Annotated in this window: 45 protein-coding genes, 6 tRNA genes, 1 other RNA gene and 1 riboswitch (1 of these 53 running past the window's edge); of the genes, 38 read left to right on the top strand and 14 right to left on the bottom strand. The window is 60.7% G+C overall.

The annotated features are described in order from the left end of the window. The 5 genes from HMPREF3042_RS09220 to HMPREF3042_RS09200 form a co-directional block, all read right to left on the bottom strand. Positions 1-2,927: the 5' portion of an arabinosyltransferase domain-containing protein gene (locus tag HMPREF3042_RS09220; RefSeq protein WP_070856916.1), read on the bottom strand. The gene continues 472 nt to the left of window position 1, outside the view; only the first 2,927 of its 3,399 coding nucleotides appear in the window; its start codon is at positions 2,925-2,927; its stop codon lies beyond the left edge, outside the window. Positions 2,928-3,059: 132 nt separating this feature from the next. Further along, positions 3,060-5,081: a galactan 5-O-arabinofuranosyltransferase gene (locus tag HMPREF3042_RS09215; protein ID WP_070856914.1), complete on the bottom strand. Its 2,022-nt coding sequence runs from the start codon at positions 5,079-5,081 to the stop codon at positions 3,060-3,062. Positions 5,082-5,191: 110 nt separating this feature from the next. After that, positions 5,192-5,953 carry a decaprenylphospho-beta-D-erythro-pentofuranosid-2-ulose 2-reductase gene (locus HMPREF3042_RS09210; protein WP_038627263.1) on the bottom strand — a complete coding sequence of 254 codons (762 nt, stop codon included), beginning with the start codon at positions 5,951-5,953 and terminating at the stop codon, positions 5,192-5,194. A gap of 25 nt (positions 5,954-5,978) precedes the next feature. After that, complete coding sequence (locus HMPREF3042_RS09205) at positions 5,979-7,448, bottom strand: decaprenylphosphoryl-beta-D-ribose oxidase (RefSeq protein ID WP_070856912.1); 1,470 nt, start codon at positions 7,446-7,448, stop codon at positions 5,979-5,981. Positions 7,449-7,561: 113 nt separating this feature from the next. Beyond that, on the bottom strand, positions 7,562-7,789 hold the full coding sequence (locus tag HMPREF3042_RS09200) for a hypothetical protein (RefSeq protein WP_005510976.1): 228 nt from the start codon (positions 7,787-7,789) through the stop codon (positions 7,562-7,564). A 52-nt stretch (positions 7,790-7,841) separates the two neighbouring features. On the opposite strand from HMPREF3042_RS09200, the gene HMPREF3042_RS09195 reads away from it, so the two are divergent. The 6 genes from HMPREF3042_RS09195 (at position 7,842) to HMPREF3042_RS09170 (ending at position 14,734) form a co-directional block, all read left to right on the top strand. Further along, positions 7,842-8,462 (top strand): hypothetical protein, encoded by a 621-nt coding sequence (locus tag HMPREF3042_RS09195; protein ID WP_070856910.1) that lies wholly within the window; start codon positions 7,842-7,844, stop codon positions 8,460-8,462. A gap of 51 nt (positions 8,463-8,513) precedes the next feature. Further along, positions 8,514-9,497 carry a hypothetical protein gene (locus HMPREF3042_RS09190; protein ID WP_070856908.1) on the top strand — a complete coding sequence of 328 codons (984 nt, stop codon included), beginning with the start codon at positions 8,514-8,516 and terminating at the stop codon, positions 9,495-9,497. Between the two features lie 78 nt (positions 9,498-9,575). Further along, positions 9,576-10,109, top strand: a complete 534-nt coding sequence (locus HMPREF3042_RS09185; RefSeq protein ID WP_070856906.1) for a GtrA family protein — start codon at positions 9,576-9,578, stop codon at positions 10,107-10,109. Between the two features lie 18 nt (positions 10,110-10,127). Continuing rightward, on the top strand, positions 10,128-12,050 hold the full coding sequence (locus HMPREF3042_RS09180; protein ID WP_070856904.1) for a glycosyltransferase: 1,923 nt from the start codon (positions 10,128-10,130) through the stop codon (positions 12,048-12,050). A 147-nt stretch (positions 12,051-12,197) separates the two neighbouring features. Continuing rightward, positions 12,198-13,427, top strand: a complete 1,230-nt coding sequence (locus tag HMPREF3042_RS09175) for a hypothetical protein (protein ID WP_070856902.1) — start codon at positions 12,198-12,200, stop codon at positions 13,425-13,427. A gap of 206 nt (positions 13,428-13,633) precedes the next feature. After that, complete coding sequence (locus HMPREF3042_RS09170; protein WP_070856898.1) at positions 13,634-14,734, top strand: PDDEXK family nuclease; 1,101 nt, start codon at positions 13,634-13,636, stop codon at positions 14,732-14,734. Positions 14,735-15,309: 575 nt separating this feature from the next. Here the strand turns inward: HMPREF3042_RS09170 and HMPREF3042_RS09165 are convergent. The 3 genes from HMPREF3042_RS09165 to HMPREF3042_RS09155 form a co-directional block, all read right to left on the bottom strand. Next, positions 15,310-16,416 (bottom strand): glycosyltransferase, encoded by a 1,107-nt coding sequence (locus tag HMPREF3042_RS09165; protein ID WP_070832747.1) that lies wholly within the window; start codon positions 16,414-16,416, stop codon positions 15,310-15,312. 153 nt (positions 16,417-16,569) lie between these two features. Beyond that, a complete protein-coding gene (locus HMPREF3042_RS09160) occupies positions 16,570-17,352 on the bottom strand; it encodes a galactan export ABC transporter ATP-binding subunit Wzt/RfbE (RefSeq protein ID WP_038627279.1) in 783 nt (260 codons plus the stop codon). A 46-nt stretch (positions 17,353-17,398) separates the two neighbouring features. Continuing rightward, a complete protein-coding gene (locus HMPREF3042_RS09155; protein WP_083321871.1) occupies positions 17,399-18,367 on the bottom strand; it encodes a galactan export ABC transporter permease subunit Wzm/RfbD in 969 nt (322 codons plus the stop codon). Positions 18,368-18,838: 471 nt separating this feature from the next. On the opposite strand from HMPREF3042_RS09155, the gene HMPREF3042_RS09150 reads away from it, so the two are divergent. Beyond that, positions 18,839-20,107 (top strand): aminotransferase class V-fold PLP-dependent enzyme, encoded by a 1,269-nt coding sequence (locus HMPREF3042_RS09150; RefSeq protein WP_070856896.1) that lies wholly within the window; start codon positions 18,839-18,841, stop codon positions 20,105-20,107. A 16-nt stretch (positions 20,108-20,123) separates the two neighbouring features. Here HMPREF3042_RS09150 and HMPREF3042_RS09145 read toward each other — a convergent pair whose 3' ends face one another. Next, complete coding sequence (locus HMPREF3042_RS09145; RefSeq protein WP_070856894.1) at positions 20,124-21,092, bottom strand: NAD(P)H-quinone oxidoreductase; 969 nt, start codon at positions 21,090-21,092, stop codon at positions 20,124-20,126. 198 nt (positions 21,093-21,290) lie between these two features. Here HMPREF3042_RS09145 and HMPREF3042_RS09140 point away from each other — a divergent pair. From HMPREF3042_RS09140 to HMPREF3042_RS09130, 3 genes are all read left to right on the top strand, one after another. Further along, positions 21,291-21,375 (top strand) — tRNA-Ser (locus HMPREF3042_RS09140). Between the two features lie 439 nt (positions 21,376-21,814). Continuing rightward, the gene (locus HMPREF3042_RS09135; protein ID WP_070856892.1) at positions 21,815-22,555 is read left to right on the top strand and encodes a hypothetical protein; all 741 of its coding nucleotides are present in this window, start codon (positions 21,815-21,817) and stop codon (positions 22,553-22,555) included. Continuing rightward, positions 22,548-23,444 carry a hypothetical protein gene (locus HMPREF3042_RS09130; RefSeq protein ID WP_246822399.1) on the top strand — a complete coding sequence of 299 codons (897 nt, stop codon included), beginning with the start codon at positions 22,548-22,550 and terminating at the stop codon, positions 23,442-23,444. The genes HMPREF3042_RS09135 and HMPREF3042_RS09130 overlap by 8 nt, the downstream gene beginning before the upstream one ends. 14 nt (positions 23,445-23,458) lie before the next feature. On the opposite strand, the gene HMPREF3042_RS09125 is transcribed toward HMPREF3042_RS09130, so the two are convergent. Beyond that, positions 23,459-24,598 (bottom strand): histidinol-phosphate transaminase, encoded by a 1,140-nt coding sequence (locus HMPREF3042_RS09125; protein ID WP_070856888.1) that lies wholly within the window; start codon positions 24,596-24,598, stop codon positions 23,459-23,461. Between the two features lie 211 nt (positions 24,599-24,809). Between HMPREF3042_RS09125 and HMPREF3042_RS09120 the strand changes: the two genes are divergently transcribed. The 5 genes from HMPREF3042_RS09120 to HMPREF3042_RS09100 all read left to right on the top strand — a co-directional run bounded on the left by HMPREF3042_RS09120 (position 24,810) and on the right by HMPREF3042_RS09100 (position 30,984). Then, a tRNA-Ser gene (locus HMPREF3042_RS09120) sits at positions 24,810-24,901 on the top strand. A gap of 3 nt (positions 24,902-24,904) precedes the next feature. Next, a tRNA-Arg gene (locus HMPREF3042_RS09115) sits at positions 24,905-24,980 on the top strand. Between the two features lie 562 nt (positions 24,981-25,542). Beyond that, positions 25,543-29,202 carry a phosphoribosylformylglycinamidine synthase gene (locus HMPREF3042_RS09110; RefSeq protein ID WP_070856886.1) on the top strand — a complete coding sequence of 1,220 codons (3,660 nt, stop codon included), beginning with the start codon at positions 25,543-25,545 and terminating at the stop codon, positions 29,200-29,202. Positions 29,203-29,441: 239 nt separating this feature from the next. Continuing rightward, positions 29,442-29,514, top strand: a tRNA-Arg gene (locus tag HMPREF3042_RS09105). A 480-nt stretch (positions 29,515-29,994) separates the two neighbouring features. Continuing rightward, positions 29,995-30,984, top strand: coding sequence for an LLM class flavin-dependent oxidoreductase (locus tag HMPREF3042_RS09100; RefSeq protein WP_070566532.1), 990 nt, complete (start codon positions 29,995-29,997; stop codon positions 30,982-30,984). A gap of 49 nt (positions 30,985-31,033) precedes the next feature. On the opposite strand, the gene HMPREF3042_RS09095 is transcribed toward HMPREF3042_RS09100, so the two are convergent. Next, the gene (locus tag HMPREF3042_RS09095) at positions 31,034-31,882 is read right to left on the bottom strand and encodes a CoA transferase (RefSeq protein ID WP_070856885.1); all 849 of its coding nucleotides are present in this window, start codon (positions 31,880-31,882) and stop codon (positions 31,034-31,036) included. A gap of 9 nt (positions 31,883-31,891) precedes the next feature. Beyond that, positions 31,892-32,917, bottom strand: a complete 1,026-nt coding sequence (locus tag HMPREF3042_RS09090; RefSeq protein ID WP_070856883.1) for a prephenate dehydrogenase — start codon at positions 32,915-32,917, stop codon at positions 31,892-31,894. Positions 32,918-32,955: 38 nt separating this feature from the next. Here HMPREF3042_RS09090 and HMPREF3042_RS09085 point away from each other — a divergent pair, with 38 nt between their 5' ends. The 3 genes from HMPREF3042_RS09085 to HMPREF3042_RS09075 all read left to right on the top strand — a co-directional run bounded on the left by HMPREF3042_RS09085 (position 32,956) and on the right by HMPREF3042_RS09075 (position 34,393). Further along, positions 32,956-33,513: a tRNA adenosine deaminase-associated protein gene (locus tag HMPREF3042_RS09085; protein WP_005510946.1), complete on the top strand. Its 558-nt coding sequence runs from the start codon at positions 32,956-32,958 to the stop codon at positions 33,511-33,513. 112 nt (positions 33,514-33,625) lie between these two features. Continuing rightward, a complete protein-coding gene (locus HMPREF3042_RS09080) occupies positions 33,626-34,069 on the top strand; it encodes a nucleoside deaminase (RefSeq protein ID WP_070851234.1) in 444 nt (147 codons plus the stop codon). Between the two features lie 135 nt (positions 34,070-34,204). Further along, positions 34,205-34,393, top strand: a complete 189-nt coding sequence (locus HMPREF3042_RS09075; protein ID WP_070429201.1) for a CsbD family protein — start codon at positions 34,205-34,207, stop codon at positions 34,391-34,393. Between the two features lie 108 nt (positions 34,394-34,501). On the opposite strand, the gene HMPREF3042_RS09070 is transcribed toward HMPREF3042_RS09075, so the two are convergent. Beyond that, a complete protein-coding gene (locus tag HMPREF3042_RS09070; protein ID WP_070856880.1) occupies positions 34,502-35,482 on the bottom strand; it encodes a diaminopimelate dehydrogenase in 981 nt (326 codons plus the stop codon). Between the two features lie 276 nt (positions 35,483-35,758). Between HMPREF3042_RS09070 and HMPREF3042_RS09065 the strand changes: the two genes are divergently transcribed. From HMPREF3042_RS09065 to HMPREF3042_RS09045, 5 genes are all read left to right on the top strand, one after another. After that, positions 35,759-35,849: transfer RNA gene (locus HMPREF3042_RS09065), tRNA-Ser, on the top strand. Between the two features lie 426 nt (positions 35,850-36,275). Continuing rightward, a complete protein-coding gene (locus HMPREF3042_RS09060) occupies positions 36,276-39,314 on the top strand; it encodes an MMPL family transporter (RefSeq protein ID WP_070856878.1) in 3,039 nt (1,012 codons plus the stop codon). Between the two features lie 61 nt (positions 39,315-39,375). Next, the gene (tgt, locus tag HMPREF3042_RS09055) at positions 39,376-40,677 is read left to right on the top strand and encodes a tRNA guanosine(34) transglycosylase Tgt (protein WP_070856876.1); all 1,302 of its coding nucleotides are present in this window, start codon (positions 39,376-39,378) and stop codon (positions 40,675-40,677) included. Positions 40,678-40,851: 174 nt separating this feature from the next. Then, a complete protein-coding gene (locus HMPREF3042_RS09050; protein WP_210403446.1) occupies positions 40,852-41,814 on the top strand; it encodes an ABC transporter ATP-binding protein in 963 nt (320 codons plus the stop codon). A 13-nt stretch (positions 41,815-41,827) separates the two neighbouring features. After that, positions 41,828-42,607, top strand: a complete 780-nt coding sequence (locus tag HMPREF3042_RS09045; protein ID WP_070857044.1) for an ABC transporter permease — start codon at positions 41,828-41,830, stop codon at positions 42,605-42,607. Positions 42,608-42,667: 60 nt separating this feature from the next. Here HMPREF3042_RS09045 and HMPREF3042_RS09040 read toward each other — a convergent pair whose 3' ends face one another. After that, the gene (locus HMPREF3042_RS09040; RefSeq protein ID WP_048731352.1) at positions 42,668-43,444 is read right to left on the bottom strand and encodes a queuosine precursor transporter; all 777 of its coding nucleotides are present in this window, start codon (positions 43,442-43,444) and stop codon (positions 42,668-42,670) included. 24 nt (positions 43,445-43,468) lie between these two features. On the opposite strand from HMPREF3042_RS09040, the gene gluQRS reads away from it, so the two are divergent. The 15 genes from gluQRS (at position 43,469) to ffs (ending at position 57,501) form a co-directional block, all read left to right on the top strand. Further along, entirely contained in the window at positions 43,469-44,419 is a 951-nt protein-coding gene (gene gluQRS / locus HMPREF3042_RS09035) for a tRNA glutamyl-Q(34) synthetase GluQRS (protein ID WP_070856875.1), read from the top strand. A gap of 24 nt (positions 44,420-44,443) precedes the next feature. After that, a complete protein-coding gene (locus HMPREF3042_RS09030; protein WP_070856873.1) occupies positions 44,444-44,896 on the top strand; it encodes a flavodoxin family protein in 453 nt (150 codons plus the stop codon). A gap of 53 nt (positions 44,897-44,949) precedes the next feature. Beyond that, on the top strand, positions 44,950-46,203 hold the full coding sequence (locus HMPREF3042_RS09025; protein ID WP_256381198.1) for an Nramp family divalent metal transporter: 1,254 nt from the start codon (positions 44,950-44,952) through the stop codon (positions 46,201-46,203). Positions 46,204-46,320: 117 nt separating this feature from the next. Next, a riboswitch (SAM riboswitch) is annotated at positions 46,321-46,441 on the top strand. A gap of 10 nt (positions 46,442-46,451) precedes the next feature. Continuing rightward, positions 46,452-46,805: a hypothetical protein gene (locus HMPREF3042_RS09020; protein WP_038627330.1), complete on the top strand. Its 354-nt coding sequence runs from the start codon at positions 46,452-46,454 to the stop codon at positions 46,803-46,805. Positions 46,806-46,899: 94 nt separating this feature from the next. Then, positions 46,900-48,420, top strand: coding sequence for an AMP nucleosidase (locus HMPREF3042_RS09015; protein WP_070601679.1), 1,521 nt, complete (start codon positions 46,900-46,902; stop codon positions 48,418-48,420). A gap of 120 nt (positions 48,421-48,540) precedes the next feature. After that, positions 48,541-49,719 carry an HNH endonuclease signature motif containing protein gene (locus HMPREF3042_RS09010; RefSeq protein WP_070601678.1) on the top strand — a complete coding sequence of 393 codons (1,179 nt, stop codon included), beginning with the start codon at positions 48,541-48,543 and terminating at the stop codon, positions 49,717-49,719. A 37-nt stretch (positions 49,720-49,756) separates the two neighbouring features. Next, positions 49,757-49,966, top strand: a complete 210-nt coding sequence (locus HMPREF3042_RS09005; protein ID WP_049172422.1) for a heavy-metal-associated domain-containing protein — start codon at positions 49,757-49,759, stop codon at positions 49,964-49,966. A 23-nt stretch (positions 49,967-49,989) separates the two neighbouring features. After that, positions 49,990-52,188, top strand: coding sequence for a heavy metal translocating P-type ATPase (locus HMPREF3042_RS09000; RefSeq protein ID WP_070856870.1), 2,199 nt, complete (start codon positions 49,990-49,992; stop codon positions 52,186-52,188). A gap of 3 nt (positions 52,189-52,191) precedes the next feature. Continuing rightward, entirely contained in the window at positions 52,192-52,539 is a 348-nt protein-coding gene (locus HMPREF3042_RS08995; protein ID WP_016421867.1) for a metal-sensitive transcriptional regulator, read from the top strand. A gap of 198 nt (positions 52,540-52,737) precedes the next feature. Next, a tRNA-Ser gene (locus HMPREF3042_RS08990) sits at positions 52,738-52,823 on the top strand. 84 nt (positions 52,824-52,907) lie between these two features. Continuing rightward, a complete protein-coding gene (locus HMPREF3042_RS08985; protein ID WP_246822398.1) occupies positions 52,908-54,377 on the top strand; it encodes an extracellular solute-binding protein in 1,470 nt (489 codons plus the stop codon). Then, positions 54,378-55,295 carry a carbohydrate ABC transporter permease gene (locus HMPREF3042_RS08980; RefSeq protein ID WP_070856868.1) on the top strand — a complete coding sequence of 306 codons (918 nt, stop codon included), beginning with the start codon at positions 54,378-54,380 and terminating at the stop codon, positions 55,293-55,295. 12 nt (positions 55,296-55,307) lie between these two features. Beyond that, the gene (locus tag HMPREF3042_RS08975) at positions 55,308-56,147 is read left to right on the top strand and encodes a carbohydrate ABC transporter permease (RefSeq protein ID WP_168168137.1); all 840 of its coding nucleotides are present in this window, start codon (positions 55,308-55,310) and stop codon (positions 56,145-56,147) included. Positions 56,148-56,165: 18 nt separating this feature from the next. Continuing rightward, the gene (locus tag HMPREF3042_RS08970; protein ID WP_070856863.1) at positions 56,166-57,323 is read left to right on the top strand and encodes an ABC transporter ATP-binding protein; all 1,158 of its coding nucleotides are present in this window, start codon (positions 56,166-56,168) and stop codon (positions 57,321-57,323) included. A gap of 83 nt (positions 57,324-57,406) precedes the next feature. Then, positions 57,407-57,501, top strand: an RNA gene (ffs, locus tag HMPREF3042_RS08965) — signal recognition particle sRNA small type. Positions 57,502-57,671 lie beyond the last annotated feature (170 nt).

Here is a 57,671-nt window from a genome sequence, read left to right as displayed (position 1 = left end):
AGTCGCACAGCGGTCGCTCCCTCTGGGATCTCCTCGGTCAGGAAGCGCAGGTTACGCCAGGTCGGAGCAGGGCCGATATCAATCGGCTCCGACTCGGAGAGGACCTCGAAGCCATCCTCGTCGCCGCCCTTGCGACCGTACTCTGCCACCAGCTTGCGACCCTGCTGAGCCACACCGTTGATGTCGTGGTGGAAGATACGGCCAGCCGCCGATACGACGAGTAGCGGGTGGTCCTCGTCAATCTCAGGCAGCTGGAACCAGGAAGTTTCCAGGCTTGCAGGACGCTGAATGTCCTCGGAGTAGGAGCCAAGCACCGGCACCTTATCCGGATCCAAGCCAAATGGCAGCTCGACCTGCGAGCCGTTGACACCCTTGTCGGCGCGCTTGCCGCCGTCGGTGCCCGACGCGGAACCGCCCTCAACTGTGGCTTCCGGATCAGTAGATTGATCATCAGTGTCGGCAGTACTTGCCTGGCTCTGGCTGGTGTCCACAGCTTCGGCCTTCATATTTGACGGGACGCCGTTCGGGTCGAAGCCACGGTTCTTGCCGCCACCGCGCAACGATTCCGCTAGCGGCTTGCCATCGACGGTATTCAGGAAGCCATCGTTCGGATCGGTTTCCATCAGCACATCGCTCGCCATATTACATGTCTGACCAGCCAAGGAGCGGATATTACCAGCGGCGACCGAGTATGCCGGGTACTGCGATACTGCGCCCTTGCCCAGTGAAGCCACCATGAACATCGTCACCAGCAGCGTCGTCACTGCAATCGGGGACGATGCAACTGCATTGATGCGGCGCGCGCGTGCCGACTTTTCCTGCGACTTCGGCTTGGTACGGAACTCCTGGACGAAGTTCATTACTGCACCAGCCAGCAGCAGTAGCAAGGCCAGAGCCAATACTGCTGAACCCAGCTGGTGGCCGCGCAACTGAATGGTCTTGTCGAACCACGGCACACCGTAGGACGACACATACCACCAGCCGTTAATACCCATTAGCGAGAAGGCAAGGATGAAGGTGAAACCACCGGCAAAGAACAGCTGGTTGCGCGGGTTGCCTGCCACCCAATGGCTAATGGCCATGGCGGCAAGTGCTGCCAGGGAAGCCGCGATGCCCGCGTATACGCCGAAGTGGTGCGTCCACTTTGTCGGCGTGAAGGTCAGGAAGAACATGGTGCCGATGAACATGAACACCAGGCGTGCCGACGGACCGGCCAGAGCCCCCGGAACGGTGCGGTGACGAAGCAGCGCGGCAATCGTGATGCTCAAGCACGCCAGTGCAATCAGAACTGGGAAACGACGTGGGAAGGCGCCGTCGACCGACTGCAGCACCAGCCAGTAGTAGCGGACGTACTCGTTGTACCAAGGCTCCGACGGGCCGATGATGCTGCGGACGCGAATGGACTCGCGGACCGTGGCCAAAGTCTGGTCGCCGAAGACACCGACCAAGATGGCGGTGCCCGCAGCCAGGAACGGTGCAATCTGCATCAGTGGGGCTTGCCAACCACCACCGAGAGCCTTATGGCGCTCAACGACAATGCGCACCAGCATCGGGATGCCTGCGAGCAGGGCAGCAACTGCCATTAGGCCCGTTGGGCCCGAGCCTAGGGCCAGCGTGGCGATAACCACGGCAACTGCAGCCGGCAGTAGGCGTCGAGTCAGAATTGCGCGCTCGATGAAGACCCAGGTCAGCAAAGAACCCAGAGCAATGACCGGCTCCGGGCGCAGTCCGTTGTTGTACGGCAGCCAGAAGGCCAGCAGCACACCGGCAGCAGACCAGTAGGCCACCCGGCGCTGGGCAATCTGGTCGCCGAGGCGCGGGATAACCATGCGGGAGATAATGAACCACACCAGCAGTGCGGACAGCAGCGCAGGAAGTCGCATCCACAGAGATGAGGTGGACACCTTCACCATCAGCGACAGCAGGTCGTAGTAGGGGCTGCCGAACGGTGACTCAGGAGCGCCGAACCAACGGTAGTAGTTCGCCATGTAGCCCGACTCGTCGGAGACGCGCGCCATGGTGAAGATGTAACCGTCATCGGAAGTGTTGCCACCGATGAAGTGCCAAACAACCAAAATCGTGCCAACCAGGATGTCCAGCGGAGTCGGCTTCAACGCACCGCGCTTGAACAGCGGAGTGAAGGAGGAACCGTCGATACGGTCAATGCGAGCTAACGCGACCAGAGAAGCCAGCGTCAGAAGCAGACCCAAGTACATGACGATGTACTTCACCACTGTCGGGTGTGAGGTGTAGCGGGAGTCGATGTTCATGTGGACATCGAGTCCATCGGCTACGGCCTTGGCCGCGTCGCCGTCAGCGGGCAGGTCAGTGTAGATACCGGTGACCTGCGGACGGTAATCGCCGTGTACGACCGCGGTGAGCTTCTCGCCATCGGCATTCTTACCACCGTCGATGTTGACGGTGGTCTCATGCTCGTTTGAGCGGATCTCCAGGATCTTGCTCTTGTTGCTGGCAAGCTCCTTCTTATCCAGGCTCATCACCACGCTATCGCGCAGAATGACGTCGAGGCCGTCCTTGCCCGAACGCACCATCAAGCCCCGTTTGGTCGGCTTATCCGCGGTCGGCGGGATAGTCGACAATAGGGTTGTCCGCTTGTCGGAAAGTTCATCCGTCAGCGACAGAGGCAAATCGACGCTCAGGTCCAACGGTGCCTGCGCCATGAGTGGCGCATCCACTGAGTTCAGTGTGTCGCGCTGAGGCCAAGACACGGAGGACTGAGTATTCACGACCGGGAGGAACGGTGTGATGACAAAGCAAATGAAACCGACGATTCCAGCGATAATCGCTGTCCAACGAGTCAGTGTCGTAGGAGAGGGGCCGTCCATAGGCGGTCTCTCCACGCGGTCGATGGTCACTTCGGGTGAACCGTCGACACTTTCTTTGATTTCTTTAGTTTCGGCAGTCACAAGGAAAGATACTACGGTAATTGGCCTTTTTCTTTGAGTTTGCAACGCGAAAGTTACATCACAGTTTCCACATTAGTAACAGGAATCACGTTTGCGGCAGGGGATAGCCGCCCAATACCTACTTGCCAACACCTATTTGCGAACCGCCACTACAAACGGGCCGACCTGGTTTAGCTCCCAGTGCTTCTCAAATGCAGAGCGGGAAAAATTCAGGCTCCGGAAGACCACATTCGGATTGTTCGGATAGATATCATCCGCGATGTCCAACGTCAGCGGAGCGGCATCCTCGCCATCAGGCGTCTCAACTTCGCCCCGCAGCACAATGGCATCTGGTCCGCGCCACGGCGTTTCGTCCATTGCCTGCACGAGCTCATCGGGGTCGCGAATCTCCGACCATTCCTCCAACGCCTGATTACGGCGGTCAAACTCACCCAGAGGGTTAGCGTAGTGGCTGGTCAGTGCCTGGAATCCGTACCAGGGATAGAGTGCCTGGAAATTCTTCTCATCCGTCAGCACCACTGTCTGGGCCGGATCGAGCCCAGCCTCCTTCAGCGTTTGGTCCACCGCTGAGTACCACGCCCCGGCATTCGGTGGGAAGCGGTCCGCGCGCTCGCCGTTACCGTCTGTGTCGGTATGCGCCAAGTCGATGGCGCCATGCAACTTATTCGGAATCGACTGTGCGTAGCCAATGCCCGCCAGCAGCAAGACTGCCGCCATTACCGCGGAAACACGCTTGGCAATGTGAGCTGGTGCCGCCTGCGGCCAGTACTTCTCGATGCCGTTGAGACGGGCGTCGGCAAGCGCGACCACACCAGCCGCAATCAACATGAACGTAATCGGTGCGGTGAGGCGAAACCCCAGCAGCGTGCGTCCGAGCAGCGTCGCCACCATCGAGGCCACTACCCAGCCATAGAGCACCAGCGTGCCCAGGCCGAGCGCGCGCGCATCCGGCTCTGTGGCGCTGACCAGCATGCGCACGACACCGATGAAACACAGCACACCGATCGCGCTGGCGGCGAGCATCGGCAAAGGCAACTGCGCGCCCTCCGGCGGCAGGTAATGCGTCGCTGTCGCGCCCGAGCGCGGTGCCCCCGTCGCAACCGCCAGCATGTACGGACCCCACACCGTCGCCGCAATCAGCATCGATCCCACGCCCATAATGATCAGGCGCACTACAGGCATCCACGAGCTTGACGACGTCCACGCGACCACGGCCAACACGACCACAATAAGCGCGCCTACGGCAGTGTAAAGAGTGTAGAAAGTCGCAGAAATACCCAGGAAGACGAGCACGCCAAACATGGCGGACCAAGCGCCGGTGAGACCGCGCCAGGCCATCACGGTCATCGCCGGAAGACCCATAGCAACGACTGCGGCGTAGGGCTCATCGGCGACAGTGGCCAGGGCGACGGCCGTGGTTGTCAGCGCAATGCCAGTGGCTACTGGCAGGGAGCCACTCAGGCGTTGCCACACCGGAACCAAAACACAGCCAGCAGCGGCGAGTGTCATCAACGCCCAGGGCTGGAAAACCTCCCAGCCGGCGATGCCCAGGATATTGGCCAGGCGTCCGCCCAGGAAGAACCAACCAGCGGGGTAGAAAGACGGGATGTCGATGTACGACATGTCATGCAGGCCAGGCTCCGCGGCCATCCTGGTGAGGTACTCAGTGCGGAACTCCTGGTCGACAGACAGACCGTCTAACCACAGTCTGGTCGAGCCAAGCGGCAGGCCGACGGCAGAGACCACCAGAATGGCCGGTGACATGTAAGCCATCAGGTATGTCAACCACGTTAGCCACCGGGGGCGATTGTCTTTGCCCTTGGTGGCGAAGAAATACAGCAGGACGGTGGTGAGCGTCAGCGTGATGACAATCAGCGCTGTTGCGACTGCCCTGGTCAGCTGCGAGCCGCCAAAGGCCGGCAGCGACAGGCGGTGGAACACAAACCAGGACGCCAGAGCGATAACTGAACCACCCACAAGCGCAGCAACTAGGTAGAGGAAGGCAGCCTTGAGGGAGAGCTGGTCATCATTGAAGATCTCATAGCGATCTTCGTCAACCAGCTCACTATAGGATCGTGCGCCCGTTGTGTTGGCGCTAGTGTTGTCGGCACCCGTGGTGTCAGCGCTCGAGGTTTCGGCCTGCTTGTCTACCATGCCCTCAAGTTTTGCACAGGAACCGGACTCCGACGAACGGCGGAGCTAAAGGTGGGTACGTCAGCCCGTCAAGCCCCGCCGAGTTCTATCTAGTCCCTCGAACCCCACTTTTAAATCGGCAGCTTCTTGAAGATTGGGCGCGGGATGTGCTTCAGCACCATCATCACCAGCTGGAATGCTGGCGGAGCCCAGACCAGGGTCTTGCCGGCCTCGACGGACTTCACCGCGAGCTTGGCGACATCTTCCTTATTCACAGTCAGTGGCGCCTCGTCCACGTCAGCGGACATACGGGTACGGACCTGACCCGGGCGGATAACCAGGGTCTTGACGCCGTACTCCTCCAGGGCCTCACCCAGGTTCAGGTAGAAACCATCTAGGCCGGCCTTGGTGGAACCGTAGACAAAGTTGGAGCGACGCACGCGCTCACCAGCAACGGAGGACATGGCAATGAACTGGCCGTGGCCCTGCGCCTTGAACTTCTGACCAACCAGAACACCCATCGACACCGCGCCGGTGTAGTTGATGTTCGCAGCCAGGACGGCCTTGCGCTGGTTCTGCCAGAGCTCCTCGGCGTCGCCAAGCATGCCGAACGCGACGATGCAGATATCCACGTCGCCGTCGGCAAATGCCTTCTCGACGACCTCCGGGTGAGAGTCGAAGTCCGTTGCGTCGAAGTCGAGGGTGACCACCTCGGAAGCGCCGGCGGCCTTCATCTTCTCAGCGGAGGCCTCGCGCAGTGGATCGTTGGGCAGGGAAGCCAGGATGACCTTGGCCGGGCCCTTCTTCAGGAACTCGGCGGTAATAGCCAGGCCGATTTCACTAGTGCCGCCGAGCAGCAGGATGGACTGGGCAGCGCCTACAGCATTAATCATTGGGGCTTAAATCCTCTCGGTTCTTTTAGTGCAGTTCCAGTCGACGCGACATGTCAGAGGCGAAGACACCGTGCGGGTCGATCTCGTTGCGGGTGTCCAGCCAGCTCTGCATCTCGGGGTACATCTGGTGGAAGTTAGCGGCGGAAGTGCGCGATTCCTTGGCCAGGTAGAGGCGGCCGCCGAACTCCATGACGCGCTTATCCAGATCATCGAGGAAGGCGCCCAGACCCGGCTTGATCGGGAAGTCCACGCAGACGTTCCAACCCGGCATCGGGTAGGACAGCGGGGCCTTGTTGCCGGGGCCAAAGAGCTTGAACACGTTGAGCGCGGAGTAGTGGCCGGAGCGCTGTATGTCCCGGATGATGTCCTTGAAAGGCTCGACGGCGTCGGTCGGTACCACGAACTGGTACTGCAGGAAGCCGTTGGAGCCGTAGCCACGGTTCCACTCGCCGATGAGATCCAGCGGCTGGTAGAACTGGGTGAGGTTTTTGACCTGGTTACGCGCCGGGGCGCCCATGAGGTAGTAGGCCTCACCGATAGCCATGAGGGAAAGCTTGTTCATGGTGAAGTTCGGGAAGATATCCGGAACCGTCATCAGCTGCGGAGCGTTGAACTTCAACGGATCCTTGGCCAGCTTCGGGGCGAATTCCTCCAGCTGCGCCAAGGTTGCCAGCGAACCGCGGGAAATAGTGGAGCGACCCAGCTTTGGCTCCGGGGAGATGACGTCGAACCACGCGGAGGAGTACGTGTAGTTGTGCTCCGAGCCATCGGAGTGGAATTCCACGGTCTCGTCGAGGTTATTCGTGCGGTCCGTATCAGCGATGAAGTAGGCCGTCTCGGTCTTGGTCATCTTGATCCGAGCGCGGACAATAATGCCGGTCAGGCCCATGCCGCCGACAGTTGCCCAGAACAGCTTGCCGTCCGGATCATCTGCGGAGCCCTCCGGCTCGAGGTGCAGGATACGGCCATCAGCGACCAGCAGCTCCATCGACAGCACATGGTTGCCGAAAGAACCTGCGGAGTGGTGGTTCTTACCGTGAATATCCGGACCAATGGCACCACCGATGGTGACCTGGCGAGTACCCGGCAGTACCGGCACCCACAGGCCGTAGGGCAGCGCGGCCTTCATCAGCTGATCCAGTGTGACACCGCCGTCGACATCAACAATCGCCGACTCCTGGTCAATGGAGTGGATCTTGTTGAGCTTCTGCATGTCGATGACCAGACCGCCCGAGTTCTGGGCGGGGTCGCCGTAAGAGCGGCCCATACCGCGGGCAATTACACCGCGGCGCAGGTGGTCAGGCTTGTCGGAGTTCTGGTCTGCGACAGCCTTGACGGCGTTAACGATTTCATCCAAGTCCGGCGTCGACAGCACCTGGGACTTAGCGGGGGCGGTACGACCCCAACCGGTCAGGGTCCTGGCTTCTGTGTGTACGGCTCCGTAGGCACCGTTCGAAGCATCGGTGCTGGACTTGCCGTTAGTGTTAGTGGACATCAAGGCTAGGCTACCCCTTTGCACCGGCTCCGTCGCCCGTGACGCTCCGAGGTGTTGGTCACGCTTGAGGCTGCGCACGGGCCGTCGGAAAGCGAACGAAATGTACGGAGAGACTATAGATCCATAATTTTTCGGATCTCTTCCGGCAGCATCTCCTGCGAGGTGATTTGCGGGCCGTCGTAGGCCTCGAGTGCGCGGTAGACCTGTGCGCGTTCCTTGCTGTCGAGGATGGGCAGCTCCTCGGCGAACAGCATGACCATCTGGTTCGACAGCGGGGTGTTGGTGTACTCGGCGGCCATGTTGATGGTTTCGCGCGGCTTCTTCTTGAAAAAGTCGAACATGCGATAAAGGCTACCCCGCTTCGAATCCGTCACTCGCGATACCATCAACCTCATGACATCCACGCCCGCTGCTACTCCGCAGACCCTTGCCGTATGTAGTTCCACATCGCCCGTTGTCATTTGGCATGTGGAGCTCTCGCCGTCCTTTGCAGGCGAGAGGTTGTCGGGTGCATGGCTGGTGGATCCGCTTGACGACGGAGCCCTGGAGGCCGCCACCAATCTGCTCACCGGTTGCTTTGTTGCGACTGTGACCGCGGGCGATGGTGACGGCGACGCTGCAGCTGAGAGTGCTGAGAGTGCTGAGGGGGCGGACCTGCTATCGCAGGCGATTGAGCAGGCGGAGGCCACGGTGGTGGACCTGCCAGCATCGGTGGCCGGCATTCGTGACCACATCGGACAGCTGCGCGCCGCCGCGAAGGAAGAGAAGGCCAAGCCCGGCAAGGGAAATCTGACGGATCCGCGGTTTCCCAAGGTCAACGACGTGGAGGTCATTGATTTTCCGCATGTTGGCGAAAAAGTCGCAGGACCGGTGCTGGGGCTTGCCCGCGGGGTAGAAGAGCTGGTGGCGCAGTGGATGGCTGTGGAGTCGCAGCGCCTGCGTCGCAAGTACTTGGCAGAGCCGTGGGGCGCGGAGCCGCGCCAGATTCCGCTGGTAAAAACGCGCGCATTGTAGCGAGTTTTTGCTATCCAGGCCACCTTGTTTTTCCTGCGTACGCTGTGAAGTATGGCAGCACAGACCGATAACGTAGTCGCCTTCCCAGGCGTTCGCGTGGCCACGGAACCGGCCACGCTCATTATCGGTGCCTCTTTAGAGGAAGAACCGTGCAGTGCCCACCGCGTCTTCGGGGTCAATGACCAGATGGATCTGCGAAGCCTGTCCCGCGTGTTAGCGGTCATCTTTGGGTGGGGCGACGAAAGCGTGCCGACGAAGTTCCATTTGCCCGGCTCTGCGGTGGAGTCTGTGGCGCAGCTGGTGACTGGCGGCAGACCCGCAGCGGGCGGAGTCGTCGATGTTCCCTTATCCACCACAGTTGCCGAGGTGCTGCAAAGTCCCGGCGATACCCTTATCTGGCAGTGGGGCCTGTGGGAACATACCTTGCAGGTCAGAGAAGCTTTTGCCCGCGATGAGGCCACCCCGAATGCCCTGTGCATCGGTGGCTCGGGTTCTATCCGCGCACTGGGGGATATGGACGCGGAGGAGCCGGTAGATATTGCCGCAATTAATAGGGAATTGACCGGACGGGACTCTATTCAAAATACGTTGGCCGCCGCTCGTGCCGATGTCGTGGATATCATCGAGAGGTCGGGGGTGTTTGAATTCGTGCCCCTGTTACAGGCTCTGGACCTGCAGAGGTCGGAATCAACCGCGCTGGAATTGACCGGGGAGGCGGGGGAGAGCGTCGTCAAGCGATTGCGTGCATTGCCTATAGAGGACGCCGAGAAAGACCCGGCCGGGCACGATGCGGCGTTGGTGGAGCTGCTGTGTTTGGCGGCGCTGACCTCGGATGAGCTGCGGCATGATGTGGCGGCGCATGTCATGGAGCGCCTCGGTTGGGAGAGCGACGAGGGCATCCCGCTATCCGGCGAGGACGTGGAGGAATTGGCGGCCGCTAGCTGGGCGGAGATGAGCGCGTTGGGGCTAGCTGGGGAGGATGCGCTCTCGCCGGTGGAGCGGCTGGATCTGCTGCGTGAGGCGTTGCGGCGTTAGATCTTTTCTCCTCTTTATTGCCTGTTTATGTTCGCGCTGGCTGTTTGTTAGCTGGCCGGTGGCCTAGAATTCCTAGGCGTGTCAGCGAATGAAACAGCAAATGAAAACCCGAACCGTGAAAACGGCAAGCTCGGAAACGGCTCCCACGAAAATGGCTTTGTCGTAGAGGACTCGGCCGCAGTGCCGATGGCGACGGAGACCAAGGACGAGCACGGTCTGAAAGTGCAGATGATGCGCTTTATTATCTCCGGCGTTATTGCGGCGGTGGTGGACTTCGGCCTGACGTTCATCATGCTCAACGCCTTCGGGGCGACCAACTTCTGGGGCAAGACGGTTGGCTGGATTTTCGGCACGATTACGGCGTACATCATCAACAGCCGCTGGACCTTCAAGTCGAAGTCCTCGGCGAAGAAGGTGCTGGCAGTTGCGGTGCTGTACCTGATCACTTACGCCACGCAGGTCGGTATCTTCAACGTGTTGCAGCCCTGGCTCGTCGAATCCTGGGACTGGAACGCGCAGTGGGCACAGTTCGGCGCATTCGTTGTCGCGCAGGGCGTTGCGACGGTAATTAACTTCATCATTCAGCGTGTATTCATCTTCCGTGTGAAATAGCGCGATACGCTGGGGGACGTGACTTCGACTGCTTCTAATAAGGAATCCACTCAGCTGACCGCCGAAACCGATGTTGACATGCTGACTATTCAGCGCGTGCTGTTTGCTCCGCCCGCAGACTGGGTGGAGCCGGATTTGTACTACCGAGTCGAAGGCGTTGGCGCCTACGACAGCTCGGTGCAGGCCACCCGTAACTCGATCACGCTCGGTCGCCACACCGTAGTGCGCACTGACACCTACTTCGGTCGCTTCCGAGCTTCTTACTGGCAGCGCTGGACCTCAATTAAGCAGGTCGAAATCCGCGCGCGCGTGGTCGGTTCCGCGCGTGTGCTGGCCTACACCGAGGATATTGGGGGCCACCTCCGCTTGGAGGACTCCTGGGCAGCGGGCGGCTCGGATGCCGACGGCAACTGGACCGGTGAGCACTCGCCGATGTCGGGTTCTGCCAATGAAGAGGTACGCCTGACCGTCCCGCTGGACCGCTTCGCCGATGGCGGTGCCATTCACCTGCGCTTCGACACCGAGGACGCAGGCGCAAAGATTTCCGATGTCCGCTATGTTGTGCCCAAGTCGGCTATCAAGCGTGATATTCCGACTGACCTGGTCATTTGTTCTTACAACCGACCGGTTGATTGTGCTCGAACCGTCGCCACGCTGGCTGAGGACCTGCCAGCCCTTGAGCGCGTTCGCACCATCCGTGTCGTTGACCAGGGCGAACAGCACCCAGCCGACGAAGCTGACTTCATCTGGGCCAAGGAGATCCTCGGCGAGCGCCTGAACGTCGTCCACCAGCCGAACCTCGGCGGCGCCGGCGGTTTCTCCCGCGGCATGCGCGATGCCACCGCTGCGGGCGACTGCATGGTGCTGCTTACCGACGACGACATCCGCCCCGAGCCCGAAACCACCCTGCGCCTATCCGCCCTGGCCGTATGCGCGGAAAAGCCGATGCTGCTCGGCGCGCAGATGCTCTTCCTGTTCAACCCGACCAGTCTCTTCCGCACCGGCGAGACCTACAACTGGAAGGCGCTGACCGTCGAGGAGAACGACCCCAAGTTCGGTTACGCCGACGTGGACGTGCGCAAGTACCACCAGCTGCGTCGCCTGGGTGTTGACTACAACGCGTGGTGGACCTGCCTGGTGCCGTCCGAGGTCATTAAGAAGATTGGCCTGGCGCTGCCGCTGTTCTTCCAGTACGACGACATCGACTACGGCTTCCGTGCTGCCAAGGCTGGTTACCCGACCGACACCATTCCGGGCGCCGCCGTCTGGCACGCCGATTTCTACTGGAAGGACATCGAAAACGCCGCCCAGTACTTCGGCCTGCGCAACTCCCTCATCGCCGCCACCATGCACGGCGATGTCACCGCGAAGGACATGGTCAACGTCGCTTCACGACGAATCCTCTCGAACCTGGTCTCCATGCGCTACGGCCTGGCCTGGACGCAGATGGAAGCGGTTCGTGACCTGCTGCGTGGCCCGGAGGTGCTGAAGAACGCATCGCAGGGCGACTTCGCACGCATTTCTGCTGGTCGAAAGAACTTCCCGGAGACCGAGCTGCTGCCGATGCACGAGATGCCGGGTGGTCTGACTCCGGTTCGCCCGCCGTCACACGAGATCTCCAGCGAAAACAAGACGATGGCCAAGCGTTTGGCTTATACGCAGATGGGTAAGAAGCGCCCGGGTCCGGTGGCTGTGGCCTTCGAGGACTCCTTCTGGTGGCACATTTCCACCTTCGACGACGTGTGGGTTACCGATGCTTCCCAGAATGGAGTGCGTCACCTGGTCCGCGACCTGGAAAAGGAAAAGTCCATGCGTGCCGAGACCATCAGCCTCATGCGCGAACTTTCCTCCAAGTGGGACGACCTGGCGAAGCAGTGGCGTGCCGCCGTGCCATCTTTGACCAGCGAGGACAACTGGGAGAAGTTCTTCCAAGGCGAGTAGTCTTGCTGAGATTGGGCTGAGCCTGGGCGGGGGTTAATCCCTAGAGTGCAGAAACCGGCGGATAACAGGAAATTCGCCGTTTTCGTGCTCTAATAGTGTTTACTCACCTTAAAAATTCATAAATTTTCGAACGGAGTCTCGCCTCGTATGACTACGCCCATGCCCCCGAATAACACAGGCGACAAAACACGCAAACAGCTCATCACCATTCTGGTGCTGCTGGTACTAATCATCCTTGCAATGGTCGTGTTCCTGTTTGTCAAGATCTCCGGGGATCGGGGTGGCGATTCGGCGTCTGCTGAGGGCAGTGTGTCGTCGTCAAGCGAAAATGGCGATGCGCAGGGACAGGAGAAGTCCCCGGCTCAGGTGCAGGCAGAGAAGGCCGTCGTTGTGTACAAGCAGGTGCTGGCGAATCCAGCGCCGCTGCAGACTTTTGTCGGAGAAGTTAGTCCTGGTGGGGCGATGAAATATGCGCTCGTGCATCTTGATGATGGGTGCGTGCCCGAGCTGGTGCTGAACTATGGCACAAGTGCGATGAGCGCCGAAATTGATGCGATTGGTGTCTACGGCGTCGACGAAAATGGCCAGGAAGTTCAGTTTCAGAATTCCTATCAAGACGGTGTTACTTCAACGGGCGGTGTACGTCGCGCCCTTCAGCGAGCTACTGGTCAGCCGGGTATGTTCTCGTTGTCTGCAGAGAGGATGGGGCGCGATCAGGAAGATTTGCTGGTGACGCGCCAGGGCAATGAGCTGGTGGAAACACCTGCGAATCCGGGTGCTGGGGAGTTCGAACAGTTTAACTGGATTCCGGCTGACAACCTGGATATCGTCGAGGCCATTGCTGCTGGTAATGACTGCGCGCCGGGCTCGGGCTCAGGGGCGGGTGCTGGAGCTGATGGTCCTGGTGCTGATGGCGCTAGTGGTGCCAACGGTGGCCCGAACCCGACGGTGGGGCAGCAGGCTGAGGGCTCGGGTTCGAACTCGGACTCGGGCTCGGGTTCGCAGTCTGGGGCTTCGGACACGGGTTCTTCGTCGAGCAATGGCACCAGTGGCCAGCAGACGGTGACCGGCACGGTGAAGATTTTCCAGAATCGCGCCGAGGTTCTCGCTTATCAGCAGCGCGAGGATCCCAACCCGCATCTCGCCGATGACCGACAGTTTGCGATTTTGGTTCTTGACCAGCCAACTGACGTGACAGCCAAGCTAGCAGGAAGTAATGAAACTGAAACACGCACTATTGACCATGTCGTGATTAACCCAAATCTCCACAGCGACGGGGAAAAGGCAACGATTAGCTTCTCGACTGACAAGACATACTGGCCGTCGGACACGGGCATCCCGTTCGGTCTCGCTGTTGAGGACGGCGCCAAGGGGTAAGTAAGCCACAGTTGGGTATCCGCAACTAGTTATCCACAGCCGCCAAATTGTCCACAGGAACGGGCAATTTGGCGGCTTTTATTCTGCCAATTTTCACGGAGTCGGCCATAAATGAAGGCACTAATTCCAATGCGTGAGTTCCTGTAGTCAGCCTGCAACGAACCTGCAGCCAAAACGCAACCAACCTTAGGGAGTGCCGAACACCAATGCCAACCTGGAATTACGATTCCGATGGCCTCATCCACTCGGCTGCGCAGAAGCAAATCAAGCATCCTTGTGAATATGTCAGTGCCAAGTCAGAGCTGGATAATCTGCACGGCCACGTCGAAAGCACAAGTATTCGAGATAAATCCCTACTCAGACTGGCGCACGGCACCTACATCGAGTGCTCTCGCTGGAATGCTCTGTCAGCATTCGAACGTTTTCAACTGCAGATAAAGGCACTGGTCAAGCCAGGTTCCGGAACAATCATTACAGGCGAAGCAGCCGCTGCATTGCATGGTATCCCGTTGCTTGTTCGAAATGCCACAATCGCGCTTGCCAATTCCGGCCTGCGCCGACCTGGCGGCGGATTGCGCCATGTCGGTGGCAAAATCCTCGAACAAGACATCGTTCGCATTGGTGGACGCTGCGTTACCGATGTGCCGAAAACCGTCATCGATATTTGCCGCACCGCCGAGTCTGAAAACGGGCCAATCGTCGTTGACACCGCACTACGGCAGTGGTGTGACCTCGAAGAATTGCATACAGTCCTCACAAATTACCCACGTTCGCCGGGGACCCGTCGTGCCCGTGAGCTACTTCGAACTGCCAGCGAACACAGCGAAACCATCGGTGAGTCAATCACAAAGAAATGCATAATCGACTCAGGAATTGCCACGCTTTACGACGAAAAATGCGTGCTCATGCAGCAAGTCGAGTTCTATGACAGTGAAGGATTCATCGGGCGCGTCGATTTTTATGTGCCTCATCTGAATTTGATCATTGAGTTCGATGGGCTGACTAAGTATTCCGGTGGCGGGGTAGCAGCTACGGAGACTGTACTTCTGAAAGAGCAAGCTCGCGAGAAGCGTCTGAGGAACCTCCACTTAGATGTACTCCGCTTCCAATGGTCACAGGTCATTAGTGGGGACTGCGTGGAGGTCTTGCGACAGTTCGCTATTCGGCAGAGGCAGCGTATTCAGGCAGGTGGATTGGTATTTTCACCCGAGGTTGGGCGTTTTCGTCAAGCCACTGTCCCGTATAAAGATCGGCAGCTCCGTGAGTCGAGAATCCAGCAGCGTAAGCAGCGTTTGCAGCGTTTGTAGCTTCTGGAAAATGCGCCGACCTCGCGCGACTCCAGCTAAGTTCAGCTGCTGACCTGTCGCAATTGTGCTGACCGGACTTGGAACGATTTCGAGCGGATTGGCTCGGATTTCCAGCGACTTATGGCCAGTTTCACTTCACTCATCGACGGTTTTTCAAGACTCATCGACGCTTTTTGGCCGTCGTGCTCACTTATGGCCAACTTCTCGCCACTTGTCGATGTTTTTCCGGGACTTATGGCCAGCTTCCCGCCACTTATCGATGACTTTTCAGGACTTATGGCCACGCTGTTGGCCTGGCCCGCGCACTTATCGTAGGACTATTCACTTATGCGCAGGCTGTAGCGCATCGATGAGTGAATACCTCATCGATATGTCAGTGGAGTAGTGGGGAACCAGGGGTTAGGTAACACTTTTGCGCACTGAGCACGCGAAATGCGGACTACATGACCCGGGTGAGGCCAAATATGCAGGCCAGTGCAACCTCGGCCCCACCAGCCCCAGCGCCACAAGCCCAGCGCCGCAACGCCTGTGCCTCAATGCTTGCGCCCCACCAACCCCAGCGCCCCCAGCCCGAACTACTTCGACTTCGGATCGAAGCGCTCGAAGTTCTCCGCGCGGCCCTGTTTCAAAAGCTTGAACCAGCGGTAGAAGCCGCGGACATCGCGACGCTGAACCAGGAAGAACCAGCCGAAGCGCAGGAACTCCTGTGGCATGAGCTTGCGCATGCCGGGCTGGCTCATCAGGTAGCCGCGGTTGCGGTAGGTGAAGTAGCGCTTGAAGTCATTGGTCGGGTACTGCGTGTGCATCTTGCCGCCGAGAATGGGCACAAATTCACCCGAGCCGGAGGGGTGCAGGTAGGCCGTCGTCAAGCATGTGCCGAACCGGAGGCCGGAGCGGACCAGGCGGCGGTGGAATTCGACCTCGTCGCCGCGGATGAATAGGCGGTAGTCGGGAACGCCGAGCTGTTCCAGCGAGCGGGCGCTAAACAGCGCGCCGTTGAACAGGGATGCGATGCCGGGCAGGAGATCGTGGTTGCCGTCGATGGTCTCGAGGTCGCTAGGCAGTTCGAGCCCGGTCGCAGCCTTCTGATCTGCGAAGTTGGTGAACCACTTCGTGCCCTCGGAGTCGCGTACTTCCGGGAGTTTGGGGTTGATGCCGCTTTCGAAAAGCTCCTCGCGATGACGGCGCCACACCAGCCCGCGGCGCAGGGGGAATGCCAGCTTGTTCGGGGCCTTAATGTCGCAGACCACCGGCGAGACAGCGTCGAGCTGGTGACGTCGCGCGCAGCTGTGCAGCGCCTTCAGCACGTAGGAGTCCTCCGGGCGCCCGTCATCATCGGCGCACCAAATCCACTCCGCGCCCAGCGACAGCGCAGTCAGCATGCCCAGTGCGAAACCACCAGCGCCGCCCAAGTTCGTCTTGGAGCCGAAGTAGTGAATTTCCGGCGCCGATCCGCTTTCCGACGACTGCTGCGCCGCCACCTGCTCAGCGAGTTCCTTGACCTTCGGGTCATTGCCGTTGTCGACGATGATGAGCCATTTCGGCATGTGGGTCTGGCTGGCAACGATGGGAAGCGATTGACGCAGGTCCTCGATACGGTTGTGAGTCACCACGATTGCGGCCGTTGCTGCCTCATCGTGCTTTGGGTGGTCAGCCGAGTTTTCGCTCACTTCGTTCTCCATCGGGGACGTACCGTTTATTACTGTTTTTATTGCTGTCTATCTTGCCATGTTGCTCCGGGTGAGCAATTCGCCAACCACCCGCGCCGCCCGCAATCTGCCCACGAGCCGCTCGCTAGGCCACTATGGACCCGCACCCGGCTCCCCGCGAAGCTGCTACCGGCGCTGCGCGAGCACGTTGCGCACCTGGTCGGCGGCCTCTTTACCTTCGTAGGCTTCGACCACTTCGTCGACAAGCCCTGCCTGTCGAACCGTACCGTGATCAATCCACAGTGCCGTGTCACACAGCTGCGCCAGGAATTCATTCGAGTGCGACGCAAACACCAGCAGACCGGAGCGGTCGACCAATTCGGTCAACTTCGTCCGGGCCTTCGCCATGAATGCGGCGTCGACGGCTCCGATGCCTTCGTCGAGAAGCAGAATCTCCGGCTCAATGGACGTGACCACACCGAGCGCCAAACGCACGCGCATACCGGTGGAGTAAGTGCGCAGTGGCATGTGCAGGTAATCGCCGAGTTCGGTGAATTCTGCGATTTCGTCGAGCTTGGATTTCATCTGCTTGCGCGTCTGCCCCAGGAACAGGCCACGGATGATGATGTTTTCCAGGCCGGAGATCTCCGGGTCCATGCCGACACCGAGGTCGAACACCGGAGCCACACGCCCGCGCACATCGGCGGCACCGCGCGTGGGCTCATAGATTCCCGACAGTAGTCGCAGCAGCGTGGACTTACCCGCTCCGTTGTGGCCTACCAAGCCGACGCGGTCGCCCTCGCGCAGATGGATGTTGATGTCCTTCAGCGCCTCAATGACCACGACATTGGAGTCATTGCGGCCAATCGCACCACCCGCGGCGCCGAGGAACGCCTTCTTCATCGACCGCGATTTGGCGTCGAAAATGGGGAAGTCAACGCACGCGTTGTAAGTATCAATGCTGACCATGCTTATCCCTTGCTAGTTCTATTCGCTTTACGACGGCCTTTGCGGCCTAAACCCAGTAGCTCACGCGGGAGCGCCACAGGCGCATGGCCCCGAGTGCCAGCAACAGGCCAACTGCGGTGCAGGCGAGGACGATCCACCAGTGGTAGGTATCCACCGGCTGGCCGGTCAGTGGGGCGCGGATGATTTCCAGGTAGTGGAACAGGGGATTGATCTCTGCGATGCGTGCGCGTTCGGCGACGGCACCGCCCTGTTCCTCCAGTGTCTTGGTGGTCCACACAATCGGAGTCATGTAAAACACCAGCTGAATTAGGGAATCCAGCAGTGGTGCCACGTCGCGGTAGCGCGTAGCGATGATGCCGAAGAACATCGTCACCCACACACCGTTGACCACCAGCAGTGCCATCGCTGGGATGACTAGGAAGAAGTTCCAGCCCAAATCCGGACGGAAGACCAGCACGAGAATCAGCCAGATCACCATGTTGTGGGCCAGGAAAAGCAACTGACGCCACACCAGCCTGTAGACGTGAACACTCAGCGCACTGGGCAGCTGTTTGATGAGGCCTTCGTTTTCAATGAAGACGGTTGCGCCCTCGCGCACGCAGCCGGAGATGAAGCCCCAGATAATCAGACCAACGGTCACGTGCGGCAGGAAGAACGCCAGGTCCTGCTGGAACAGCAGCGAGTACAGCAGGCCGAGAGCCAGGGCCATCGCGCCGGTGGCAATGGTGATCCACAGCGGGCCAAGCGTGGAGCGACGGTACCGCTGCTTGATGTCCTGCCAGCCCAGTTGCAGCCACAGTTCGCGCTGGCCAAAGCCGGTAGCCAGATCCCGCCAGGCAGCGCCCATGGTACGGGAACGCGATTTGAAAGCCGGTGCCTCACCCGTTGCGTCAACCATTCGCGCAATGTCGCGGCGGAGGGTTTCCTCCGTGCGGATAGCGGAGCCATTGCGCACAGTATCGGCAGACTGGTCGGCTGCGTCTGCGGATTGGCAATCATTTTCTGCGTTAGTCACGTCTCCAAACTACTAGCAAGGGCGGATTAGATTGAATACCGACAGCGCCGGGCGAGCCATTATTCCACGTCGTGACGGCGAACAACGGTCGCGTGGGATGGTCGTCATTGGTGGTTACGTGGTGCTTCTGAGGCTGGTTCCACAACTGGTTATGTGACTGGTTATGTGAGTCTGGAAAACTTACATACAATCGCCGCTGTAACTGCTTTATGGCCTGCGGCTGGTGCATATGATTCACGCATTGGGAGTGCTTGCGCATGGCTACAGGCAGGAAAAGTTCAGCCAATTTTAAGCAACTACTAAAAAGGGATAAAGATTATCCTATAGGGGGTTGCTTCGATAGAATTGGCTCCAACTAAGATGTGCAAGCGATACACGGTTCGAGGCATGGACACTCGATTCGTGGGTGATTGCACGGTTAATTCTGAAATAGATATCGCAGCTTGAATTCGAAACCGGGAAAGGGTTTTCATGGCCTTTGATGTGCCTACAACCAGGGGTGCTTACTCGTCGCTTTCCGACGGGTGGACATACCTCAATGCGGGTCAACGCACCCAGGTGCCCGAACGTGTCCAGGCTGCGATGATCTCTGCATTTCGCAATGCACAGAAGTCCCTTCCAGGTGAGACTGGGGCGGGGGCTCATGGTCAGTCGCGTAGCTCGGGCGTTCCCGCTGCAGCGGAACTGACCGCCAGTGCGCGCCGGGCTTTTGCAGACCTCACTGGCGGTCCGGTCGCCGGTGTGGTGTTGGGATCTTCGCGTGAGGTGCTCATGGAGCAGTTCACGTCCGCAATGAGTCGACGCTTGACTCTCGGCTCTAACCTGGTGATTTCTCGCATCGGTTCGCAGGTCGTACACGCACCACTACGCCGGGCAGCCAATCTCTACGGGGCTCAAGTCCGCATTGCTGAGGCCGACTTGTCCTCGGGTACGTTGCCCTCCTGGCAGTTCGACGAACTTGTAGACGAGAGCACTCGCCTCGTTGTCGTCCCGGCCGCGGATCCGTTCGTTGGCACCATCGCGCCGGTAGCTGACATTTCTCGGCGGGTGCATGAGCACTCCAACGCCTGGGTGTTGGTCGATGCCTCGGATATTGTTGCCTACCGCGACGTGTCGATGAGCAAGCTGGGCGCCGACATCATGCTGGTTGACGCCTCCGTGCTGGGCGGGCCTGAGGTCGCAGCTTTGGTGTTCAGGGATCCCGAGATGTTCGAGCGCATGACGTCGTTAAGCTATGTGCCGAATGCGCGCGGCGTCGAGCGGATTGAGGTTTCCCCGGTGTCGCCGGCACTGCTCGGTGGGGTGTCGGAATCGGTGCTGCACCTGGCATCGCTGGATAGCACGGCGAGGGGGTCGCGTAGGCACCGCATTGAAACCGCGATGCCGCAGGTTTCTCGCTACTTGACGACGTTGTCGGAGCGCCTGATTGCGGCGCTGATGACCCTGCCGCGGGTGTACATCATCGGCATGGATACCGAAGATGATTCTTTCGCGAGTGTGTCGCGGGCACAGCACATTCCGCGTGTTAGCTTCCTCGTCGATGGAGTGTCGGCGAAGGTGGTCGTGGACAGGCTGCTGGATAATGGCCTGGTGACCAGCATTGTTGATGCGTATGAATCACCGCTGTTGGAGGCCATGGGCATCGCTGAGGCTGGAGGTGCCGTGAGAGTCGGCCTCCAGCCGTTCAATACGCCGCACGACATTGACCAGCTCGTGCGCGCAGTTGCCTCGCTCGGTTAACTAGGCGGTCAGCTAACTAGGCGGTCAGCACAATCTTGCCGCTGACCGCGCCACTGTCGAGCAGTTCGTGGGCCTTGGCCGCGTCGCGCATATCCATGACCTCATGAATTTGAGGGGTGACGGTGCCGTCGGCAAGCATTGGCCAAACGGTGTCCTCTGTGGCGTTGACGATGCGAGCCTTGTCGGCTAGATCGCGGTAGCGCAGGCCGGTGGCGGTAATGGAGCCGCGCTTGCTCAGCAGACGGCCGATGTTGAGCTCGCCCTTTACGCCACCCTGCATGCCGATGATAACCAGGTGGCCGTCCTTCGCCAGGGCCTTGACGTTTCGGTCGAGGTACTTTGCGCCCATGATGTCCAGAATGACATTGGCGCCGCCCTCAGCTGCGACGATTTCCTCGAAGTCCTCTTCCTTGTAATTGATGAGGATGTCGGCGCCGAGCTCCTTGCACTTAGCCAGCTTCTCCGCTGAACCGGCGGTGACTGCGACGCGAGCGCCAAGCTGCTTGGCCATCTGAATAGCGAAAGTGCCGATGCCACCCGCGCCACCGTGAACCAGTAGTAGATCGCCTTCCTTTAGGCCGGCAATCATCACGACATTCGAGAACACCGTGCAGGCAACCTCGACGATAGATGCGGCCTCGGTGAAGGAGTAGCCATGCGGCAGTGGGAGAATCTGGCCGGCCGGGACTGCGACCTTTTCGGCGTAAGCGCCACCGGAGAGAAGGCAGCAGACCTCGTCGCCGACTTTCCAGCCCTGAGAGTCGCCCTTGACCTCTTCAATGACACCCGCGCACTCCAGGCCGAGGGTGTCGGTCACGCCTTTCGGTGGCGGGTAGTGGCCAGCGGCCTGCAGCAGGTCAGCGCGGTTTACGCCAGCGGCTTTGACCTTGACCAGCACCTGCCCATCCTCGAGAGTCGGTTCCGGAGCATCGGCCCATTCCAGGGCGCGGGGGTTGGAAAGATCAGTCTGAATGATTGCCTTCATAGTCTTCAAAGGTAATGCAAAAACTGGTTATGCACGCGGCATTTCAAGCTCTTTTGCAATTAGCAAAAATAGTTATGTCTGTAGAGGTGGATGCTTGGGGTGTGGTTTGGGATGAGAAGGCTAGCGAAAGGTGCTGGCAAGGGGTGTTATGAGGGCGTTTGCTGCCTCACGGCGGTATGCGGTTATGATGTTGTCGTTGGAAGTATGGCAGAGCGGCCGAATGCACTGGTCTTGAAAACCAGCGAGGGTCACACCTCCGGGGGTTCAAATCCCCCTGCTTCCGCAGATGGAAACCCTCAGTAGTTGTTCTACTGGGGGTTTCTTCATTTGTCTTCAAAATTGGCGTATGTGGTGGGGTCAGCGACGGATAGTCGGACCGTACGTAACCGCGGTATTGCGCGCATTGCTGCATTCTCTCCGGCCGCAGGTATGACATGCGCGGACATGTGCGGGATTCGGCAGTATCGCACATGCTCAGGAACTGGTGGTCAATGACACCATCGCCAAGGGGGCGCCGACGCGATTGCCGACGGTTCGTTGAATACAGGAACTGAAATCCACTTCAACCCGGGGCACTCGGTGGAAAAGTTGCATGACATGGACCCGAAACCGTTGTGGCCTGAAACAATACGGGCAATTTGCCAAAACCGGTAAGCTCGGTCTTGCTGTAATACAAACCCAGCGTCATACTGGCGGACGGTATTGAGGGAAAAGGTCGAACAATGGCAACGAATCGGAGCAACCACTCGGACGACTCGTTCGGTGAGTGGAGCATAAATCCGGACGCGTCAGATGATCAGCCCTCTGCAGATACGCCGGCAAATGCGTGGAGCGCTGTGGATGGGGCACAGTGGGAGCAGACTGAGGGGCAAACGCAGTATCTGCAGCAGTATCAACAGTCCCAGCAGCCTGAACCGTACCGCCCCGCCCCCTATGTCCCCGGTCCGCAAGCTGGGCCGGCTGCTGCACCGAGCAATGACAATAAGGGGCTGACCATCGCGGTTATTGTCCTGGCGCTCGTTGCGGTTTCCCTCCTCGTCGGCGCAATGGCCTTCTTCTACTTCTCCGATTCGAAGGGAGTGAATTCGGCCGGCAGCAATTCATCCCAGTCGGTTCAGTCCGCTAGTACTGAGGATTCCTCCACGTCGTCGACCGCTGAGCAGAAGCGTCGCGCTGAGGGGTTCCAGCCGCCATCGAGTTGGCGCCACTGCTCCGGCTCGGGTGATCCGGGTGATTTGAACTTGGTATATGCAGAAAATGTCGGAGGTAACACGACAACCTGTCAGTTTGCCACCAACGTGCGCAATTCCTTCGTTGAGCAGTACCAACTTACGAAGAAGCTCAACGGTACTGTCACCGCTAGCAGCCCAACAACTGGCAAGACTTACACCATGACCTGCCGCGATAACGGTGAGGTTGTCACTTGCACCGGCGGTACGAATGCGACGGTGCACATTGTCTAAACGTCTCCGAGTAGCTCTGGCCGCAACCGCCGTCGTCACGCTCGGTCTTAGCGCCTGCACCATCGGCACCGACTCCGACTCGTCGATGCCCTCGCCGACGCTGTCCAATTCGCTTGGCGACGGCACCGGAGGCGCATCCTCCGGCGGGAAAGTTGTGCCCGGTGAGATGCCTCGCGAAGTTGTCGAGGCCGTGAAGTCCGCGCAAAAGGAATTCGGTGGTTTGGCCGGCGCCGCTCTGGCAACGCCGGATAAGGATTCCGAAGTGGTTTCCACGGGGGATTTCAAAACTGGTCCGGCCTGGTCTACCTCCAAGGTGCCAATCGCAGTGGCTTATGTGCGCCAAATGGGCGTGGACGCGCAGGTGGAATCTGCAATCACGGTTTCCGACAACGACGCGGCTGAGTCCATGTGGTACTCCCTCGGCAATGACGCGACCGCAGGCGCCACCACCAATAAAATCCTTCGAGAGGGTCACGACGCCCGCACCGTCATGGGTACTGACCGCATCCGCGCGCAATACACCGTCTTCGGGCAGACGCAGTGGGATTTGCGCGACCAAGCTGTTTTCGGCGCCAATTTGCAGTGCATCGAGGCGGGCCCAAAGGTTGCTGACCTCATGGGGCAGATTGCCGACGAGCAGTCCTACGGCCTCGGACGCATCCGCGGTGCCCACTTCAAGGGCGGTTGGGGCCCAGATGATGAAGGCGTCTACCTTGTGCGGCAGTTCGGCTATCTGCCGGGCAAGAAGCCGGGCACCTTCGTTGGTGTTGCTATCGCAGCCCAGCCTGACGACGGCACCTATGAGACCGGCCAGCAAATGCTCGACCGCATCGCAAAGGCGATTGAGCGCAGTGGTGGCGCGACCACTGGCCGCGCTGGCACCTGCTAGCTGAGCGATAGCTGCTAGTGCTCAATTCCTAGCGCAGCCAGCAGCTGCGAGGTCTCTTCCTCGGTGGTGATGGTGATGCGAGCACCTTCGCCGGCAAAGCAGCGGATGAGAATGTTGTGCTGCGCCAAGAAGTCACCGAGATCCGTGGTGGTAGCCACCGAGACGTCGTCAAGCAAAGAGAGATCGGCAATCCGATCCTCACCAATCCAAATGAAGTTGGCCTGCGAGTTCGGCAGCACCGTCTCGCGGCCGGTGGCGGCGTTGATGGCCTCGGTGACGGCGACGCGCTGTGCGCGGACCTCGGCGATGCGGGCGGTGAGCTCTTCCTGTGCGTCCAGCGAGGTGAGCGCGGCGATCTGCGCGAGAGTGTTTACGGAGAAGGGGATAGCGACCTTATTCACGGCCTCCACAAGCTTCTCCGGACCGAACATGTAGCCCACGCGGAGCCCGGCCAGGCCGTAGACCTTGGAGAATGTGCGCAAGCCAACCAGGTTGGGGTAGGTATCCAGCAGCTCATGAGCCAACGGGGTAGCGGCGTGAGTGACCTCGTCCACCAACTCGATGTAGGCCTCGTCGAGAGCAACCACAACATCGCCCGGAACCTGCGCCATAAACTCCGCAAATGCCTCGCGAGTGACGGTCGTCCCCGTTGGGTTGTTGGGGTTACAGACGAAAACCAGACGTGTGCGGTCGGTGATAGCGGCAGCCATAGCTGAAAGATCATTGCGACCCTGCGCATCCAGCGGCACCGGCACCGGAGTGGCCCCGGCGACGCGAGCGAGAATGGGGTAGGCCTCGAAGCTGCGCCACGGGAACACGACCTCATCCCCATCCGCACAGGTGGCCTGCACAAGCTGCAGGCACAGAGCGGAGGAGCCGCAGCCGACCGCGACCTGTTCCATGGGTAGGCCCAGGTGTTCGCCGAGCTTAATGCGCAGGTCAACCGCGCCCATGTCCGGGTAGCGGTTCGGACCGGTAGTTGGGTCAGAGATGGTTTGCGAGATGGCCTCCACCACCGAGGGCAGCGGTGGTTGGGTCATTTCATTGGACGCAATCTTCAGCGCGCCGGGCACAGCCTTGCCCGGAACATAGGCCGGAACCTGTTCGAGGTCGGCACGGGTTTTGGGCTGAACTGAAGATGCATCGTTGGTCATAGGCCTAACTGTAGAACATGGTCCGGATTGGGCAGTACGGAATCCCCGCAAAATCCCAAGGTGTGGTCGCTATTTGTGGTGCCGTATTTGGTGGCTTCGCGGGTGTTTTGCTTTTCAATTCTTGTGTTCTGTAGGATTGGCTGCGGTTATTTGGTCTTGCCAACGCAATGGCGAACAGCTTTGCTGAAGCGGGATCGATGCCAGTGGTTTTGGAGGCGTGCCAGAGCGGCCGAATGGGGCTCCCTGCTAAGGAGTTGCCTGTCTTGCGACGGGCCGGAGGTTCGAATCCTCTCGCCTCCGCCACACGCGCCCGTAGCTCAACGGATAGAGCATCTGACTACGGATCAGAAGGTTAGGGGTTCGAATCCCTTCGGGCGCACCAGTTCAGACCCGTACCTTGTAGGTGCGGGTCTTTTGTATTTATTACCTGGCAGTGCAGCGCAAGCCGAGGCATTGCGGGGCGGGGCAGCGCGGTCCTTCACTTGTGGCCAGGGTTCGGTCACTTATCGATGGTTTCTCGTGACCTGTCGATGGTTTTGCGCCACTTATGCGCGCGCTGTGGGTGCCACGTGTGCACTTGTCGATGCGCTGTTCACTTGTGGCCAGGCTATAGCGAATCGATAGGTGAACTATGCATCGATAAGACAACGAACCAGCTCCCTTGCTTCAGCAACGCGCAGCAACAGGTAGCAACGTGCAACAACAGGCACCAACCCGGACCTGCCGCCCGACTCACCACCTCCCTGAGCCGCCACGGCCGTACCTCCAACACCCCCGCGCAGCCTTTGCCTGGCCGAATCCGATTAGCCTGGCCTTGTACTTGGTCAATCGGGGCTTCCGCCCCGCGCCGTCCACCTCGCGTACCGAGGGACATTTTCCTATCCTGAACAGTTGCAATAGACTTAGACCCCGGTTGCCCTCCCCGTATTTCGATAGGAGCCTTGATGGACGCCCGTCTAGCCGTTCGCCGTAAGCCCGAGTTCCGCAATGAGGAAGCTACGCTGCTGTCCTCGATCGGCCAGGACGGTGAGGTGGCAATCTACTATCTCTACGATGCTTTCGATGCGACGGAGGAGGACCTCGTCGCGCTGCGTGAGTCGGTAGTTGCTGATTCGCGTGTCGACGAGCTGGCCGAGCTCCCGACCCCCGCCGAGCTGGGGAACTACCTTGCTGTCGAGCCTCTTCCTGGCCAGTACGACCAGCGTGCCGATGCCGCCGAGCAGGCCCTGCGTCTACTCCGCCCGGAAACCCGCGCGCAGATCACCTCGGCAACGCTGTATGTTTTCGACGCTCCGGTGAATGACGCCGTACGCTCCTTCCTCATTAACCCGGTCGAGTCGGGGGAGAAGAACCTGAGCGTCCTGCGCCGTCCGAGCATGGGCGAGATCGAGCCGCTGAAGGAGTACCCGGGCTTCACCGAGCTGGACGACGAAGGCCTGGCCGAGCTGCTCGCAGCCGACGGCATGGCCATGTCGCTGGCCGACCTGAAGACCATCCAGGATTACTTCCGCTCCGAGGGCCGCACTCCGACCGAGGTGGAGCTGTCCGCACTGGATACCTACTGGTCGGACCACTGCCGCCACACCACCTTCAACACCGAGCTGACCTCCATCGAGAACAACGAGCCGCGCTTCGCCGCGCAGTTGGATCGCGCGCTGCGTCGCTACGACGAGCTGCGTGAACTCAACGGCCGCACCCACAAGCCACGCACCCTGATGGACATGGGCACCATCATGGGCCGCGAACTGCGTCGCACGGGCGTTATGGACGATCAGGAAGTCTCCGAGGAAATTAACGCCTGCTCCGTCTACGTCGATGTCGAAGGCGACGACCGCAAGTGGCTCCTCATGTTCAAGAACGAGACCCACAACCACCCGACCGAAATCGAGCCATTCGGTGGCGCCTCCACCTGTCTCGGCGGCGCAATCCGCGACCCGCTGTCGGGTCGTTCCTGGGTCTACCAGGCCATGCGCCTGTCCGGCGCAGGTGACATCAACACTCCGCGCGAGCAGACCCTCGAGGGCAAGCTGCCGCAGCGCGATATCTCCTCTCGCGCCGCAGCCGGCTACTCCTCTTACGGAAACCAGATCGGTCTGGCCACCACTGGTGTGCGCGAGCTGGTCCACCCGGGATACGTCGCTAAGCGAATGGAACTCGGTGCCGTCGTCGCCGCTGCCCCGGCAGACAACGTCAAGCGTCTCGAACCTGCGCCGGGCGATGTGGTAATCATGCTCGGTGGCCGCACCGGCCGTGACGGCGTCGGCGGTGCGACCGGCTCGTCGAAGGCCCACGATGAGGACTCGCTGGGCCGCTCCGGCGCCGAGGTGCAGAAGGGTAACCCGGTCAACGAGCGCAAGATTCAGCGCCTGTTCCGCCGCGAGGATGTCGCCACCAAGATCGTCCGTTGTAATGACTTCGGCGCTGGTGGCGTGTCCGTTGCGGTTGGTGAGCTGGCTGACTCCATTGACATTCACCTCGAGCGCGTGCCGCTGAAGTACGCCGGTCTGAATGCCCGCGAAATCGCGATTTCCGAGTCCCAGGAGCGCATGGCGCTGGTCGTGCGCCCGGAGGATGCCGACTTCATCATCGCCGCCGCTGCCGAGGAGAACATTGAGGCCGTCGCGCTGGCCGACATCACCGACACTGGCCGTCTGCGCATGTTCATGGGCGACGAGGTTGTCTTCGACCTCTCCCGTGAGTTCATCGACACCAACGGCGCTGACCGCGCCCAGAATGTCGAGATGGTTGCTGCGGAGGGCGGCGTCGTAAAGCAGGTACCGGCGAGCGTGCTGGAGTCGCTGCGTGCGGCGACGGCGGGCTCCCAGGAGGGCATGATCGAGCAGTTCGACTCGACCGTCGGCCGCTCCACCGTGCTCATGCCGTACGGTGGCGCGACGCAGAAGACCGACGAGCAGGCGTCGATCCAGACGCTGCCGGTCGATGGCGGCACGAGCACCGCGTCCGTCATGACTTGGGGTTACTCGCCATCGCTTGCCGACGAGTCCCCGTACCTCATGGGCTCCTACTCCGTCGTGGAGGCACTGGCTAAGCTCGCAGCGGCCGGTGGCGATCCGCGCGGTGCCTGGCTGAGTGTGCAGGAGTACTTCCAGCGCCTGGACCAGGATCCGCAGCGCTGGGGCGAGGTTGCGCAGGCTCTGCTCGGTCTGCTCGAGGCTCAGGACGGCTTCCAGGTTGCGGCCATTGGCGGTAAGGACTCCATGTCCGGCACCTACGGCGAGGACCTGCACGTGCCGGCGACCCTGGTGACCTTCGCAGTTGCCGCGATGGACGAGACCGACGCTGTCTCTGCTGCAATCCCGGCAGGTAACTTCGACCTCTACCTGTTTGCGCACAAGCCACTCGAGTCCGGGGAGCCGAACTACGAGCAGCTCAACGAACTATTTGCTGCCGTGCGGGAGCTGCGTCCGGCTGCGGCCTCGGCTGTTACTAACGCGGATCTGGCTGCGACCCTGGTCAACATGGCTGTGGGCAATGGCGTGGGCCTGGAGGCATCCCTTCCGGAGGCTCCGCTGGGCTCCATTGTGGTGGCTGTTCCGGCTGGTCAGGATGTTGAGGGTGCTGTTGAGGGTGCTGTGAAGATCGGTGCCACCGACGAGTCGGGCACGCTGCGCTTCGGTGAGGAGTCCTTCACTGTCGCCGAGGCTCTGGAGGCAATGGAGTCCGGTTACCGTGAGGTCTTCCCGCTCAATGACTACGAGGGCGAAGCCCTGCCGGAGTTCGCTAACCAGGTCAACGAGACCAAGACCGACCTGCAGAGCCCGGGCAAGAAGGATGTCCACGTGTTGCTGCCAGTCTTTCCTGGTACCAACTCCGAGTACGACATGGCCGAGGCATTCGTCGCGGCTGGCGCTACCTACGAGTTCCACGTAATCCGCAACCTGACCCCGGCAATGCTGGCGGAGGACACGAAGGCGTTCATCGAGAAGCTTCAGGACTCCGACATCCTGGCATTCTCCGGTGGCTTCTCCCTGGGTGATGAGCCGGACGGATCCGCCAAGTTCATCGCCGCGTTCCTGCGTTCCGACGATGTCGCAGCCGCCGTCAAGGAGTTCGTGGCCGACAACGGTCTTGTGCTCGGTATTTGTAACGGTTTCCAGGCGCTGGTCAAGTCCGGCTTCCTGCCGTACGGCGACCCTGCGCAGCTCCGCGAGGACTCGCCGACCCTGGCCCACAACCGCCAGCTGCGTCACGTGTCCCGCATCGCCACCACTCGCGTCGCGACCGTGAATTCCCCGTGGCTGCGCGGTTTCGAGCCAGGTCAGACCCACCTCATGCCGGTTTCTCACGGTGAGGGCCGTTTCGTGGTTTCCGAGGACGAGGCCCGCCGCCTGTTCGAGGCCGGTCAGGTCGCTTTCCAGTACGTCGATGCTGACGGCGATGCCGAGGGCGTGCCGACGATGACAGCGCCAGCCAACCCGAACGGTTCTTCCTACGCCATTGAGGGCATTGTCAGTGCTGACGGCAGGATTCTGGGCAAGATGGGTCACCCTGAGCGTTTCCGCGAGGGCTTGATGCGCAACATTCCGGGTATTGGTGAGCAGGACATCTTTGGCAACGCTGTCCGCTGGGTCCGCGGCGAGTAGTTCCTCGGTTGCTCCGGTCCGCGCCGGCGCTGGCCTCGGAGCCGGTTAGACCGGGGTAACCGCAACGAAACCTGTTGTTAATGTGCAACGGATATGTGTGCAACGAATATGTACTTGAATAAGTGCCCAAAAAGGTTGCGTGAGCAGGCGATTTTGTAAAACTTCGCAGGATGAGTAAAGTATCTATTCGTTGCAGGGGCCGAGGGAATTACCCCAGAGTCGCTGAATAACAACAAAATGCGCCCGTAGCTCAACGGATAGAGCATCTGACTACGGATCAGAAGGTTAGGGGTTCGAATCCCTTCGGGCGCACAAAGCAGACCCGCACCGATAAGGTGCGGGTCTTTTTGTCTGCCCGACTTGTCGATGGTGTTCCGGCACTTATGCGCGCGGTATTGGCTCTTCCTGCGCTCATGTCGATGAGCTATTCACTTGTGGCCAGGCTATAGCTCATCGATATGTGAATACCTCATCGATAGGTGAGGGGCGGAATTGACAGGTGAGGGGCGGAGCGGAGAATCAAGCAAGGAACTAGAGTATTCGTGCCTTTTCGTAAGCGAAGTCGACAAGAAGTCCGCATTTCCGCCCACCCGCATCCGCAAACCGCACCCGCACCCGCAAACTACATCCGCAAACCGCACCCGCACCCGCAAACCGCCACCTGCCACCCGCACCCATGAGCCCGTCCACCCACGAGCCACCCCAAACCTCCAAACCCCCAAACCCCAATGCCTAAGTATTCGAAACATCTCAAACTCGCAATATCTGCCTAACGGTCTAGACTGTGGAACCATGATTCGTACTGAGTCCATTCTTGACCTTGCTACCGTAGCCTCGGGGCAGTCCCACGCCGACGCCCTACAGGGCTCCATCGATTTGGCGCAGACAGCGGAAAAGGCCGGGTATCAGCGTATTTGGTACGCAGAGCACCACAATATGAACTCCATCGCGTCCTCGTCGCCGGCCGTTCTTATCGCAGCCGTGGCTGCAAAAACCGAGAGCATCACCCTCGGCTCCGGCGGCGTCATGCTGCCGAATCATGCACCGCTGACGGTCGCGGAGCAGTTCGGCACGCTCGCGAACCTGTACCCGGATCGCATCGAGCTGGGGCTTGGCCGCGCGCCGGGCACTGACCAGGCCACTATGCGTGCGCTGCGTCGTGACCCGCGCTCTTCCGATTCCTTCCCGCAGGATGTGCAGGAGCTGCGCGGTTACCTCTCCGACGAGTCGCTGATTAAGGGCATCAACGCGATTCCGGGCCGCGGCACCCACGTGCCGCTGTACATCCTGGGCTCCTCGCTCTTTGGTGCTCAGCTCGCGGCGGCGCTCGGCTTGCCGTACGCGTTTGCTTCGCACTTCGCGCCGGACGCGCTTCGCGATGCCATCGCGGTCTACCGCGAGCAGTTCCAGCCTTCTGAGCAGCTGGATAAGCCGTACGCTTTTGCGGCCATGAACGTGATTGCGTCGGAAAGCGAAGAGGATGCGCAGCAGCAGTACTTCGCTACCCGCAGGAACATGGTCAGGCGGTTCCTCAGCCGCGGTGGTCACCACCTCACCGACGATGAGGCAGAGATTCTGATGGATACCCCGCAGGGGCGCCAGGTGCAGAATATGTTCCGTCATACGGCAGTCGGCACGGTGGCACAGGTGCGTGAGCAGATTGCGCAGTTCGGTGAGTACTCGGCGGCGGATGAGCTGATCGTGGCTCATCAGTCGTTGAAGGTTCCTGACCGACTGCGTTCGGTGGAGCTCACCGCGGAGGCCACGGGGCTGACCGCGTAAGGCTCCAGGCCCAGGAGTACGTCGAGGCACGCGGCCTTAAGTCGCCCTCTTACTCCACCGCAGCCAGTGGCAGCGCCTTTTCGCTGGCAAGCTGCATGATTTCGGCGTTGGTGCGCTCGCGGAGGAAATCCGCAAGTTCCTCGCGGTTGCTCGCGCCAGTGGCCTCGGTCAGGGCGGCGGCAAAGTGCGGCTCCAGCGCTGCCACGGCCGCGTAGCCATCGGCGCTGGGGTAGAGGCCGTACGTCCACAGGCCGCCACCGAGTAGTCCGCCGGGCGCCGTCATGCCGTACTTCAGCGGCGCGGCACCGGTCTCACCAGCCTGCTTCAGGCCGATGCGGCAGTGCAGTCCAGACTGCTTTACGACGTCCGCCCCAGCACCTGCCCGCTTAATCAACCCGGCAAGGGCAGCGGTGACCGCAAAGTGCGCGCCCAGAATGTCGCCCAACAGCACCGGCGGCATCGCCGGAGGCGTGAGGGTTCCGGCCTCCGCCTGGTAGGTCAGGTCATGGCCAGGGGTTTCTGGAGCTTCGGTATCACCGACAATGTCGATATGTACCGGCCCATTCGGGCGCTCGTGGAGGCCCGCCAGCCCCATGCGTTCCAGCGCGGAGGGGCGAACCGAGGTGATGACCACATCGGCCTCATCGATCAGCGAGCTCAGCTGTGCGCGACCCTCATTGCTCTTCAGATCCGCCTGGATAATCTCGTGACCTGCGGACATAGCTTCATACCAGGAGCGGCCGAAGGCGCCGAGCGGATCGCCTGTTGGTGGCTCGACCTTAATCACCCGGGCGCCTAGCTGGCCCAAGTGCTGAGCGGCCAGTGGTCCCGGTACGTTAATGGCGAAGTTGACGACAGTGATGCCTGCGAGGCTGGTGTGCAGCTCGGGGGAAAACATAGTTCCACACTAGAACACATCTATCTGTCCGCCGACGCTTTCGGCCAACTTCAACTGGTTGATCCAGCCGCCCTCGCCGACGCGCAGTCGGAAAATCGGGCGGTGAGCAGGGCGGGCCTCGTAGCGGACACGGGCAATCTGACCGGTTTTGGCCAGGTCCATAGCGGTTCCCTCGGTGGCCAACTGGGTGCGCGCGGCGGTGAGGCGCTCGATGACGTCGTCAAGCGCGGTGAGCACGGGTTCGGTGTTGTTCTCACACCAGGACATGACCATGTCAGGAGCAGCGGCGGCGACGCGGGTGCAGTCGCGGAAAGAGCCGGCTGCAAGCGAAATGGCCAGGGGGCCACCGGCTTCACCGGCGGCGGCAATTGCGTAGGCCGCCAGGTGTGGCATGTGGGAGATGCGGGCGACGCTGGCATCGTGGTGATCGCTCAGCGCTGGAATGAGTTGACTGCCAAGAGCTGCTCCCAAGTTGGCGACCTGCGAAAAGACTTCAATCCACCGCTCCGGGACGGGCCTTCCCGCAGCGTCGGCAGCAGCTGCCAGGTCGTAGGTGATGACCCAGGGGGCGCCGTCGAAAAGCCCTTCGAGCGTGGCGGACCAGCCCGCCTGCGCGGAACCCGCCATTGGGTGCGCGCCGACGAAGCGTTCCTCCATCCCGCGAGCGGAGACCTCGGCGGCGACGGCCGCCTTCACGGAGACCACATCCGTGATGCCACAGCTGGGGGCGTGCTCGTTGATCGCGTCGAGCATCGTGCCGACGACTGTCATGGGGGTGCCAATTACGATGAGCGCGCGGCTGGCCTCAGCGCGCTCGAGCGTGGCTTGAAGATCTGTACTGGCGTCGAATCCCTCTTTCGTGGCTTCCTCGACCGTCGGGGACGAGCGATTCCAACCGAAGCATTCGACGTTATGGGCCCGCAGATCGCGCATCATGGAGCCACCGATGAGGCCCAAACCGAGGATGCATACCGCGGGTAGTTGTGCAGCTGACAGGGAGGACGAAGCAGGGGAGGGGGACTCGAAATTGCTCACCTGACAAGCATGACATACAGCGACTAGCGTTGTGGGTTATGAGCACGACCTTTTCCGGAGGGTACACCTCCGATGACGACCGCTCCTTCGCGGTTGCCGTAACTATGGGGGAGCGCGGTTGGCGCGTCGTCGATCTTGGGGACGACGCCACCGATTCCCTCGCTGACGCTGCACAGGCGCTGCGCAATCTGCGTTCGGAACGCGCCGCTGTCGGAATGCTCAATATCGACGACGATTACTTTATTCTCGTGCGCCAGGGCGTTGGGTCGCTGCGCGTTGTGCTTTCCGACGCCACCGCCGCCGTCACCGACGACATTGCGGCAGATGTGTTCGACGAGCTGGATCTGGATATCCCCGACCTCGACGAGGACGAGCTCGACGATGTCGACGCCTGGGCCGAAGGAGATATGGATATCCTCGCTGACCTGGGCTGTTCGGAGGAAGCCCTGGAGTCCATCTGTGACGATCAGTCGCTGTGGGCGTCCGAGCAGCTTCTGGCCATTGCCGAGGAGCTGGGGTGCGCCGAGGAGCTCGCCGATGTCGCCGACCTGGATTACGACGGTGACGATGACGACTACGACCCCTATGACGACTAACTCTGAGAAAGGTCATCTGGCCGGGCGGCCAACCGTCCTTGCGGCCAGCCAGCCAGCTGGTCGGCCAAGTGCCCTGCCCCGTCGAAAACAGGACATTCTCGACGAAGAGTGGATGCGCCTGGCTATCGCCGAAGCTGCTCACACGGCCCCCGGGGATGTGCCGGTGGGAGCTGTGGTCGTGGATGCCGAGGGCAGGGTTGTGGGCCGGGGTTCGAACCGTCGGGAAGCTGATGGTGATCCGCTTGCCCACGCCGAAGTCATTGCGTTGCGCGAGGCCACCCGCGCTGTTGGTGACGGCTGGCGGCTGGAGCAGTGCACGTTGGTCGTGACACTTGAGCCGTGCGTGATGTGCGCCGGCGCGTGCGTCATGGGGCGCGTGGGGCGTGTGGTCTTCGGCGCGTGGTCGCCCAAGACCGGCGCGTGCGGCTCTATCGCCGATGTCATCCGCGATCCCGCCCATGCATTCACGCCGCAGGTGCGCGGGGGTGTGCTTGCCGACGAATGCTCCGTTTACCTGCGGGAATTCTTCGAACGGCAACGGCAGTCGGAAGCGTGAGCGGGGTCACGGTTAGGTCACAATTCCCGCTGTGGCCGTGACGAGTCTTCATTTTCACGTACCGTCGGAACTAGTGGGGCTGCTAGACGGTGGCTCTAAAGAATAGATAAGTCGTTTACATAGGAGGCTTACATAATGAGCGAGCTGCAGAACAAGGCCGACGAGTTGGGCGGCAAGGTTAAGGAAGCTGCCGGCGACGCCGTTGGCAATGACGACCTGTCAAACCAGGGCAAGGGCGAGCAGGCTGCGTCCAAGGTCAAGCAGGGTGCTGAGGACCTGAAGGACAAGGCTACTGAGACCTTGGGCAAGCTGACTGACAAGTAAAGCGCTTAGCTCTCGGGTAGAGATAACCCCAACCTTCTCCGCTTCTGATGTGCGGAGACGGTTGGGGTTCTTTGTGTTTCGATGGCCGGCTGTCAGCGTTGGGGCTGGCTACAGCTTCTGAGCCACCAGGTCATCCAGTGGTTCGGCGGACAGTAGGTACGGGGCGATCTCGAAGACGGTACGGGCACCAGTCTCGCCAGCCTGCTTCAGGCGGTAGGCAGCGCGACCGTAGGCAACCTGGACGGCTGCGGTGAAGTCGGGGTTGCGCTCCAGTTCGAGACCGAACTCGATGACGTGGCCGGAGGTACCGGCCTGGCCACGGGTAATGACCTGGCCGCCGTGCGGCATGCCCTGGTGGTCGCGGTCGAACTCCTCTTCAGAGATGAAGTCCACGATGGTCTCGTATGGGGCAAAGTAATCCGGCATGGTCACGATGGTTTCGCGGATCTGCTCCTTGAGCTTGGCGTCCTCCTCGGCGTTGCCGGTCTCTTCAGCGACGACGAAGCAGTGGCGCAGGTGGCACTCGTTACCCTTCAGGTCTGCGCCCTCGCCCTTCTTCACGGCCTCGATAGCTTCCGGGTTCGGCTTGGTGTACTGGACGCCCTTCTTCACTCCCGGCACACGACGCACGGCATCGGAGTGGCCCTGCGACAGGCCTGGTCCCCAGAAGGTCATCTGGTCTGCTCCCGGCAGGATGGCAGCGTCCAGGACGCGGTTCAGAGAGAACAGGCCCGGGTCCCAACCGGTCGAAATCATGGCGATGTTGTCACCCTCACGAGCGGAGGCGTCCATGGCTGCGCGGTGCTTCGGAATCTCGTGGTGGTTGTCGTAGGTGTCGACCGTCGTAAAGTTCTTTGCCAGCTCAGGGGCCTGCTCCGGGACATCGGTGGCCGAGCCGAGGCACACGAACAGCACGTCTACCTCGTCCTTGTACTTTTCGACATCCGCAGCCGGGAGCACGCGGGCCTCAGTGTCCAGCGAATCGCGACGGGAGAAAACACCGACGAGTTCCATATCCGGCTGGTCGGCAATGACCTTTTCGATGCTGCGGCCCAAGTTGCCGTAGCCGATGATGGCGGAACGAATCATGAGGGAGAACCCTTTCTGTGTGGCTGCACTTCTGTGTTTAAGTTTCTAGATTTCAAGCTACAGACTATTCCTTCATATCTCAGCGGGCGTTGGCCACCCCGAAGAGCGCGGTGGTTTACTTGGATGGTGCAGTAGATGGAGTGATTTGGAATGGCGGGGGTTGTGGTTCTGTGTGAACGGCTTGGCGAAGGACCGGCGGTGTCGACTGTGCGAACAGCTGAGCCGTCTGACCTGGGGATTTGGTAGATAAAGGGGCTACCTGTAACGTTTTCTAGCGGTGACGTGTCCGAGCGGCCGAAGGTGAAGCACTCGAAATGCTTTGTGCGGTAACCCCGTACCGAGGGTTCAAATCCCTCCGTCACCGCCAATAAAACCCCCGGTGGTTCCTTTAAGTAGGAGCCCCGGGGGTTTTGCATTTAATCGGCCCTGATTGCCTGGGTGTGGTGGAGGTGTGGGAGGTGTCCGTCGTAAAGCGGCAAATGGTGAGGCGTCCGACCTGGAGCACCTAAATCACAAAATTAACATCAGTAACACACACCCCATTGTTCACGTTTATCCGGGAAGTCCGCTACTCTTAGCAAAAGTATTTCCGGTTTTTATGTCGTGCCCGCCCCCAGTGACCGCGTCAGCGCCAGAGTTGATGTTGGCCAATCCGGGGTGGTCGCTAGCATCGGAGTAGCGAAGAGGCTTCAAACTGCAGGTGAAGTCCGAGGGAGTGCTTGGGTAGCGCGAACTTGGGGAAGCTGCAGTTGGGGGCGGTCCAGGCGAATATTAGACGTAAGGGAAACTTGACATGGCAAAGGCCTTGTTCAAACTCGGCAGGTTCTCCTACCTGCATAAATGGACTGTGATTATCGCGTGGTTCCTGATTTTGGCGGGGCTGGGCGGTGCAGTTGCCGCATTCCAGAAGGGATTCATCGACCAGTTCTCGATCCCCGGCATGCCGTCGGCAACGGCTTCGCACGTGATTGAGGAAAAGTTCCCCGATGTTCCGAACCCAATTCGAGAGCAGCGTATCTATGTCGCCTTCGAGGCCCCGGAGGGGCAGAGGCTCGATGACCCACAGAATAAAGAAGCTGTTGACCAGGTCATTAACGGCATCCGCGACAATGTCGGCCAAATCTCCGATGATTTGCAACTTCACAACCCGGTAGACCTCAATCCGAAGATGCAGGCGATGGTCAAGGAACAGGGCATGGCCGCCGGCCTGCCCAAGGATGTTGCCGAGGCCGATGCCAATGCGCTGCGTACCGTGTCCGATGACGGTCGCTACGGTATTTCCACCTTCGTTTTCGACGCCAAGATGCCGCAGGACATCGAGCCGGAGAATATGCAGGCGCTTCTCGACGCAATGCAGGCCGGTCGTGACGCCGGTATCAAGGTCGAGGCCTCTGGCCCGGGCATGCAGCCCGCGATTGAGGTAGCTCCGACCTCGGAGATTATCGGTGTGACCGTGGCATTTATCGTGCTGGTTGTCACCTTCGGATCTCTGGTCGCTTCGTTCCTGCCTATTGTGACGGCGGTAGTGGGCATTATCATCGGTGTCTTCGGCGTGACATTGATGACCGCATTCACCGACGTCAACTCGATTACCCCGGTACTTGCCGTCATGTTCGGCCTGGCTGTCGGTATTGACTACGCACTGTTCATCCTCTCTCGCTACAGGGCAGAAAGAGCCCGAGGGATGACCAACGAAGACGCCATCGGCATGGCTACCGGTACGGCTGGCTCCGCTGTGGTTTTCGCCGGCCTCACCGTGATTGTCGCGTTGGCAGCGCTGACGGTCGCCAAGGTGCCGTTCATGTCTCTGATGGGTATTTCGGCGGCAATTACGGTGGCCTTCACAGTACTGGTCTCTCTGACCCTGCTGCCGGCAGTTATGTCTCTGCTGAGCGACAAGGTCTTCGCTGGTCGCGTGCCCGGTGTTGCTGGCAACCCCTCGCGTAACCCGCGCAAGGAACGTCGCTCTTCCTTCTTCGGTGAGATGACGATGGGGCGACGTTGGGTCACTTTCGTGCACAAGGCCCCAGGGTTGTTCCTGGTCGGCTGTATCGTCTTGCTGTTGGCATTGGCCTACCCGGCCATGCACTTGAAGCTGGCGCTGCCGTCCGACTCTACTGCGGCTAAGGACAGCACGAACCGCAAGGCCATCACCATGATTGAAGAGGGCTTCGGTGCGGGACGTAACTCTCAGCTCATCATTATTGCCAAGTCGGACGATGTGAAGCCCGATGCACCGGTGCTCAAACCACTTATCGAGTCCCTGAGGCAGACCAACCCGGAACTCTCTGACATCGAGGCCGCCCGCAAGGCTTCCTATAGTTACGCTGTTGACCAGTTCAAATCCAACGTCGGTGTCGAGCACATCCAGATGATTGGCATGAATCATGACGGCACTGCGGTCAAGATGATTATGACCCCGAAGTCGGGTCCACTCGATCCCGCGACCAAGCAGCTGATGAACGCGGTGCGCGATCAGCAGAAGCAGATTGAGCAGACCACCGGCCTATTCACCGGTGTCACTGGCCTGGTTCCTATTGAAATTGACATCACCGACCGCCTCCAGGGCGCAATGCCGCTCTACTTGGGCGTTGTCGTGGGCCTGGCAGTGATCCTGCTGCTGATGATTTTCCGTTCCCTGATGGTGCCGTTGACTGCGGGTGTGGGCTTCTTGCTCTCTGTCGCAGCCGCATTCGGTGTCACCGTGGCATTTTTCCAGGACGGCCTCTGGGGTGTGATTAGCACTCCGGGTCCGCTGGTCAGCTTCGTGCCAATCTTCCTCATCGGCGTGACGTTCGGTTTGGCCATGGACTATCAGGTCTTCCTGGTTTCCCGCATGCGCGAGCATTACACCCACAACAAGGGTGAATCCTCACCAGAGTCGAAGTACAACGCGGTCGAAGAATCGGTCGTTGAGGGCTTTACTCTCGGCGCTCGTGTGGTCACTGCCGCTGCGATTATTATGATCTCCGTCTTCGCGGCTTTCGCCGGGCAGCCCCTGGCGATTATTAAGGTATTCGGCTTCGCGCTGGGTGCCGCAGTGCTTTTCGACGCCTTCGTTATTCGCATGACCTTCATCCCGGCATCCATGTTCCTGCTTGGCCGCGCTACGTGGTACATGCCGAAGTGGCTGGACAAGGTGTTGCCTTCTGTGGATGTCGAAGGCTCTGCCCTGGAAGAGGTTTCCGAGGAGCTGGTGGAGAAGGGCCGCCGCGAGCGTATGGCTCGCGGTGAGTCCCTGTTGCCCGAAAGCGAAGGTGCTGGGCGTGGCTTTGGCGACACGGACGCTGACGAGGACGAAACAGACAGTGCCGATGGTGAAGTTGGTGCTGGTGCAGCCGCTGCGGCGGGCGCGGCGGGCGCAGCAGGTGGTACCGCTGTGGCGGTTGCGACCAAGAAGCGTAACCGCTGGATTCCGAAGCGGAAGAAGGCAAAGCTGGAAGAGCTCGAGCTCGCTGACCAGGCCAAGCAGGCCGAACAGCCGGAGCGCTCTGACCAGGCTGAGCAGGCCGAACCGTCGGCCCCGACGGCACCAGCTGAGCCGGAGAAGCCGACACAGCCGGAGCCGACAGAGCAGCCGGAGCAGGCAGAGCCGACCGAACAGCTCATGCAGGCAGCGCCAGCTGAACCAACCGACGCCCAGCCGAACCCGGAAAACGCCAAGGACATCGAGGTTCGCCCGTACTACAGCCCGGCTCGCAAACGGAAGAAGATTACGGTTGCGGAACTGATGAAGCGCGAAGGACTCGAAGAGGAAGCGCCACGTCGTAGCCGCGCCGTGTGGGACCCGGAAAACGCTGCCCAACCCGAGGAAAACGACAGCGCTGAGTAACTCCACCTGCCACCACAGGTAACCTCAATGCATTAGCACTGGAACACAACCAAGGAGCTTCATGTCGCAGTCGAGGACGACGGGCTTTGACGTCGTAAAGCAAATCGAAGGCGCGCGCGGACGTGCTGGCACCATCCACACCCCGCATGGCGATATTGCTACGCCGGCGTTCATTCCGGTCGGCACGAAGGCGACCGTGAAGACGCTCACGCCCGAGCAGGTGCGATCCACCGGCGCGCAGGCGATGCTGTCGAACGCGTACCACCTGTACCTGCAGCCCGGCGAGGAAATCGTCGACCAGGCCGGCGGATTGGCAAAGTTCTCCAACTGGAACGGTCCGACGTTCACCGACTCCGGCGGATTCCAGGTGCTCAGCCTCGGCGCGGGCTTTAAAAAGACCCTCGCGATGGACGTCACCGGCATGCAGAAAGACGACATCGTCGCCGAGGGCAAAGAGCGCAACGCGTTCGTCGATGAGGACGGCGTGACTTTCCGCTCGCACATCGATGGTTCCGAGCATCGCTTCACGCCAGAGGTGTCCATGCGCATTCAGCACGCGCTGGGCGCAGACATCATGATGGCATTTGACGAGCTCACCACGCTCATGAACACCCGCGGCTACCAGGAGGCATCCGTCGAGCGCACGCACCGCTGGGCGCGGCGTTGCCTGGAGGCTCACAACGAGCTGACAGTTTCGCGCGGTCAGGTCGACGGGCACGTCCATTCGCTTGACGACGGCCAGTTGCCCATCCAGCAGTTATTCGGTGTCGTGCAGGGTGCGCAGTACGAAGACCTGCGCCGCAAGGCCGCTCGTGGGCTAGTCGAGCTCTCCCGCGAGTTCGAGGACGCGGGCCAGCTCGGTTTCCACGGCTATGGCATTGGTGGGGCGATTGAGAAGCAGAATCTGGGCCTAATCTGCGGTTGGGTCAACGACGAGCTTCCCGACGACCGTGCCCGCCACCTACTGGGAATCTCGGAGCCGGACGATATTTTCGCCGCTGTCGAGGCCGGTGCCGACACCTTTGACTGTGTGGCTCCGACCAGGCTTGCCCGCCGTGGTGGTGTGTACACGCTCGATGGCCGGATGACCTTGACCAATGCCCGCTTCAAGAACGACTTCCGCCCCGTGGACGCGGAGGTGCCCTCCTACACTTCGCTGAATTACTCCCGGGCCTACCTGCATCATCTGTTGAAGGCTAAGGAGTACCTGGCCGGCACGCTGTGCACGATTCACAACCTGTTTTTCATGGTCAAGCTGGTGGAGAACATTCGCGCTGCGATTCTGGAGGACCGGTTCTTCGAGTACCGCGATGAGTTCATGGGCCGCTACTACGCCAACGGTGGTCGTGCGGTGGGGAATTAGGCGCTGGGTTGGGGCTCTGCTCTTACCTTTTCGCACTTCACGACACCTACGTCACCTCGTGCCAGCTGTGGAGGTGGCATGAGGTGACACCCGTGGCGTGAAGTGGAGGGAGCAACCGGAAAGGCCCCAAAACTAGACCTAGCTCTACTGCACGAGGCAGTCTCAACCGGCATCATGGAGGGCATGATCACGGTTGAACGACTCAGCAAGAAGTACGGCTCGAAATTAGCCGTCGATGACCTGTCCTTCACCGTTCCCGACGGTGTAGTGACAGGTTTTCTCGGCCCAAACGGCTCCGGCAAGTCCACCACCATGCGCTGCATGCTGGGCCTCGATGCCCCGACCACGGGCCAGGCCTTGTTCACCGGAACGGATTCGCAGGGCAACACCTACAGCAACCAGCCCTTTTCCACGCTGAGGAATAAGCCCAGCGTCGCCGGCGCGATTCTGGATGCGACGTGGCACAACAAGGCTCGTTCGGGTCGCGCTCATCTGCGGGCCCTCGCCCGCGGTGCCGGCATCCCCGACACCCGCGTGGAGGAGTGCCTCGAGCAAGTCGGCATGACCGAGGCCGCGAAGGACAAGGTCGGCGGCTATTCGCTGGGTATGAAGCAGCGTCTGGGAGTGGCGGCGGCATTGCTCGGCAAGCCGCAGCATCTGATCTTGGATGAGCCGGTCAACGGTCTCGACCCGGAAGGCGTCTCGTGGATGCGCCACACCATCAAGGCCCTGGCCGCACAGGGCTGCGCGGTTCTCGTGTCGTCGCACCTTCTTTCCGAGATGCAGCTCACGGCCGACCGCATCGTCGTCATCGGCCGCGGCCGCATGATTGGCGAGTACAGCATGGATGAATTCCTCGCTGACGGCACGGTCGTCGAAGTTGAGGTCGATGATCCGGCTCGGCTGCTGCAGGCGTTGGGGCCGGTGGCGCAGGGGGTTGACGTCGATAAGCAATTGTGCATTCCGCTTAACGACGGCATCAGCGAGCAGCAACTCCGCCGCGACATTGCGGCCGCTGCCCTGCGCGAGGGGCTGTTAGTGACACGGTTGAACACGAAGCGCGACAATCTGGAGGAGAAGTTCCTGGCTGCGACCCAGGACTCGCAGGAGTACCGCGCGCAGGCTATTGGGCAGTAGGGGAGTGACTGAGATGAGTTTTGGAAACGCTTTGCGGTCGGAATGGACGAAGCTAACCAGCCTGCGTGGCACGTGGGTGTATGTGGTGCTGTTGGTGGGCTCGATAGCTGGGCCGATGGTGGCTTTCAGCATGGCGGCCGATGATGGCTCGACCGCCGATTGGTCGTTGTTGCTGTTGGGGACGGTGATCTTCAACATGATTGTGATTGCCTTTGGCGGCTCTACCCTGGCGGGTGAGTACAACGATCAGATGAATGCGCATGCGTTCTTGACGCAGGACCGAAGGAGCCTGTGGCTGTCCGCGCGGATGACGTTGACGCTTGTGTTGATTGCTGTCTGTTGGGTCATCGGTGTGGCTCTCGCTTGGTTGTCGGTGACGGTTTCGCCGCGCGTGGAGTTCGAGAGCGGCAACGCGGCCCCGGACATGCTCGCTGGAGTGCTTGGCTTTGTTGTGTTTGGGCTGATTGCGATGTCGCTGGGAGTGTTGACGCGTTCGCGCGTGGCCGCTGTCGCTATTCCGCTGGTGTGGATCCTGGTGGTGGAAAGCATGCTGGAGTTCGCGGCGCTGGCGTATGCGATTTTCCGGCCACTGTGGCTGGTCACGCCGGGGGCGCGCATTCAGCAGTTGTCAACGCAGCTGGGCGGTCTGATGGCAAACCCGGAGAATCCACGTACTGGCTTTGAAGCAGGCATGACGCAGCCGATGTGGTTCAACATCGTGGTGCTGGTGGCCTGGATTGTTGTGGCTGTTGGCGTTGCTCATTGGGCCAATGCCAAGCGAGACGTGAAGTAAAAAGCAATAAGTGCCGCGACTACTCGCATCTCAGGCGAGGTCGCGGCACTTTTTTCGTCGTTAAGCGGGAACGTGCGTGTCGTAGTAGCCTTCGCGGCGCTTGACCCACGCGATGACGGCGTAGGTGATTGGCATGACTACGATTTCGACGGCGGTCTTCCAAATGAAGCCGACGATGACGTAGTTGACGAAGGTGCCCCAGGCGTCGATGCCGATCGCGGTGGCGGCGATGGAGCAGAAGATGAGCGTATCGACGAACTCACCAACCACAGTCGAGCCCATCAGGCGCGCCCAGAGAGCCTTTTCGCCAGTGCGCTTCTTAATGGCGTTGAGCGACCAGGCGTTGAGCAGCTGACCGACGACATAACCGGCCAGACCTGCGAGAACAAGCTGCGGGACGGTGCCCAGCACAGTGGCGAATGCTTCCTGATTTTCATACCACGGTGCCGCTGGGAGCTTGATGGCGGCAAAGAAGCAGAGCATTGCGCCGGCGAGGATGGCGAAACCGGTCCACACGGTGCGGCGGGTGGCTTTGTAGCCGTAGCACTCGGAAAGCACGTCGCCGATGACGTAGCTCAAGGGGAAGAGGAAGAAGGCACCGTCGGTGGCCAGGCCGAAGATTTCCACGCCCTTGGTGGCGGTGATGTTGGAGACGATCAGCACGCCGATGAAAATGGCCGTGAACATCGGGTACAGCGATTTCGGTACCGGGATGTGGCGTGGCGTGTGTGCTGCGGATTCGGGCTTAGTTGCGTTCTCGGGCGCGTGCGAGGTGCTCACAGCGGCAGCCTCGGCGTTGCCCGGCCCAGACTTGGGCAGGTTTTCGTTATTTGTCACGGAAGGGATATTACCGTGGTGTATATGCAGCAGAAACCTGATCCCGCGCAACCCACCGGCCGCTACGCCCCTTCGCCGACCGGTCGGCTGCACCTGGGAAACCTGCGCACCGCAGTGCTGGCCTGGGCGCACGCCCGCGCGCAGGGCGGCCGCTTCATCGTGCGTATCGAGGACATCGACCGCCAGCGCTCCCGCCCCGAGTATGAGGCGCAGCAGCTCGCCGATCTCGAGGCCATCGGCATCGACTGGGATGGCACGCCGATCCGCCAGTCCGAACGCTCTGAGCTGTATGAATCCGCACTTTCCGATCTCACGCAACGCAGCCTGACTTATCCCTGTTTCTGCACGCGCCGCGAAATCCTTGCCGCCTCCTCCGCGCCGCACGGCGTGCCAGGTCAGTATCCCGGCACCTGCCGTTCGCTTGACGACGAGCACCTCGCCGCGAAAAAGGCCGAATTTGCGGCGGCGGGGAGGAGGCCGTCGATACGCCTGAAATCGCAGGTGCGTGAGGGGACTGCGACCGATGAGCTGCATGGCGAGATTACCGCCCCGATCGATGACTTTGTCCTTCAGCGTGCCGATGGCATGTGGGCCTACAACCTCGCGGTCGTCGTCGATGATGCCGAGCAGGGTGTCACTGAAGTCGTGCGTGGTAATGACCTGATGTCCTCCGCGCCGCGCCAGGCGTACTTGGCTGGTCTTTTGGGGTATGCGGCGCCTTCGTTCGTGCACGTGCCGCTGGTGGTGAACTCTGAAGGACGGCGACTGTCCAAGCGTGATGGCGACGTGACTCTCGGCGAGGTGCCCGTGGATGCCGCGCAGCGGTGGATTTTGGATTCGCTCGGTGGCGGTAACGGTAGCGATGGTGGCGACGGTAGCGATGGTGGCGCGAGCGCAGAGCTCGACTCCATTGCCGACCTCCCTGAAGCCCTGCGTGCGGGTCTGGAAATTCCTCGCGGACAGGTGATTTTCTAGGGTCCGCTTCGTTACCCTCGGGGCATGCCTACTCTTCTTGTCGTCCACCATTCCCCGACCCCGCTCCTCCAAGAAGTCTTAAGCCACGCGCTCGAGGGTGCCAACGACCCCGCGCTAGAGGGCGTGGATGTCAAGGTTGTCGAGGCTCTCGATGCCACCATCGATGACCTGACCAGCGCCGACGCCATCCTTCTCGGCACCTCCGCCAACTTCGGTTACATCTCCGGCGCGCTGAAGCACTTCTTCGACACCACCTTCCGGGAGGCGCAGGAAGCCACCAAGGGTTTGCCATTTTCCTACTGGATCCGTGGCGGCTTCGACACCACCGGCGCGGAAAATGCCATGAAAACCATCACGACCGGCTACAAGTGGGAGCTTGTGGCCGAACCCGTCGTGTTTGTCGGTTCGCTTGACGACGACATCTCCGACCGCCTAGTAAATCTCGGTGGCACTATGGCTGCCCAAATTTTGGACTGATTGAAGATTTAGTGTCGAGGCCGTGAAATAATGGCCGAGTGAAAGATTCAGGGATGCAAGGGGCGCAAATGACGTCGTCAAGCGAGAAAAACCGCAAGCCCATGATGAGTCTGCTGGGGCCTGCGTTTGTGGCGGCGATTGCCTACGTGGACCCCGGAAATGTGGCTGCGAACCTGTCCGCGGGGGCGAGCTACGGATATCTGCTGCTGTGGGTGCTGGTGGTGTCCAACCTCATGGCGATGGTTGTGCAGTACCTGTCGGCGAAGTACGGCCTGGTGACGGGGCGGTCGCTGACTGCAGGTGTTGCCGACCGCTTCGGTTCGAACCGGCCGGGGCGACTGGCGTACTGGGTGCAGGCCGAGATTGTGGCAGCAGCGACGGATGTGGCGGAAATTATTGGTGGTGCCACGGCGCTGTATCTGCTTTTCGGAACGCCGATGCTGCTTGGCGGCGTCATTGTCGGCGTGGTCTCGCTGGGGCTGTTGCTGCTGCAGGGTGGGCGTTCGCAACGCACTTTTGAAGGCGTGATTGTGGCGTTCCTGCTGGTCATTACGGTGGGGTTCCTGGCCGGGCTGTTTGTCACGGGCTTGAGTCTCGGGGAGATGGCCAGCGGAATTCTGCCGCGCTTCCAAGGCGCGCACACCGTGGTACTGGCGGCGTCCATGCTGGGCGCGACCGTGATGCCGCATGCGGTCTATCTGCACTCCGGGCTGGTGCGCGACCGCGAGTACAAGGTGGAAGATGACGCCTCGCTGCGCCAACACCTGCGGGCCACGCGCATCGATGTCTTCGGTGCCCTCGTGCTGGCCGGGTCGGTGAATATCGGCATGCTGTGTCTTGCGGCCGAAGCGCTTCCGGGAGTGGAGGGGACTGACTCTATCGAAGGCGCCCACGCCGCTGTGACCAGCGCACTTGGTCCCGTGGTGGGCATACTTTTCGGCGTTGGGCTGTTGGCCTCCGGGCTGGCGTCGTCCTCTGTCGGCTGCTACGCCGGCGACCTGATTATGCGCGACCTACTGAAGGTGCACGTGCCGATGCTGGTGCGCCGCGTAGTTACCATCATTCCGGCGCTGCTCATTATCGCCAGCGGCGTGGAGCCGACGTGGGCGCTGGTGCTCAGCCAGGTGGTGCTGTCGATTGGTATCCCGTTTGCGCTGGTCCCGCTGGTGCGCATGACCTCCTCGCGTGCCGAGATGGGCATCTGGGCCAACACCCCACTACTGCGCCGGGTCGCGTGGATTATCTGTGGGCTCATTATCGCGCTCAACGTGGCGCTGGTGGTCCTGGTGCTGATGGGGAAGGGGTAGTCAGCGGGCGCGGTGGAAGGTAGTAGCTTCCGGGAGTGGCGGGGTGGGGGGCTTCGTCGTAAAGCGCGCGAGAGATGGTAGACAAAGCTGTCTAGTTGGTGTTAGGGTGGTCGGCACGATCACAAGATATCGACGAGAAATGGCCTTTGACAGCGTCGATAGGCAACCGCCCGATTCGCGGACCCGGTGCCCCAAAGGAAGATCAGCCCCACAGACCGCCTGCGGGGAAGAGCGAATAGGAGCGCCAAATGCACACCACAATAAGCGACGTCCACATCATCCACCTCAGCCGTCACACCGCTGACCTCCTCGTCGACGGCCGACCCGTCGCCATCCGGCTGCAAGAAGCCGACATCGACCCCCACTCCCGGAATCTCGTCCAACTCCCCGTCGACCCTGCCTTCTACGCCACCCTCCGCGGCCAACAACGCGCCGACTACCTCAGCGCCCACGTCCGCGACGGCGTACGCTACGGTCGCATCCTCTGGCACGAGCTTGACGACGGCCGACACTTCCTCACCATCCCCACCGTCGGCGGCTACCACGTGCACCAGGTCTTTGAGGTTCGCCGCAGCCGCGAAGGAGTGTGGAGTCGGCACTGAGCTTGGCTTGGTGGGCGCGGCGTGATGGACGTGGCGTTGCGTTGATGAGCGCGGCGCGGATGCGAGTGGGAACCTCTCCGCCTAGCCTTGGGCTATGCAGGTACGAGACTCCGCAACACCCCCGTTCTGGCCCACCGAAGGCGAAGGCGACTTCTACACCGACGCCGCCGCAGCCGTCGACCGGCTCACCGAAATCCACCGGGCAGGGATGGCCTACTTAGTCGAGCAGTACACCGCCGCCACTAACGGAAATTCCGGGAGTGGGCCGGTGCGCGCCTACTACCCCGAACTACGCTTCACCGTCCCGGCCGGCAGCGCCGTCGAGGATGTCGACCCCTCCCTGTCACACGGCTTCGTCGACCGCCCGGGAGTGTACGCCACCACTATCACCCGCCCGGTGATGTTCCGCACCTACCTCATCGAGCAAATCAACGACCTGCTCGCCAACCACGGCGGCGAAGTCGAGGTGCGCGTCTCCGACCAGCCCATCCCACTCCGGATGTGCCGCGGCTTCGATGCGGCTGCCGAAGAAGCGGCGGGGAGGGAAGGAGCGTCGGCAAGCACGTTGGCGGCAGTGGAGAAGACATTCACCCCCATCGACTCCGCCTGCATCGACGACACCATCGCCGACGGCGAAGCCGACTACCTGGGCCTTCTCATCAAACCTTTGAGCCTCTTTACCGCCCAGCGCATCGACCTCGCCCTCCAGCGACTCGAGCATTACACCGGGTCGCACGCCGCCAACATCCAGCGCTTCGTGCTGTTCACCAACTACCAACTGCACACGGACGTGTTCCTCGAGTACGCCGCCACCCTCACTCCCGGAAATCCCCACGGGTACACGGCGCTGGCGTGCCCGGGTGGGCAGCGCTACGACATCGGCGCCATCCCCACTCCCGGAATTTGCCGTCAGGACGCGCACGCCTCGCAGATGCCGGCGTACCACCTGCTTCGCGACGACCAATGCGGCATCACCATCATCGACATCGGCGTCGGCCCCTCCAACGCCAAGACCATCACCGACTGTCTCGCCGTCACGCGTCCGCACTGCTGGATGATGGTCGGACACTGCGCCGGCCTCGACGGCCGCATGCGCATCGGCGACATGATTCTCGCCAACGGCTACGACCGCGCCGACGGAGTCCTCGACAACTACGTGCCCCTGGAAAAGCCCATCCCGCCGATTGCGGAAATTCAGCTCGCCGTCACCAATGCACTCGCCCGCGTCTCCGGACTCACCGGCGATGAGCTGAAAAAGCGCCTGCGCACCGGCACCGTACTGTCGACCTCCGACCGCAACTGGGAGTGGCGCTCCCAGGCCGACCTCTACCGGGAGCTGCAGAAATCCACCGCCATCGGCGTCGAAATGGAATCCGCCACCATCGCCGCCAACGGCTACCGCTTCCGCGTGCCCTACGGCGCGCTGCTCAGCGTCTCCGACATGCCGCTGCACGACAAACCCAAACTCCCGAAATCTGCCCGCGAGTTCTACCAATCCTCCAAGGAAGAGCACCTCATGGCCGCCGTGCGCGCGTGCGAGGACATGGCCGCCGCTCCCGACACCCTCCACTCCCGGAAGTTGCGTCGGCCGGTGGGAGAGGTTGCGTTCCGGTAGGGCACTTTCGGGAGTGCGTCGTCAAGCCCGTTTGTGCAGATTGTGCATGCTTTACGACGGCTGTGGACAACGCCAAAAAGCGATTGAAGCCGTCCCCTCCCGGACGCTAGCCTTAGCCCCATGACGACATTGGGACTGCTCAGCGCGCTGGCGACACGGGGGATTGACGTACTCGCCGACCTGCGCGCCGCACTCCCGGAAAAATCCACCGGGCACCGGGAGTTGGCAGCCAGTATCGGCTTCGATCCCTTCCGGCTCAAGCGCCTGCTGCGTTGCGCCGAGCGGCTGTTCGGCACCGTCGAGGGCGATGTTGATGTCGAATCCCGCGACAAAGCCGTCGCGATTGCCCGGGAGCTAAAGCTGTCGCTGGACACGGTCATGCAGATCGACAAGCGCTCCGGGCAGCTCAACAATGTCGAAATCCGGGAGTACTACCGCCTGGACTTCACCCGCGCCGCCGCGGCCTACGACTTCGAGGGCCTCGACACCTACATGCGCACCAAGGTCAAGGAGCTCAACCGCACCGACGAGCCGCCGCAGCACCTGCGCGCCCACGTCTCCCGGAATCCGGACATCCGTGGGATGAAGCATCTGCAGGTCACCGGTCCGGCGAACATGATTGACGACCTGGTCGCGCCGCTGACCGTGCGCGCAGCCGAAATCGCCAAAGCGCACGAGGATTACACCCGGGATCGGTGTGTCGGTCAGGCGCTGGCAGAACGCCTGGCGCACGGGTCGGAGGGGCCGCTTGACGACGTCGATAAGCTCCGTTACCAGCCCGCGCTCATCGTAACCGCGCAAGACATCGTGGAGTACAGCCCGCGGTTTGCGGCGACCTCCAACGGGTCCGTCCTCACTCCCGGACAATTCGTCGAGGCGCTGCTCGCGGACACCGGCTGGGTGCTGGTCTACGACGAGCACAACACCCCGACCGACCTACTCCCGATGCACAACCCGCGTCTGGCGACGGAGGAGCAGCGCATTGCGATGATCCTCGACAACCCCATCTGTGCCTGGCCCGGGTGCCCGCGCCCCGCCCACGCCGGGCAGGCCCATCACCTGGTCGCCAGGAAAAACGGCGGCGCCACGACCATGGAAAACATGGTCATGACCTGCAAAGAACACAACGCCGCCAACGACGACGACAGACAAGGCCTCAACGGGCACCTCGAGCGTGACGACGGTTCCGGTGCGGTATACCGTCACCCGCCGTCTCCGCACGCGCCACCCGAATTCAACCTTGCCTTCCCGACGGCTCTCGCTGGGCGGGCCTACTCGGGCTACCGTCAGCGCGAATAGCTTTACAGATATACCCGTAGGGGGTATATGTTGGGGTATGGCTAATCAAACTTTTACTGTTACTGGCATGACATGCGGACACTGCGAGGCATCGGTGCGGGAGGAAGTCTCTGAACTCCCGGGAATCACCGATGTCCAGGTTGACCGCTCCCGGAATTTCCTTTCCGTGACCTCGGATGCAGACATTGACACCGCTGCCGTAATCGCAGCAGTGGATGAAGCTGGCTACAAGGCGGTCGCAAACTAACCCCCAAAAAAAGAGGAAAGTAGATGTCCGAGCAGCAACTTCTCACTCTTAATATCCCCGTCGGCGGGATGACGTGTGCGTCGTGCGCAAACCGTATTCAACGCAAGCTGAACAAACTTGATGGAGTTAACGCGAGCGTGAACTATGCGACCGAGAAGGCGCATGTGGAGGCGCCGGCGGACATCAACCCGCAGCAACTCATCGACACGATCGTGGCGGCGGGTTACACCGCTGAGCTTCCGAGGGAAGAGACCGCAGAGGAACCGGGAGCTGCTCCCGAAGAAAAAGACCGGGAGCTGCAGGACCTGCGCAATCGCGTCGTCGGCGCTGTCATCCTCACGGTTCCCGTCATCGCGATGTCGATGATTCCTGCCCTCCAATTCACTAATTGGCAGTGGCTGTGCCTCACGCTCTCGGCGCCGGTCTTTGTGTGGGCCGGCTGGCCGTTCCATCGCGCGACGCTGAAGAACCTGCGTCATGGTGAAGTCACCATGGACACGCTGATCACCATGGGTACGACCGCCTCGTTCCTCTGGAGCGTCTGGGCGTTGTTCTTCGGGCGCGCCGGGCTGCCGGGGCTTAAGCACGAGTTCCACTTAACGGTCACTCCCGGCGATGCTGATATGAACATCTACCTCGAGGCGATGGCCGGCATCATCATGTTTGTGCTGCTCGGTCGTTATTTCGAGAAGCGTTCTAAGCGCAATGCTGGTCAGGCGCTCCGGGAGTTGATGAAGCTCGGCGCCAAGGAGGTCTCCGTTCTCGAAAGTTCGGGAGTGGAGAAGAGGCTGCCCGTGGAGCAGCTCCGCCCGGGAGTGGTGTTCGTCGTTAGGCCTGGTGAGAAGATCGCGACGGATGGCGTTGTCGTGGAGGGCGCGTCGGCGGTGGATGCGTCGATGCTGACCGGCGAGCCGATGCCTGTCGAGGTCGGCCCTGGCGATGAGGTGACGGGGGCGACGATTAACACGTCTGGGCGGTTGCTCGTGCGGGCGACGCGCGTGGGCTCGGAGACGCAGTTGGCGCAGATGGCGGCGATGGTCGAGGCGGCGCAGACGGGCAAGGCACCGGTGCAGCGGCTAGCGGACCGGGTTTCGGGAGTGTTCGTGCCCGCCGTCATCGCGATCGCCGCGGTCACGCTCGGTGCGTGGTTACTCACGGGGCACGGCGCGAGTGAGGCGGTCACGGCTGCGGTCGCCGTGCTCATCATCGCGTGCCCGTGTGCGCTTGGCTTAGCGACGCCCACAGCGCTCCTGGTCGGCACGAGTGAAGGTGCCAAGGCGGGTGTGTTGCTGCGCGGCCCGGAGGTGCTGGAGTCGGCGCGGAAGGTCGACACGGTTGTGCTGGATAAGACCGGCACGGTGACTACGGGTGTGATGGAGGTGACGGAGGTTCCTCCCACTCCCGAAAATCTGCTGCCACTTGCCGCTTCGGTGGAAGCGGCGTCGCACCACCCGATTGCGCAGGCAATTGTGCGTGCGGCAGATCCGGATTCCCTACTCCCGGTTTCTGATTTCCGGGATATTCCGGGAGTGGGGGTTGAGGGCACCGTAGACGGCCACCGCATCGAGGTCGGCCGCTCCGGGGAAAATTCCGGGAGTGGGGGGACGGTGGTTGCGGTGCGCCGCGACGGCGAGCTCCTGGGCACGTTGGAGGTGTCGGATTCGGTGAAGCCGACGTCGGCGGCTGCGGTCGCGAAATTCCGGGAGTGGGGGGTGCGGCCGATTCTGCTGACCGGCGACGCCGCCACCCCTGCGTTTCGCGTTGCGGATGAGGTCGGTATTGCTCGCGAGGACGTGATTTCGGGAGTGATGCCGGAGGATAAGGTCGCGACGATTGAGAAGTTGCAGGCCAGCGGCGCGTCCGTGGCGATGGTCGGCGATGGCATCAATGATGCTGCGGCTCTTGCGCAGGCGGATTTGGGCATGGCGATGGGCACGGGCACCGATGTGGCGATGGAGGCTGCGGATATCACGCTGGTGCGTGGTGATTTGTTGGCGGCTGCGGATGCGCTGCGGCTGTCGCGCCGGACCCTCCGCACGATTCGGTCGAATCTTTTTTGGGCGTTTTTCTATAACGTTTTGGCAATTCCTGTCGCCGCGCTGGGGTTGTTGAATCCGATGTTGGCTGGCGCTGCAATGGCGTTTTCGTCGGTTTTTGTGGTCGGCAACAGTCTGCGTCTGCGCGGTTTTTCTCCGAGTCAACTAAATAATCAAAAGGAGTAACTCATGAGTGAGTCTTGTTGTTCGTCGCAATCGCATTCGCTTGACGACGATTCTTGCTGCCATGACACCACTGATCCCGGTTATCTCGCGGAGAAGCGGCGCTATGAGTCCCGTATCCGTCGCATCGAGGGGCAGGTTCGTGGCATTGGTCGGATGATTGAGAACGAAGAGTACTGTATTGATGTTTTGACCCAGATTTCGGCGGTGAATTCGGCGTTGAAGTCGTTGGCCTTAACTCTTCTGGATGCTCACCTTCATCACTGCGTGGTGCATGCGGCTGAGGGCGGCCCGGAGGAGTTGGATGCCAAGCTGGAGGAGGCATCGGCGGCGATTGCTCGACTGGCTAAGTAACTCCCGGAAAAATTCCGGGAGTGGGGTGGCCGTCGTGAAGCGAAACGGCGGTCAGCGGTCGGTGGTCGGGTGCCGTATTTTGCTGCCGGTTGTTGGTTGCACGGGTTGTGTCGGGAGTACCGCTTAGATTCGACGTTTGCACTGGTAGTCGGCGCGTTTTGGGAAAATCGGATTTGTTGGGTAGTCTTTAACGATGTTGGAGGATTCGACTAGCGGCCTATGTCACACGCCTGGAACGCGTGCGGGAGTCACATCCCTCGTGGGTTCAAATCCCACATCCTCCGCAGATTGAAAGCCCCCGGTTCGCGCCGGGGGTTTTCTTATATTTTCAGGCGTATGCGCCACTCCCGGAGTACAGTTAGTTTTGTATGTCGAAGCACGGAGTGGTCATTATGTTTAATAAGCGCCCGAGAATCCGAAGAGCCGGTCGCGACCGTACAGGTGCTCCTTTCGGTTCTTTAGGTTCTGGCCGGAATTTACGAGCTGCCATCGCGGCAGTGTCAGCTGCATCGCTTGCCGCGCTGGTGGCGGGTTGTGGTTCGGAGGCTCAGCAGAATTCGGCGCCGGTACTGCGGATTATGGGTCCGGCGGATGGTTCGGATCAGTATGCGCAGGCGGCGCAGAAGTGCTCGGATGCGTCGGGCGGGAAGTATCGCCTGGAGTATGACATTTCGGCGAAGCAGACGGATGATCAGCGTCTTCAGTTGGCTCGTCGCATTGTGGGCGGGGATTCCTCGTTCGACATTATGGGCCTTGATGTGACGTGGACTCCGGAGTTCGCGGAGGCGGGCTGGGCGCTCCCACTCCCGGAAGATATGGCCGAGCGCGTTACGGAGGGTACCCTGTCGGGTCCGTTGGACACTGCGACGTGGCAGGATCAGCTCTACGGGGCGCCGTTGAATACGAATACGCAGCTCCTGTGGTATCGAAAGTCGCTGGTAGATGGCCCGCCGAAGACGTGGGATGACTTAATCGCGACGGGGGAGCGGCTCGCCGATGAGGGCAAACCGTCGATGATTGGCGTCCAGGCTGCCCAGTTTGAGGGCTCGGTGGTGTGGCTCAATTCGATGACCGCGTCGGCGGGCGGTCAGCTAGTCGCACCGGATGGGCAGTCGGTCACGATCGCGGATAACGATGCCGCGGAGCGCGCCCTGGACACCATGCACCGCGTGGCCACGGCGAAGGGGCATGATCCGTCGATTTCGCAGTCGGATGAGAACCAGGCTCGTCTGGCATTTGACCGCGGCGATGCATTTGCGCAGGTGAATTACCCATTCGTGTATGCCGGTGCGAAGGAGAAGGCGGAGTCGGGAAGTCAGGTGGCCAAGGAGGTCTTCGAAGACATGGCCTGGACCACCTACCCGGCGATGGATGAGGGCACACCGGCGCAAGTCACGATTGGTGGCCTTAACCTTGCGGTGCCGTCGACGTCGAAGCACCCGGAGCTCGCTTTCGAGGCCATCGACTGCCTGCGCAATGAACAAAACCAGCTCAACAACGCGTTGAAGGGTGGTCTGCCGCCGACGTTGGCGAAGCTTTACACGCAGGCCACGGATGAATTCAAGGAGGAATACCCGTTTTACCGCGAGATTTACGAGCAGTTGAACACGTTGGAGGAATCCGATTCGGCTGAGCTGTCGCAGGAGGAGCGGGCGCTGTTGCCGTCGCCACGCACGGCCGGTGTGGTGACGCGCCCGAAGTCCCCTGCGTACCAGTCGTTGTCGATTTTGATGGCGTCGCGCATTAGTCCGCCGGAGGATATTGATGCGAAAACGCTGGTCGGCACGCTTGATGAGGAACTTCAGGCGGCCGTGAACTCGGAAGGCCTGGTGCCGTAAATGTCTGATAAATCTACGAAAACTAAGTCCACGCTTTCCGACGGGCGCCGCGCCGAGCGTCGCCTCGGTCTGCTGTTGGTGGCTCCTGCGCTGATTTTGATGCTGGCGGTGACGGCGTACCCCATTGGGTACGCGATTTGGCTGTCGCTGCAGCGCTACGATCTGCGTTTCCCCGATGACCGCGAGTTTATCGGTCTGCAGAACTACGCATCCGTGTTGACCAGCAGTTATTGGTGGGAAGCGCTGGGCGTGACGGCATTTATCACGCTGATTTCGGTGGCGGTTGAGCTGGTGCTTGGCATGGCTATCGCGATGGTGATGTACCGCGCGATTTTCGGCCGCGGCCTGATCCGCACGGTGGTGTTGATTCCGTACGGCATCGTCACGGTGGCGGCGGCGTACTCGTGGAATTACGCGTGGACGCCGGGGACGGGGTATCTCGCCAATTTGCTTCCCGACGGCACCGCGCCGCTAACGGAGCAATGGCCGTCGATATTTATCATTATCGGTGCTGAAATTTGGAAGACGACTCCATTCATGGCGCTGCTGCTTCTTGCGGGTCTGGCGCTGGTGCCTGACGACGCGCTGAAGGCAGCCGAGTTGGATGGTGCGGGCTTCTGGCAGCGCTTTTTCAAGATCACGTTGCCGCTGATGAAGCCATCGATTGTGGTGGCTCTGCTGTTCCGCACTCTGGATGCTTTCCGAGTGTTCGACAACATCTACATTCTGACCAAGGGCAATAATGGCACTGGTTCGGTGTCGATTCTGGGTTACAACAACCTGTTTAAGGCGTTCAACCTGGGTATTGGTTCAGCAATTTCGGTGTTGATCTTCGTGTGCGTGGCGCTGATTGCGATTGTGTTCGTCAAGGGCTTCGGGGCCTCGTCGCCGAGCGCGGCCGCGGGCAAGAATAATTAGGAGGCGATTGCAGTGCACAACACGGATAAGACACCGAAGCAACGCGTCGCATGGACAATCGGCATCGCCTTGGTGGTCATTTACGCGCTGGTGCCGGTGCTGTGGATCGCCAGCTTGTCGTTCAAACCGACAACCGATCTGCACGATGGCCACTTAATCCCGCGCAATTGGACGTTGGATAACTACCGCGGCATCTTCCAGACCAGTGAATTTACCCGCGCGCTGATCAACTCGATTGGTATTGGGCTGATCACAACGCTGCTGGCGGTAATTGTCGGCACGATGGCGGCCTACGCAATCGCTCGCCTGGAGTTTCCAGGCAAGTCGGTGATTTTGGGAGTCTCGCTGCTGATTGCCATGTTCCCGCAGGTCTCCCTGGTCAGCCCGTTGTTCGACATCGAGCGCAAGCTCGGTCTGTTCGACACCTGGCCGGGCCTGATTCTGCCGTACATCACTTTCGCACTCCCGATGGCGATCTTCATTCTGTCCTCCTTCTTCCGGGAGATCCCCTGGGAGCTGGAGAAGGCGGCGCAAATGGACGGCGCGACCCCTTTCCAGGCATTCCGCCTGGTGGTGGCGCCGCTGGCGATTCCGGGAATCGTCACCGCTGCAATTCTGGTATTCATCTTCGCGTGGAATGACTTCCTGTTGGCGGTGTCGTTGACCTCGACGGAGGCGGCGCGTACGGCGCCGGCGGCGATGGCGAACTTCACCGGCTCGTCGCAATTTGAGGAGCCGACCGGTTCCATTGCTGCTGCCGCGATTGTCATCACCATTCCGATTGTCATCTTTGTGGTTATTTTCCAACGTCGAATTGTCGCTGGTCTTACCTCCGGCGCAGTGAAGGGCTAAAGAAGGTTAGGGCTAAAAATGGCTGAAATTGAACTAAAGCACGTGTACAAGCGCTTTCCTGATGGTCACATCGGTGTGGAAGACGCGAATCTCAAAATCGACGACGGCGAGTTCATCATCCTCGTCGGCCCCTCCGGTTGCGGTAAGTCGACGATGCTGAACATGATTGCAGGGCTGGAGGACATCTCCGAAGGTGACCTGCTCATCGACGGCGAGCGCATGAACGATGTCGCTCCGAAGGACCGCGATATCGCCATGGTGTTTCAGTCCTACGCGCTGTACCCGCACATGAACGTCCGTGAGAACATCGCTTTCCCGCTCAATCTGGCGAAACTACCGAAGAAGGAAATCGAGAAGAAGGTCAACGAGGCCGCCGAAATTCTCGATCTGACGGAGTTCCTCGACCGCAAGCCCGCGCATCTCTCGGGTGGTCAGCGTCAGCGCGTGGCGATGGGCCGCGCCATCGTCCGCCGACCGAAGGTCTTCCTCATGGACGAGCCGCTCTCAAACCTGGACGCCAAGCTCCGCGTCCAGATGCGCACCGAAATTGCCCAGCTGCAGGAACGCCTCAGCACCACCACTGTCTACGTCACCCACGATCAAACTGAGGCCATGACGTTGGGCGACCGCGTCGTCGTGCTGAAAAAGGGCGTTATCCAGCAAATTGGCGCTCCGCAAGAGCTCTACCACCGACCGGTCAACGTCTTCGTCGCCGGCTTCATCGGCTCGCCCGCCATGAACTTCCTGCCTGCTACTGTGCTTGACGACGGCCACAGCGTCGACACCGCCCTGGGCCACCTGCCACTCCCGGAAAAATTTGCCCCGGGTCGGAAGGTTATCGTCGGCTTGCGACCAGAGGCTTTCGAAGACGCCGCCCTGACCGACGACAATTGCGATGCACCAACGGTCGAGGTCGAGGTGTCCGTCCTGGAGGCGATGGGCTCCGAGCAGTTCATTCACTTCCCACTCCCGGAAATTGATTTGAAGGGGCATGCCGCAGCTGAGGAGGCTGGCCTGGCGGATAACCCGCACGCCATGTTGGTGGCTCGAGTCGATGCGGAGTCGAATGTGCGTCGAGGTCAGAAGATTACATTGGCCATCAACACGGACAAGTTGAATGTCTTTGATTCTGAGTCGGGTGAGAACTTGGCGTTGAAGGCTAAGAACCAAGACTAAAACTGTCGGCCAAACAGTGGCGTGACAAAGTGTCGGCCTGACAGTGGCGTGACTTTTTGTACGTAGCTGTAGTAGGCTGTCTTCACGGATCCCATGTGGCGTCCATCTCGTGAACTCCCCCAGGGCAGGAATGCAGCAAGGGTCAGCGAGCTCTGACGGGTGCGTGGGGTCCCCTTTTTTATCCCCGGCGTTCTTCTGTCACTTGTGGCAAGGTTTCGGGCACTTGTCGACGGTTTCCTGTGACCTATCGATGTTTTTCGGCACTTATCCCCGCGATATTGGCCAGGCCATTTCACCTATCGATGAGCTATTCACTTATGGCCACGCTGCAGCGCATCGATAGGTGAA

The sequence above is a fragment of the Corynebacterium sp. HMSC074C05 genome, assembly GCF_001838325.1.
In the GTDB taxonomy this organism is placed as follows: domain Bacteria; phylum Actinomycetota; class Actinomycetes; order Mycobacteriales; family Mycobacteriaceae; genus Corynebacterium; species Corynebacterium amycolatum.
Note: the sequence above shows the minus strand (reverse complement) of the source record. Positions and strands in the feature narration are given on the sequence as shown.

Coding starts and splice junctions, on each gene's coding strand:
- HMPREF3042_RS09050 (WP_210403446.1), top strand. CDS start 40,852: ATGGAGGGCATGATCACGGTTGAACGACTCAGCAAGAAGTACGGCTCG.
- HMPREF3042_RS09095 (WP_070856885.1), bottom strand. CDS start 31,882: ATGTTTTCCCCCGAGCTGCACACCAGCCTCGCAGGCATCACTGTCGTC.
- HMPREF3042_RS09175 (WP_070856902.1), top strand. CDS start 12,198: ATGACTACGCCCATGCCCCCGAATAACACAGGCGACAAAACACGCAAA.
- HMPREF3042_RS09145 (WP_070856894.1), bottom strand. CDS start 21,092: ATGAAGGCAATCATTCAGACTGATCTTTCCAACCCCCGCGCCCTGGAA.
- HMPREF3042_RS09075 (WP_070429201.1), top strand. CDS start 34,205: ATGAGCGAGCTGCAGAACAAGGCCGACGAGTTGGGCGGCAAGGTTAAG.
- HMPREF3042_RS08980 (WP_070856868.1), top strand. CDS start 54,378: ATGTCTGATAAATCTACGAAAACTAAGTCCACGCTTTCCGACGGGCGC.
- HMPREF3042_RS09085 (WP_005510946.1), top strand. CDS start 32,956: ATGAGCACGACCTTTTCCGGAGGGTACACCTCCGATGACGACCGCTCC.
- HMPREF3042_RS09150 (WP_070856896.1), top strand. CDS start 18,839: ATGGCCTTTGATGTGCCTACAACCAGGGGTGCTTACTCGTCGCTTTCC.
- HMPREF3042_RS09045 (WP_070857044.1), top strand. CDS start 41,828: ATGAGTTTTGGAAACGCTTTGCGGTCGGAATGGACGAAGCTAACCAGC.
- tgt (WP_070856876.1), top strand. CDS start 39,376: ATGTCGCAGTCGAGGACGACGGGCTTTGACGTCGTAAAGCAAATCGAA.
- HMPREF3042_RS09070 (WP_070856880.1), bottom strand. CDS start 35,482: ATGATTCGTTCCGCCATCATCGGCTACGGCAACTTGGGCCGCAGCATC.
- HMPREF3042_RS09100 (WP_070566532.1), top strand. CDS start 29,995: ATGATTCGTACTGAGTCCATTCTTGACCTTGCTACCGTAGCCTCGGGG.
- HMPREF3042_RS09025 (WP_256381198.1), top strand. CDS start 44,950: ATGCAAGGGGCGCAAATGACGTCGTCAAGCGAGAAAAACCGCAAGCCC.
- HMPREF3042_RS09195 (WP_070856910.1), top strand. CDS start 7,842: ATGACATCCACGCCCGCTGCTACTCCGCAGACCCTTGCCGTATGTAGT.
- HMPREF3042_RS09005 (WP_049172422.1), top strand. CDS start 49,757: ATGGCTAATCAAACTTTTACTGTTACTGGCATGACATGCGGACACTGC.
- HMPREF3042_RS09190 (WP_070856908.1), top strand. CDS start 8,514: ATGGCAGCACAGACCGATAACGTAGTCGCCTTCCCAGGCGTTCGCGTG.
- HMPREF3042_RS09010 (WP_070601678.1), top strand. CDS start 48,541: ATGACGACATTGGGACTGCTCAGCGCGCTGGCGACACGGGGGATTGAC.
- HMPREF3042_RS09080 (WP_070851234.1), top strand. CDS start 33,626: ATGCGCCTGGCTATCGCCGAAGCTGCTCACACGGCCCCCGGGGATGTG.
- HMPREF3042_RS09030 (WP_070856873.1), top strand. CDS start 44,444: ATGCCTACTCTTCTTGTCGTCCACCATTCCCCGACCCCGCTCCTCCAA.
- HMPREF3042_RS09020 (WP_038627330.1), top strand. CDS start 46,452: ATGCACACCACAATAAGCGACGTCCACATCATCCACCTCAGCCGTCAC.
- HMPREF3042_RS09000 (WP_070856870.1), top strand. CDS start 49,990: ATGTCCGAGCAGCAACTTCTCACTCTTAATATCCCCGTCGGCGGGATG.
- HMPREF3042_RS09015 (WP_070601679.1), top strand. CDS start 46,900: ATGCAGGTACGAGACTCCGCAACACCCCCGTTCTGGCCCACCGAAGGC.
- gluQRS (WP_070856875.1), top strand. CDS start 43,469: ATGCAGCAGAAACCTGATCCCGCGCAACCCACCGGCCGCTACGCCCCT.
- HMPREF3042_RS09205 (WP_070856912.1), bottom strand. CDS start 7,448: ATGTCCACTAACACTAACGGCAAGTCCAGCACCGATGCTTCGAACGGT.
- HMPREF3042_RS09165 (WP_070832747.1), bottom strand. CDS start 16,416: ATGGAGAACGAAGTGAGCGAAAACTCGGCTGACCACCCAAAGCACGAT.
- HMPREF3042_RS08970 (WP_070856863.1), top strand. CDS start 56,166: ATGGCTGAAATTGAACTAAAGCACGTGTACAAGCGCTTTCCTGATGGT.
- HMPREF3042_RS09170 (WP_070856898.1), top strand. CDS start 13,634: ATGCCAACCTGGAATTACGATTCCGATGGCCTCATCCACTCGGCTGCG.
- HMPREF3042_RS09160 (WP_038627279.1), bottom strand. CDS start 17,352: ATGGTCAGCATTGATACTTACAACGCGTGCGTTGACTTCCCCATTTTC.
- HMPREF3042_RS08985 (WP_246822398.1), top strand. CDS start 52,908: ATGTCGAAGCACGGAGTGGTCATTATGTTTAATAAGCGCCCGAGAATC.
- HMPREF3042_RS09215 (WP_070856914.1), bottom strand. CDS start 5,081: ATGGTAGACAAGCAGGCCGAAACCTCGAGCGCTGACACCACGGGTGCC.
- HMPREF3042_RS09210 (WP_038627263.1), bottom strand. CDS start 5,953: ATGATTAATGCTGTAGGCGCTGCCCAGTCCATCCTGCTGCTCGGCGGC.
- HMPREF3042_RS09135 (WP_070856892.1), top strand. CDS start 21,815: ATGGCAACGAATCGGAGCAACCACTCGGACGACTCGTTCGGTGAGTGG.
- HMPREF3042_RS09200 (WP_005510976.1), bottom strand. CDS start 7,789: ATGTTCGACTTTTTCAAGAAGAAGCCGCGCGAAACCATCAACATGGCC.
- HMPREF3042_RS09125 (WP_070856888.1), bottom strand. CDS start 24,598: ATGACCAACGATGCATCTTCAGTTCAGCCCAAAACCCGTGCCGACCTC.
- HMPREF3042_RS09110 (WP_070856886.1), top strand. CDS start 25,543: ATGGACGCCCGTCTAGCCGTTCGCCGTAAGCCCGAGTTCCGCAATGAG.
- HMPREF3042_RS08995 (WP_016421867.1), top strand. CDS start 52,192: ATGAGTGAGTCTTGTTGTTCGTCGCAATCGCATTCGCTTGACGACGAT.
- HMPREF3042_RS09060 (WP_070856878.1), top strand. CDS start 36,276: ATGGCAAAGGCCTTGTTCAAACTCGGCAGGTTCTCCTACCTGCATAAA.